This is a genomic window from Rickettsia endosymbiont of Orchestes rusci (assembly GCF_964030945.1).
Classification (GTDB): Bacteria; Pseudomonadota; Alphaproteobacteria; order Rickettsiales; family Rickettsiaceae; genus Rickettsia.
In genome coordinates, this window is the sequence record NZ_CAXIQG010000002.1 from 228,971 (window position 1) to 284,017 (window position 55,047).

The window sequence follows — 55,047 nt, forward strand, 5'->3', positions numbered from 1 at the left end:
CATACACTATTACCGACCTAGCATTGCCGATATGCGGTCTGTCGTAAACGGTAGGACCGCAAACATACATTTTTATCAAATTCTTATCTATCGGCTGAAAAATTTCTTTAGTGCGGGTAAGAGTGTTATGTAAGTAAAGCTTCATGATTTTGTTATGAACTAATTTATTGTCATTATAGAGACTATATTTTACTTAGACAAATTATAAGTAACGCGAGCTATGGATAATTCTTTCCTTTATTTTGCATGGCATTATAAATAATTATTTTTGCCGCTTAAATTATCTAAATTTCCTTAAACATCTTAATTTATCATATCCGGTCATTAAATCTCACTCAATAACTAAAAAGTATTAATATTTTTTAATCTTTTTAAAAAGAGATCTTGATAGATCTTAATTTTTTCTTATAATGTCTGCTAAAAGTAGCTAGCTCTCTCAAAGTTAGTTTATAAAAAAATAATAGCAGTGTTCATGAAAAAAAATTTACGAAATAAATTCAGTTTATTTAAATATTTTTTACTAATTTGTGTTAGTATTACCACCCTAATTTTTGGAATGAATGAGGGATTTGCGCAATCCGACGATGACCTTGAGAGCCGGTTGCTTAATCTCAAACCGTACAACTCAAAAACTACCCGAAGGGTAATTCGATCAAACTCTTCTACATATAATCTTAATAATAATCGAGAAAGAGACACACAGCCGCCCACAGCTAGCGAAAAGCCAAAAGCAAAAAAAAACTTCCTTGGAAAAATTTTTGGAAAAAAAGCACCTACAGAAGAAAAATTTACCACTATTCCTAATGACTTTTCATTAGTACAGGCCCCCCCTAAGCAAGAAGGATATAATTTAAGAGCCTCAGTTTCCGACCTGCTAAAAAATAATCAGGAAATGACAAATAATCCCCTATTAACACACCTTAATCAACAATATACATTACAAGAGCATATCGAAAGGTTTGACGAATACCTTAATAATAATGAGGCTATCACTGCTTTAGAATATGCCGAAGATACAAAACTATCTTCAGAACTAAAAAAAACTGCAGTTGACAAAATTTTATCTGATCTAAATGAGCAAAATATAAAACAAATATTATTTGTCGATAACCTTAAGGATGTAAAAATTTTGGATTTTACAAAACCTATTAATAAAGAAAACAGACCTATATTAGCCGCAATAATACAAAATGCTTCCGAAGAACAAAAGGATGTATTTTTTGATCGAGTTGTGGATTATGTAGACAGGAATCTAATTACTTTAGAAACACAAAGGCCTAGCTTAGGAGTTCGATTAGTATTAACACAACTCAAAAGCATTAATAATAAAAAAGAAATTGAAAAGCTTTTATTAAGAAAAAATAAAATAAAAGGAAAATTGAAAAAATATTATAAAAACGGTAAATATGAAAATATACCCCAAAAGGTAATAGCAGAGATTAATAAAAAACTTAAAGCCGATTCTTTAATAACTAATGATTTAAATCAAAATGAAATAATTTCATTAATTAATGGTTTTGATACAAGTTTTTTAGAAAAATCAATTAATATTATTTCATCTTCACCCGAAACTATAACAAAAGAAATTAAGGAAAAACTTTTATCTACTTCACAACCGGTACTTACAGGAGCAGCGTGGACAGGTACGACTCCACCGCCGCTGCCAAATGCACCGCCGCCTATTCACAATAATCATAATCTTAATATTAATGATCTTGAACAGAACCATCCGGCACTGTATGAATTACATGAAGAATTAGCAAAGCAAGGTAACAATACACAGCAAAAGCCTTTATCAACAAAAGTAAATAAGACTGTGGAAATAACTGAACCAACCACAGAATACGGTGAATTGTACAAAACATATTTAACAGAATCTAACAAACAACTTCCTACACTGTATGTTCAACAAGTTGGAGCCGAAATAAATATAACGAACACTATACGTCAAATATTAACGGATAAATATAAAGATATACTTAAAGAGGAAGCACTTATTAATTTATTCAGCAAAGATAATCAGGATAGTCAGGCGGGAAGGGACCTTAAAAGTAAAGCCACAAAGATATATGAGGAACTTTCAAAAGATCCATACGTTACTCAAATTATAAGCTTTAAAAAAAGTAAAGATAGAATACTTAATAATCTTTTCCAAGAAGACTCAGATAAGGCAATGGAGCGCCTTCTGCTACCGTCTAGCAAAATATCCGAAAACCAAAAAAACTTTATTCTAACGATACAAACAAAAGAACAAAAAGAACAAGAATTAGCAGGTTATAACGATAGATTAGAACAATTAAGATTTATAGCTAACAACTCTAACGTTTTCGGTAGTCAAAAGTTAAATGACATTATAGAAGAATTAGTTAATGATTCTAGTAAGTTAACTAATATGAATAAAGTGCATATTTTACTTGATAAAGACAAAATAATTACAAACCTAAAAAATATTGCTTCCGTTTCCAAGGAGCAAATAAATAATTTAAGAACTAACATAATAAAAACAATTAATCTTGAAGCTATTAAAGCATTTGCATCAGACAATAATATAAATTCAGCTGATTTTATTAGGTTGATACAAGAATCTAAAAAACCTGAAATATTAAGAGAATTTTTAGCAGTTGTAGTTACTATCGAGGAAAATAAACAAAATAATACTCTTCCGCAATATAATAAATTAGCATTACCCTCTATAGCTAATTTTTCACAAGAAGACGTAGCTCTATTATCTCAACGCATGACCGTAGCGGGGTTAATAAAAGCTTTGACGGAAATAGGTCAGGAAAATATAGTCGCACAACAACAAAACAAGCTGCCGACTGCCGGCGCTGTTCCGCCTCCACCCCCGCCGTCAATGATGACATCTTCAGAACTAGATAAGCCAAAGTTAAAAGCTGCCGGAATTAATGATGATTTGATAGAAAAAGCATTAAAACTTAAAGCCAATAATAATAAAATAATTCCTAAGACGCCTATAACACCTAATAAATTTAATTCATCCGCAGGGAAAAAATACTCAGAACGTATCACAAAAAATGCTACTTCTTTTGAATTAAATATCAAGATGCACGGTGCCGGCAAAGTACTAAACGATATAATATTAGAAAGTGTGCTAGAAATATATGCTAAGAAACCCTTCGATAAACTCGATGAAAAAGTAAATACGGAAACCTTTGAAGAAGCGTTATCTACACTCTCACCGGATTTTATAGGACCTAGGACTGAACTCGGTGACGAAATACATAAGATTTATAATGAAATAATAGCTGAAACAGTAAAGGATACAGAATTTTTAAAAAACTTAGCTAAGGACATAAAACCATTAACAGGTAATAAACTATTAGATAAAGCTATTAAAACACAAGCTGATGCTTTAGAAGAAGAAAAAGCGTTAGAACTAGTACCGGAGTTATTTGCACAAGCAGAAAAAGATTATGAAGAGCAACAAGAAGCACTAAAAGCTAAAGCTTTAGAACAAGAACAACTAAACGCTGACGCTAAAGCTATTACTCAACCTCAAACTCAAGAAGAAGTCACTGAAGAGGCTGCAACTACGGGAATAATACAAAGTAACGATGAGGAAAATAATACCTCAAAAGCTCTTACCGATGATGAATCAGACATAAGTAAACAATTGCTAGACAATTCAATAATCAAAGAAGAGGAAAACATTAATGATGAAAAAGAGAAAGATAATGATCAACAATTATCTCAAAACCTTGAGCCATTAGAAGTAGAAGTTTTAGTAAGTAAAAAAATTTCAGGAATTGATCAATCAGAAGAAATAATTTTAGAAGAAGATAGGCTAGAAAATATTAAAGCAAAAATTCATTCTGCATATAATTATATTCGAGATATTATTAATAAACCTGCTATATTGGAGAGAGTAAAGTATTTTCTCTCCGCCGGCCCTGCTGCAGCCGGTGATGAGGATACAACTATCGAAAAAGGCGTATGGATTAGCGGTTTATACAATATTAATAAACATGGGGTATGGAAAGATATGCCTGGATATAAAGGTCGTACTACCGGTGTTACTATAGGTGCCGATACTGAATTTAACGATAATGATTTACTCGGAATTGCTTATACTAATCTGCGCTCTAATCTAAAATATAATAAGAATTGTGATAAAGTAAATATTGACGGACATGCTTTTAGTCTTTACGGCTTAAAAGAATTTTCCCTACAAGCAGTAGCGACTATTTTACATAACTATGTTAAGAACAAAATTATCTATTCCGGTAATCATATCACCGGAAAATATCGAAATACTAGTTTGAGCTTTGAAACATTGCTAAATTATAGACACCAAGCCAAGAGAGGTATAAATATTATACCTCATATCGGGCTTAGATACGGACATACAAAAGACGGGAGTTATAAGGAGCATGATATCGGTACTCAGCATTTAACGGTTGCCGGAAAATCGCAACAATTATGGACCGGAATTATCGGCGGTAGAATATTATTTGCTCCGAAAAACATTTCTGACTCTATAATTTTAATACCCACTTTACACGGCTCTATCGAAAAGCATTTTAATAGCAAAAATACAGCAGTTAATGCTACAATAACATGGAAAGATAAGAGCTTAGAGGACATTATTACTTTACCGAAACAACCGAAAATCGGTTATAATATAGGAGCAGGTATAGTTGCTAAAAAAAGCAATACTACAATATTCATGGAGTATAATTGCCGTTTGCATAAAAAATATCAAAGCCATCAAGGAATGGCTAAATTAAAAATTAATTTCTAATCCTGCACGGCGTTGTTGCATGGCTCAATATTTTTGATGTCATTCTAGCTAAAAGCGGGAATCTAGGCTTTACTTTGTCATGCTGAACAAGTTTTGCGCATCTTTTTAGTAGATCCTGAAATAAATTCAGGATGACTTTGTGGTACTTTTTTCTGGATTCCCGTTTTCACGGGAATGACATCGAAAATTCGAGCCATGCGACAGACCATCCTACACGGTAAAAAGGTTAATAAAATGATAATTGATAAAACTACTTATAAAGCTACTGTTTTTGACAGACGTGTTAGATTTTTAGTATTACATTATACCCAAGAAAACTTTAAAAAATCTATTGAATCCTTGACAGGACCGAAAGTAAGCGTCCATTATTTAGTAAATGATCAAAACTCGGATCATATATTCCGGCTAGTAAAGGAACAAGATAGAGCTTGGCATGCCGGAGTTAGCCGGTGGAAGGGACGTAACAATATAAACGATACTTCTATCGGTATTGAAATTGTTAATTTAGGATTTACTTTAGATAAAGAAGATTACAAAACTTGGTATCCTTATCCTCCGGAGCAAATTAACAGCGTAATTAGCTTATGTAAACAAATTATTAGTGATTATGATATTGCGCCAACGAACGTTATAGGACATTCCGACATTGCACCCGGTAGAAAAGAAGACCCCGGTCCTTTATTTCCTTGGAAACAACTTTATGATAACAATATAGGTGCTTGGTATGATGAAGAAACGGTTAAATCTCTAATGCCGCATATAGATATTTCTAATATAAAAGCTATTCAAGAAAAATTTATAAAATACGGCTATGGGCTTAACCCCACAGATATAATGGATTTACCGACAAAAGAAGTAATAAGCTCTTTTCAAATGCATTTCCGCCCTAGCAATTTCTCAGGGGATTTAGATATTGAAACAGTCGCTATTTTGGAAGCTTTAATAGAAAAATATTATGATGAATTAGCATTAGAAAATAGAGTCGCTTACTTAAAATAATATTTTCATGGATCGAAAATTACTTCAAAAAGTATGTCATTCCCGCCTGCGGGCATTGTTGCATGGCTCAAATTTTCGATGTCATTCCCGCGTAGGCGGGAATCTAGGTTTTTCTTTGTCATGCTGAACTTGTTTCAGCATCTATTAAAAAAGATCCTGAAATAAATTCAGGATGACTTTGTGGTACTTTTTTCTGGATTCCCGCCTCCGCGGGAATGACATCGAAGGTACTTTATACCATCCACATGGGCAATGCCGCCTAAATAAACAAAGTTAAAACGCCGCTCTTTTTAATCGGTCATTGATAGCGATGCCGATATTTACGGAAGGGATCGGGGCAATAGCAACTCTTACTATATTATGGTTTATAGCATAATTATCGAGCGTTCTTAAATGCGCATAAAGATTTGCCGCCGCTTCCGCTAGATCGCCGTTTAAGCTTAAATTCAACGAAAATTCACCTTGTAAATTACTATCGGCAAAATTTAAGCCTATTTCTCCATTTTCTAAATTTGCGGCATTTAACCTAATCGGTACTTTAGGCGAGTAATGTTTAGCTAGCATCCCTGGAGCTTTAACTTCCATTGCCGCATTAGCTTTAGCAATTTTCATCCCTAATATTGTTTGTAGCAATTCGGTAGTGATAAATCCCTCTCTAAGGATTATCGGCTCTTTTAAAGTCGTATCTATTATTGTTGATTCCAAACCATACTCAGATTGATAGGCTTCCGGCGCTAATATAAAAACCTCCGAGTTATCTGAAAAATGCTCTTTAACATGCTGTGCATTGGTCGGACTAATATAGCTAGAAGGGTTAGCACTCGGCGCTGCAATCGGTTTTCCTGATTTTTCTATTAATTCCAGAGCTAAAGGGTGCGCAGGAACACGCAAAGCTACAGTCTTAAGCCCGGCCGTAACTGCCGGTGCTATATCGGCAGTATCTTTTAAAGGCACCACGATAGATAAAGCTCCCGGCCAGAATTTATTTGCTAGCAGATTCGCAATTTCATTAAACTCACCGATAGTTTTAGCATGTTCTAAGCTTGCCACATGAACAATTAGCGGATTAATAGCAGGGCGGTTTTTTAGCCGAAAGATTTTTAAGCAAGCCTCTTCATTCGTAGCATCGGCGCCGAGTCCGTAAACTGTTTCGGTCGGGAATGCAACCACTCCGCCCGATTTAATAAATTTCGCTGCTTTATTAATCATAAACAATTAAAATTAGCTACTTTACGAAATATTTGACGTACCAGTTGCAATAATAACAAGCGATTATCGGCAATTTTACGGTCTTCATCATTAACAAGCACGTTATCGAAAAAATCGGCAATAGGCGTAAGTAGTGTACTTAATAAAGTTAAAGCTTTCGTAAAATCTTTTTCACTAATAGTAATTTCAATTTGCTTAGAATTTTCATTAAGCAAATTATATAATTCTCTTTCATATTTTGAAGTAAAAATATCAGTATTAATTTCGCCGTTTATTTTTTTATCCCCTAAAATATTACTAGCTCTTTTATAAGCGATTAATAATTGCGTTCCTTCATCACCCGATAAAAATTTTTGTAAAGCCTCAAGCTTTAGCTTTGTAGTAACTAAATTATCTTCAGCTTTTAAGTCAAGAACGGCATTAATTAATGAAATATCATATTGATTTTTGAAATAAAATTTAGCTCTCTCTTCAAAGAAAGAATTTATTAAATCATTATTCTCGTCAAATAAATCTTTATATAAGGCACCGGCAAAATTAATTAACTCTATAATATTTATTTGCAATTTATTATCTAATATTATCCTAATTATACCGAGCGCTTGACGCCTTAATGCATAAGGATCACCTGAACCGCTAGGAGCTTCACCTGCTAGCATTAAGCCGACTAAACTATCTAATTTATCGGCTATCGCCAGCAAAGCAGCGTTGCCGGTAGGTACATTATCCGAAGGGCCTTGCGGTTTATAATGATCTCTAATTGCAACGGCTACTTCTTCCTCTAATCCTTCATGTATTGCATAATAATAGCCCATAATCCCTTGTAACTCAGGGAACTCTCCGACCATTTCACTAACAAGATCACTTTTGCAGAGTTTAGCCGCCAAACGCAGCAATTTATTTTCCGGAGCTAAATAATGACAAATTTTGGTGATCCTTTCTGTCTTTTGCTTTAAATTACCGAGTTTGGCATGAAATGTTACCCGCTCAAGTTTTGATAATCGTGATTCCAAAGTATGAGATAAATCTTGCTTATAAAAATATAAAGCATCGGCTAGCCTTGCTGCTAATACTTTTTCGTTACCTTTAACAACTAACTCAGAATCGCTAAATTTACCGTTACAAACAAACAGAAAATACGGCGCAAAATTTCCTTTATTATCAAATAAGCAAAAATATTTTTGATGAGTTCGCATTGAAGAAATTAATACTTCTTTCGGTAATTTTAGGAATTTCTCCGGTACTCTGCCGATCATCACAACGGGAAATTCCGCTAGCCCCGTGACTTCTTCAATTAAACGCTCATCTTCTTTTATGTTTAGATTATGTATACTCAAATCATTTGAGTATACATTCGCCATTTCAGCTAAGCCGGCTTTAATTATTTCTTGCCGCTCTAATCTCTCTAAAATAACGTCATTTTCTAGAAGCTTACTTTTATATTCGGTAAAATTATTTACCGTTATCGTCTTATTGCCCTTAAGCCTGTGGGCGTAAGTAACATTATTAGCCGTTAAATGACCGAATTTTATAGGTAGTATTTCATCGTCAAATATACATAATATATTGCGCAAAGGGCGAATCCATTTTATTTTATAATCGCCCCAATACATCGATTTCGCCCAACTATATCTATTAATCGCTGTAACTATAATCTCCGGTAAAACTTCTTTAATATCCTTTTCCGCTATTTTTTTAATGAAAAAATAATATAGATGATTATTTATTAGTTTAGTAGAAAGTTGTAATTTACTAGTATTATGCGCCTTGCAAAACCCTTGAATAGCTGCATCCGATGCCCCTACCGCCGGACCTTTAATCTCTATTTCCTGCGGTAAAATAGATTTCGGTAAATGGGTAATATGCGCCGTGATTCTTCTGGGTCCCGAAAATACTTGAATTTTGGCAAATATTTCCTGCTCTTCAAAAATTTTCGTAAAGATATTTAAATAAGCTTCTTCAGCGGTTCTTTGCATGAAAGCCGGTATTTCTTCACTAAAAAGCTCTAATAATAATGCACTCATATTAATTTTTGATTCCCTCAACTACTAAATTTTGTAATATTACCTATAGGAAATATTAAAAGTACTACCGATGTCATTCCTGCCATCCCTATGTCATTCTAGCTAAAGGCGGGAATCCAGGCTTTTTTTGTCATGCTAAACTTGTTTAGCATTCTAAATTAAATCCCTCATTACATTCGGGATAGCCTAGATTGCCGCGTCGGCACTTTGTGCCTCCTCGCAATGACGATTCTAGTATCCACGCAACAACGCTGGCTTGCTAACTAGGTCCAGAAAAGGCACCAAAAAGGACTGGATGCCGTGGTCAAGCCGGCGTTGTTGCATGGATACCCAAACCGTCATGGCGAGGCGCCTTTTGGCGCCGTGGCCATCTAAGTATAAACATATTTTTATACTAAACTTGTTTAGTATTCTAATTAAATCCCTCATATATTCGGGATAGCCTGGATGGCCACAGCCACTTCGTGGCTTCGCCATGACGGATTTTTATTAATTTTTCGATCCATGCAACAACGCTGGTCAAGCCACGGCATTACAAACATTGTTATATTAATTCCCTTCCATATCCAGCCATTTACTGCAACATAATTTTGCCAAATTCCGTACCCTCAAAATGTACGAAGCGCGCTCGGTGACACTAATTACGCCGCGAGCATTTAACAAATTAAATAAATGGCTTGCTTGCATGCAATAATCATAAGCCGGCAGCGGCAAATTCTCTTTAATTAATGCCACGCATTGCTCTTCGCAATCAGCAAAGTGCCGCAGTAACATCTCGCTATCGGCTAGCTCTAAATTAAACTTTGAAAATTGCTTTTCCGCTTCAAAATCTACTTCACCGTATTTTAAGGCTTTCTCGCCCGTTTGACCGTTCCAGTCAAGATTTTTTACTTCATCAATGCCTTGAATATAAAGAGCTAGCCGCTCTAATCCGTAAGTAATTTCTCCTGCCACCGGGCGGCACTCAATTCCGCCTACTTGCTGCATATAGGTAAATTGCGAGACTTCCATACCGTTACACCATACTTCCCAACCGAGACCCGACGCGCCGATAGTCGGCGATTCCCAATCATCTTCAACAAAGCGAATATCATGTTTACTTAAATCGATCCCCAACTGCTCTAGGCTCTTTAAATATAGCTCTTGAATATTATCGGGCGAGGGTTTTAAGATAACTTGAAACTGGTAGTAATGCTGCATTCTGTTAGGGTGCATTGCATAACGACTATCACCGGGACGCCTTGAGGGCTGCACATACGCCACAAACCACGGCTTCGGTCCCAACGAACGCAATACGGTTGCCGGATGGAATGTACCCGCCCCGACATGCGCATCATAGGGCTGCAAAATCGCACAACCGTAATCCTGCCAATAATTTTGCAAAGTTAGGATAATTTGTTGAAAAGATAGTTTTTTCATAAAATATTAATGTGTTTGACTTGGTATTTATGTTCTATGTCATTCCTGCGAAGGCAAGAATCCGGCCTTTTCTTTTGTCATACCGTGGCTTGACCCACTACTGTACGAACGTTGAAAAAAGGCTGTGTCATGCCGTGACTTGATCACGGCATCCAGTCTTTTTATTAAGGTTTTTTCTGGATGCCGTGATCAAGTCACGGCATGACGGTAACGCATTTAAATATCCACCTTCTCCCACGAGCCGCTTTGGTTTTGTTTATAGCAATCAATTAGTTTTTCTGCAACGGTTAGTTTATTGATCGATAAAAGTAAGATTTGCAAATCAACAGGTAAGTCATAAATTATAATTATTCTTTGAAAGCGGGTAATATATTCTTTATCCTGTAAAATTTTCTCTATATCACTAGGCGAAATAATTAATAAAACGCTAGCGTCATTAGGGTTTTGTAGCTCATCGGTAATATATATCGGCTGCTTTTCAGGCATTGGGTCAAGCTTGCTGCCGTGCGGGATAAATTGCCTTCTCGAATATGTCCAGAGTGTTTTATTCAACAATTCTTGCTGTTCGCTATCCGCTACTAAAACAACACTTTTAAGATTACCGTGATAGCATTTCTCTACCAACAGAATTATTGCTTTCAGTAGCAACTCCTGAGTCGTTTGATAAATACTAAATTGCTGCATAAAATATTTCCTAAGATGATTTAGCTTTTTGCATATCTAATATCGCTTGTTTTCGAGCTTTTGCTTCGGAGTCATTTGGGTCTAGCTCTAATACTTTGTTATAGGATTCAACGGCTAGATCGTATTTGCCTAATTCTTCCAATGTTATGCCTTTATTAAAATATGCATCGGGTTCTTTAGGATTTAACTCAATTGCTTTATTGCATGACTCAAGAGCTAATTCATACCTGCCAAGCCCAAGCAATATTGCTCCTCTATTATTGTAAGCCTTAAAATCACTAGGATTTAATTTAATTGCTTTATTGAATGACTCTAGTGCTAATTCATATTTTTCTAAATCAAATAAAATAATTCCTTTATTATAATAAGCATCAAAATCATCAGGAGCTAATTCTAGTACTTTGTTATATGATTCAACGGCACGCTCATATTTGCCTAATTCTTGTAATGTGATCGCTCGCTTAAAATACCCTCTAGGATTATTAGGATTTAACTCAATAACTTTATCAAATGCCTCAAGAGCTAAATCATGCTTATTTAACTGATTTAAAATTAGTCCTTTATTGTAATATGCTTCAAAATTCTCAGAATCTAATTCCATTGCTTTATCAAGAGTTTTAAGAGCTAGCTGATGCTTTTCAAGTACATATAAAATGCTAGCTTTTTCAAAATATGTATCTGCTTCATCCGGGTCTAGCTGTATTGCTTTATCAAAAGCTTCAATAGCAAGCTCAAATTCTCCTAACTCTTTTAATAATTTACCTTTATCAAAATATGCTTCAGCATCATTCGGATTTAGCTTTATTGCTTCGTCATATGCTGCTAGTTCTTTTTCGTATTCGCTCATAACCGGTTGAGGTTTATTATTAAAAAATGAAAGAGAAGGCAAATAATTACGAAAACATAAACCCACAATAAGAATAATTAAAGTGCCGGTAATTAGGTATTTGTATGACATATAAATATTTATTATTTTAATTATAATAATAAAAAAACTAAATATTGAAAGGATAATATGAGGAGTTGAGAATTTTATTAATCAAAATACAATAGTGGCTATTTATAATTTACACTTTATAAATAGTTCGATTTGTCTATAATGGTTTAATATAACTAAATAGGTCGCTAAACCTTCAATGAATAAATCTAAATTCATTTTTTTATCTGCTATTTCAGGTAATGTACTGGAATATTATGATTTTACGGTATATTCAGTTTTTTCACCGATTATTGGACGTGTGTTTTTTCCCGGAGAATCGGAATTTGTCGGGATTCTCTTAAGTCTTGGGGTGTTTGCCGTCGGATTTTTAACTAGACCTATAGGGGGGATAGTCTTTGGCTATATCGGCGATAGATACGGCAGGCGTATTGCTTTGATAATCTCGATGCTAGGTATGACAGTCCCCACCTTTATTATGGGCTTAATTCCCTCGTACGAGAGTATAGGGGTTTACGCCCCGGTAACATTAATTATTATGCGCCTTATACAAGGTTTATGCATTAGCGGCGAAGGCACAGGCGCGGCCATTTTCATCCTTGAACATCGGCAAAATTTAAGACCGGGTTTTACGGCCGGCTTAGTCCACGGCTCTAATATCGCCGGTACTTTAATCGCAACATTTATCGGTATTATTATTGAGCGATATTTTTCTTATATCGATTTTGCTTGGCGCTTCGCTTTCCTGCTTGGCGGTTTTATGGGACTTGCAGGGTTTTATTTACGTTTACGCGTAGCGGAAACACCGATTTTTATCATGCTGGAGAAGAAGAAAAAAGTCCTAAAAGCCCCTTTTTCAAACGTGGTAAGAACTGCTTGGAAGTCGATGTTTATCACTATTTGCGTAGCAGCTATCGCTAGCAGCATTATGTATTTAGTGAAAACCTATATAAATGTTTTCTATCATAACGTTATGCATTACGACAATACGCTAGCCTTATCGTATTTAGCCTACTCTTCTTTTGTTGCGATGGTGGCGATGCCGCTTGCCGGTGGCACTGCCGACATTATCGGTAAATTTAGGATGCTAGTTCTTGCAAGTATTGCTATTTTAATATTAATTTTACCGACCATGCTGTTTATGTCATCGGAAAAATTATGGCAACAAATTGCCGCACTTACGGTTCTCGGTACGCTAGCCGGAACAATAGCGGGTACGGCTTATATATTCGTTATCTCGCTATTTACGCCGGAACAAAAATTTTCCGGCGTTGCTTTTAGTTATAATTTCGGGGTGGCGATATTCGGCGGGACTTCGCCGATTATTTCCCGATGGCTTGTCGAAAAAACGGAGTTATTTTATGCCCCTGCTTTTTATATCATGATTATTGCGAGTATATTTTTGATAATTATGTATTTGATGAGGAATATCGTTAGGCGAAACCTTCGATGATACTACTCACTATTCAATGTCATTCCTGCGAGGTATTGTTGCGTGGATAGGTTAAGCGGGTTCTATGTCATTCCCGTGAAAACGGGAATCCAGACTTGTCATGCTGAACTTGTTTCAGCATCTCTTATAGTAGATCCTGAAATAAATTCAGGATGACTATAATTTTTCTGGATTCCCGCCTGCGCGGGAATGACATCGAGGATATGCAATAATTCGTAATTCAAATAACAAATATATGACCTTACAAAATAGAGAAGTAACAAGCCAGTGGTTTACAGATTTGCGTAATCAAATATGCACTGAATTTGAAAAAATTGAACAAGAATATGCAATGGGGGGAAATATAGAGCCTGCTAAATTTATACGATCGCCTTGGGAAAGAACAGGCGGAGGCGGCGGGGTTATGTCCGTCATGAAGGGTGAAGTTTTTGAAAAAGTAGGGGTTAATATTTCTACTGTTTTCGGTGAGTTCTCAAAGGAATTTCGAGAACAAATCCCGGGAACGGAAAAGAGCGGAGAGTTTTTTGCTACGGGTATCTCCGTTGTTGCTCATCTTAAATCTCCTTTAGTGCCGGCAATGCATTTTAATACTCGTTATATAGAAACGTCTAATCATTGGTTTGGCGGCGGCGGGGATTTAACGCCTTTTTACCCTGAAAAGCTTGAGACGGCAAAATTCCATCAAGCTTTTAAAGAGGCTTGCGATAGGCATGATAAAGATTATTACCCTAAGTTTAAAAAACAATGCGATGAATATTTTTACTTAAAGCATCGGAAAGAAGCAAGAGGTATCGGCGGGATATTTTTTGATTATTTAAATAGCGGCAATTTCGATAATGATTTTTCTTTTACCCAAGATGTCGGCAAGGCTTTATTGTCGGTATATCCTGAAATTGTCAGGAAAAAAATGTTTTTGCCTTGGTCGATAGAGCAGAAAGAATACCAGCTTATAAGACGCGGTAGATATGTGGAATTTAATTTATTATATGATCGCGGAACTAAATTCGGCTTAATGACCGACGGAAATGTTGAGGCGATATTAATGTCCCTACCGCCGGAAGTACGCTGGCCTTAATTTTACATAAAAATATATTAACCCCAAAACATAACTTGACTATTTGCTGATTTAGTTTTATTCTGCTTCTTTTTAGAATAATATTTAAATAATATCCTGATTTAAGGTTTGTAATAATGGCCAAAAAAAATAAAAATATTTTAGTGAAGCTGGTAAGTACCGCAGGTACCGGAGTTTTTTGGGTAAAAAAACGTAACCCGAAAACTCTAACCGAAAAGCTTTCTTTTCGTAAATATGATAAAGTAGTTAGAAAACATGTTGTTTTCAAAGAAGAAAAAATAAAATAGTATTTATTAGAGTATATATGGCAGTAAAAATCCGTTTAGCTAGAGGTGGAGCAAAAAAACGTCCTTATTATAGAGTGGTGGTAGCGAATGTAACGGCACCGCGTGACGGCAATTTTTTAGAAAAAGTCGGTACTTATAACCCGATGCTTGCAAGAGAAGATGCAAGCCGTGTAGTTTTAAAGTTAGACCGTATAGAATATTGGTTAGGTACAGGCGCACAGCCTACCGAACGTGTCGCTAGATTTATCGAAGAAGCCGGCGTTGCTCTTCCTACTTCAATTAAGAAAAAAATAGAAATTAAGGCAAAGGCTCAAAAGCCTAAACCTAGTAAAAAAGAAGCTAAGAAGGCGTAAATTTAAGGAATAAAGCTCGTAATTACGGTAGGCAATGGGCGTTGTTGCATGGCTCAAAAAATTAATACCAAAAACCCGTCATTGCGAGAAGGGAAGCGTGTTGTTGCATGGCTCGATCTTATCCCGTCATTGCGAGGAGATGCGTAGCATCGACGTGGCAATCTAAGAAAAAATAGCAAAAAATGCTATGGAAATTATTATTTTCTAGATTGCCGTACTCCTTCCAGTCGCGACGTTGTTGCATGGCTCGATAAAAGCAGCAGTATGTCATTCCCGCGCAGGCGGGAATGACATCAAAAATTCCCGCCATGCAACAACGCCGGAGGGACGAAGTCTAGAGCGGCAATCCAGGAAAAATAGTCATCCTGAATTTATTTCAGGATCTATTACAAAGATGCTGAAACGAGTTCAGCATGACGAATATTAGATTGCCACGGCGGCACTACGTCCCGCCTCGCAATGACGATTCCGGTATCCACGAATACCCCTAGCTTTGTTGCATGGATACCCCAAACGCATTGCGAGCGACCAAAGGGAGCGCGGCAATCTAGGAAAAAAGTCATCCTGAATTTATTTCAGGATCTATTACAAAGATGCTGAAACGAGTTCAGCATGACGAATATTAGATTGCCACGTCGGGACTACGTCCCTCCTCGCAATGACGATTCCGATATCCACGAATACCCCTAGCTTTGTTGCATGGATACCCCAAACGTCATTGCGAGCGACCAAAGGGAGCGCGGCAATCTAGAAAATAATAAGTTTCATAGCATTTTTTGCTATTTTTTCTCTGGATTGCCACGTCGGGACTACGTCCCTCCTCGCAATGACGGTGCTTTTTTATAAGGATTTCGAGCCATGCAACAACGCTAATACCCCTTCACAATGACAAGTTTTTCTCTTGTCATATCCTTCTACAAAACTGTAGATATTCATGCCGGATTAGCTCAGTGGTAGAGCAACCGCCTTGTAAGCGGTAGGTCATCAGTTCAAATCCGATATCCGGCACCATGCACAAAGAATTTACAAAAATCAATAACTTATACACTGCTATATTTTTATCTTTCCGTGATACCTCTCATAGCTATAAGTCATGCTTTAACTCCAAGCGGCGTTGTTGCATGGCTCGATCTTACCCCGTCATTGCGAGGAGATGCTAGCTATCTCCGTGGCAATCTAAGAAAAAATAGCAAAAAATGCTATGGAAATTATTATTTTCTAGATTGCCGTGCTCCTTGCTCCTTCCAGTCGCGACGTTGTTGCATGGCTCGAATTTTCGATGTCATTCCCGTGAAAACGGGAACCCAGCCTTGCTTATGTCATGCTGAACTTGTTTCAGCATCTATTAAAAGATATCCTGAAATAAATTCAGGATGACTTAAAAGTGTTTTTTCTAGATTCCCGCTTTTAGCTAGAATGACATACTGCTGCTTTTATCGAGCCATGCAACAACGCCTCCAGTCGCTCGCAATGACGATTCCGTCCGTGATTTTAGCTAAATATTTGCATAAGTCAACTTAATTTTCAAAAAAACTTACAATTATATTATAAATAAGCATATTCTATTTTTAGTAGCATTATTACGTCGGTATTTACTCATAATTTTTTATTTTTTAAACCATTTACTTTTGTAAAAAAAAACGTTATGTTATATCAGATAATGATAACATACATAAGGAGGCTTACTATGCGAACTATTATTGACATTCCCGATACACAAATTAAAATTTTAGATCAATTATCTCAAAAAAAGAAAATATCAAGAGCACAAATTGTAAGGCAAGCCGTAACCAATTATATTACTGATTATACCGAAAGCAAAAAAAGTTATGAATCTGCCTTTGGTATTTGGAAAGATAAGAAATTAGACAGTTTAACATATCAATCTAAATTACGAGATGAATGGAAAAAATGAAAGCAGTATTTGATACTAATATATTAATAGATTATTTGCTAGGTAAATTACCCGCAAGTAATGAACTCAAGCAATATAAAAATCCACAAATCAGTATAATCACTAAAATGGAAATACTAGTCGGTACATCAGAAGATACGGAAGAAATTACAAAGAAATTTCTAGATAATTTTACCGTAATTAGTTTAAATGAAGAAATTGCAGAAATTGCCGTAGCTATTAGAAAAGAATATAAAATTAAGTTACCTGATGCTATAATATGGGCAACCGCTAAGTATAATAATAGTTTATTAATCACTAGAAATATAAAAGATTTTCCTATTCACGCCTCGGATATAAAAATTCCATATAATATATAATTTCTCTAATTTTAACCCTGATTTAAAATAATAATTTATAATTTAATTAAGAATTAAATAGACTTTAATTATAAAATAGGAAATGATTATTAAATAATAATCATTCAATAAGAGGTTAGAATATGTTAATAAATACTTCTTGCGCCCCTGTTACTTCCATTGCAAGCTTACTATCTTCAATAGGAGCAATAAATTGGGGGCTTATCGGTATCTTTGATTTTAATTTAGTAACGTATTTACTCGGCTCAATGACCGGCGTTACAAAAATACTTTATATCCTTATCGGTCTAAGCGGGTTGTATTCATTCCTTTGCTTAGGTAGATTTTTATGTAAACCAACCGCCCAGGAGATTAAGTAGTTGTAAAACAATTGTCATTCCTGCGAAGGCGCATGAATGGCAACTTAAGAGATCGTCATTGCGAGGAGGCACAAAGTGCCGACGTGGCAATCCAGGAAAAAATAGAAAAAAATGTTATGAAACTTATTATTTTCTAAATTGCCGCGCTCTTTCCAGTCGCGGCGTTGTTGCGTGGCTCGAATTTTCGATGTCATTCCCGTGAAAACGGGAACCCAGCCTTGCTTATGTCATGCTGAACTTGTTTCAGCATCTATTAAAAGATATCCTGAAATAAATTCAGGATGACTTAAAAGTGTTTTTTCTGGATTCCCGCTTTCGCGGGAATGACATACGGCACTTTTTCGATGTCATTCCCGTGAAAACGAGAACCCAGCCTTGCTTATGTCATGCTGAACTTGTTTCAGCATCTATTAAAAGATATCCTGAAATAAATTCAGGATGACTTAAAAGTGTTTTTTCTGGATTCCCGCTTTCGCGGGAATGACATACGGCACTTTTTTCGAGCCACGCAACAAGGCTTCCAGTCGCTCGCAATGACGATTCCGGTAGCCATGCAACAACGCCTGTGCCACGCGGGAATGATATCCTAAATAATTACGCTAGCTTCACCCTTTTAATTTCTCTTTCAACAACTGATTCACCAGTGACGGATTTGCTTTTCCTTCTGTTTTTTTCATCACTTGACCGACAAAGAAACCGAGTAATTTATCTTTACCGCTTCTATATGATTCAACAGAGTCCATATTGTCAGCTAATATTTCATCTATTATAGAAGTAAGTATATTTGCATCCGATACTTGTACTAAGCCTTGCTCTTCTATTATTTTTTCTGCCGCCTGCCCGCTTGCAAACATAACTTCAAAAACCGTTTTGGCGATTTTTCCGGAAATAACGTCATCTTCTATTAGCTTAATTAATTTAGCAAAATTTTCCGGCATAATTTTACATTCATTGATACTAATCGATGCTTTATTTAACTGCCCAAATAATTCACTCGTCAACCAATTAGCAAGAATCTTAGGGCTACATAAATTGGCAGCTATCTCAAAATAATTAGCGACCGACTCATCGGCAACGATTACTTCGGCATCATATTTGCTTAAACCGAACTTGTTGATATATTTCTCAATTTTCTGATCCGGAAGCTCCGGTAAGTCGGCAGCTAATTTATCTATTAATTCTTGCGATATAATAACCGGTAACAAATCAGGATCGGGGAAATATCTGTAATCATGCGACTCTTCTTTTAATCGCATTGTTCTTGTCTCACCGCTATCAGCGTTAAATAAACGTGTTTCTTGAATTACGCTCTCACCGCCTTCAATTAGCTTTACTTGCCTTGCCGCTTCAAACTCAATAGCTTTGATAATATTACGAATTGAATTGATATTTTTAATCTCGCATCTTGTCCCAAGTGGCTCGCCGCTGCGCCTTACCGATATATTAGCATCACAGCGCATGGAACCTTTCTCCATATCGCCGTCGCAGCTACCTATATAACGTAGTAAATTTCTAAGTTTTTTAACAAACTCAGCTGCCTCATCAGGCGATGATAAATCCGGTTCGGTTACTATCTCCATTAAGCCGATCCCTGCCCTGTTTAAATCAATAAAACTATAATAAGGCGATTGATCATGCATTGATTTACCGGCATCTTGCTCCAAATGCAAACGATTAATCCGAACAGTTTTAAGCCCTGCTTCTTCCGTTATAATATCTAGGCTGCCTTCCTGCACTATCGGATAATAAAATTGTGAAATTTGATAGCCTTGCGGTAAATCGGCATAAAAATAATTTTTCCGATCAAATACCGAATAACGGTTAACACGAGCTTTTAACCCAAGACCGGTTTTAATTGCTTGATGCACACAATATTCATTTAATACCGGTAGCATGCCGGGCATTGCGGCATCAATAAAAGAAACTTGTGAATTAGGAGCTGCCGCAAATTTTGTTGAGCTACCGGAAAAAAGTTTTGACTCTGAAGAAATTTGAGCATGAATTTCAAGCCCGATTACATATTCCCATTTACCTGTGTTACCTTTAATAAACCTCTTACGAAACTCTACTTCTTCCGGTAATTTGTACGTCGCACCTAGACTCAAATCCTCACGTACATTAAAGTACGCTGCGGTTTGAGGTGAAGTATCTCCTTCAAATTCCTGAGAATAAGCGAGTTTGGTAAGAGGTTTAATATATGCCATAATTAGAAACCTTCCGGTGTAAAATTGATATTTTTCATGCCTTTTTCAATGGCAGCAGCTACTTTTAAAACATTATATTCATCAAGATGTTTACCGACTATTTGCATACCTAGAGGCAGCCCTCTACTCGATAAAGCAGCCGGAACAGAAACACACGGCAATCCGGCAAGGCTTGCAGGGATGGTAAATAAGTCATTTATATACATAGTGGTAGGGTTATCTTGTTTTTCACCGATTTTAAAGGCCTCTGTCGGTGTAGAAGGTAGCAAAATAGCGTCAACATCCATAAAAGCATTTTTAAAATCATTAAGAACTAACCTACGCACTTTTTGAGCTTTTAAGTAATAAGCATCCATAAAAGCCGAGGACAATACATATGTCCCAATCATAATACGGCGTTTTACCTCGTCGCCGAAGCCGGCTGTTCTAGTCATCTCATACATTTGATCAAGAGTCATGTTTTGCTCGGAAACTCTAAAACCATATCTAACGCCGTCATATCTTGCCAAATTTGAAGAAGCTTCGGCGGGTGCTATTACATAATAAACGGCAACGGCATATTTAGCGTACGGCAGAGAAATATCAACAATTTCGGCACCTTCACTTTTTAATAAGTCAATTGCATTATGCCACATTTTCATAATATCCGGCTCTATTATATTATCTTCCGTAAGATTCAAAGGCACGCCTATTTTCATGTTTTTGATAGAAGCACCGCAAGCAGGAATTAACTTTGGCACTTCAGCTTGAATTGAAGTTGAATCTTTCTCGTCAAATCCCATCATTGCCTCAAGCATCAAAGCACTATCTTCAACGCTTCTGGTAAGAATACCGGCTTGATCAAGAGAGCTGGCAAAAGAAACCATACCGTATCTTGAGCAACGCCCGTAAGTCGGCTTAAAGCCCACAAGACCCGTAAAACTAGCAGGTTGACGTACCGACCCGCCCGTATCGCTACCCAAAGCCGCCATAGCTAAGAATGCGCTCACTGCCGCAGCCGATCCGCCTGATGATCCCCCCGGTACTAAATCGGCATTATCGCCTTTAGCTTTCCAGGGGCTAATAACATTACCGAAATAACTATTAATATTGGCGGAACCCATAGCAAACTCGTCCATATTGGTTTTGCCGAGCATAATCCCGCCTTTATCAAAAATATTTTTCGTAACGGTAGATTCATAATTAGGTATAAAATTACTAAGAATTTTAGAGCAAGCAGTAGTTCGTACACCTTTAGTACAAAGAAGGTCTTTTACGGCAATCGGTATCCCTTCAAGCGGTCTTGCTTCATTTTTACCGTAATTTTGATCGGCGATTTTAGCAGACTGCAAAGCTATATCAAAAGTTTCGGTAACATAAGCATTTAAATTTTTATGCTTTTCTATCTGCTTGATATGAGAATTAACTAATTCTTGACTTGAAAATTCTTTATTTTTTAAACCTTTTAAAGCATTTGCTACGGTTAATTTAGTTAGTTCTGACATAATTTACTCAACGACTTTTGGAACAATAAAATATTTTACTTCACGAGCAAGCTCCGCTTGCTCTCCTGGGACATTATTAAATAACTCATCTAAAATATCTGCAGAGGTTACTTCATCTTTTCTGGTTCTAGCAGTCATATCGCAAACCGAGGTTAAAGGTTTAGCATCTTCGCAATCAATTTCATTTAAGATATCAATCATATCCATAATTTTACTTAACTGATCCGTAAATTCGACTATTTTTTCTCCTTCACATTTTAGCCTTGCCAGCTTCGCTATTTTTTGCACTTCTTCTTGTGTGATCATAATTTTATTATTTTGAGTGGTAGTGGTTTTATCAGCATAATTTATAGTATGTCATACCGCGACTTGTGAGCTATATCCGGGATACAGCCAGTGATACAATATCCCGTAGCTGGCTTTATTGCATGACTCCTTTATTTCATTAAGGCATAAAAGCTAATTAGTTATTTTTTCTAAAACTATCTTATTATCAAAACCACCATTAACTTTCTTTTTTTGTTTTTTAATTTTTAATATATCTTTTAGTTTATAGTCATTAATATTACAGATTGTTTCAAGTACTTCTAATATATCAGCAACTTCTTCCATATACTCATCTTGTAAAAATTCTTCTACTTCTTCTAGTAGTTTATTTTTTAATAATTCTTTATACTCACCTGATTCAGCAATATGAGTAACCGGTATTCTGCATGATTTTAAGATAATTTCTGGAATTAAATCTCTAACTAATTTTGTCATTTTATTTTGTCAGTATAGATTCAATTTATGTCATTCCCGTGAAAGCGGGGCTTTGTTGCATGGATCGAATGTTTCAAAACACTCGGTGTCATACCGTGGCTTGACCACGGTATCCAGTCTTTTACTAAGTTTTTTTCTGGATACCGGGGACAAGCCCCGGTATGACAACTTAGTGCTTTTCAAGAGCCATGCAACAATGCCTTCGCAGGAATGACATCGAGCATCAAACAGTCAATATTTCCTGTTCCTTTTGTTTTACTTGCGCATCTACTTTATTACTAAATTCATCGGTTAATTTCTGTACTTCTTCAGATAAATTATGATGTTCGTCTTTAGCAATGATATTATCTTTTTCCAATTTCTTTAATTCTTCATTCCCGTCTCTTCTGATATTACGCAAAGAAATTTTAGTATTTTCGCCATATTTATGAGCAAGCTTTGCCAGCTCTTTACGGCGCTCTTCCGTTAAACTCGGAATAGCTAACCTAATTAACTGACCGTCGGCGGCAGGAGTTAAACCGAGATTTGCCTCGGTAATTGCTTTCTCTACGGACTTTACCATTTCTTTATCCCAAACTTGCACGACAATTGTCCTTGCATCAGGTGTTGACAAGCTTGATATTTGAGATAATGGCATCCTATCGCCGTAAGCTTCCACTACTACGCTATCGAGTAAGTTAACCGAAGCTCTACCGGTACGTAAGCCTTTAAGTTCATGGTCTAAAACTTTTAAAGCTTTTTCCATTCGTTCTTGTAAATCTTTCTTCAGAGTTGCTTTATCCATAATATTTTATCCGTATATTTAATTCTGATTTGGTATACTGCTTGTAAATGAAAAGTTGTCATACCGTGGCTTGACCCACTACTGTACGAACGTTGAAAAAAGGCTGTGTCATGCCGTGACTTGATCACGGCATCCAGGAAAATAAAGCCATATTAGACTTATTTTAGAATCTTTTTATGATATTATAAGCTGGACTGAAGTGGTCGTAGCCACGGAATGACAGAATTTTCACCTCTTTATTTAAACGTTCGTACACTAGTGGGCTTGACCACGGGGTCCAGAAAAATAAGTCCTGGATACCGTGGTCAAGCCACGGGGTGACAGTCCTCAAATCCTTCATTCACGAGTAGTATATTACCTTTCCTCAATTGTGGTATATTCACCTTTGCCTTGTATTACTTTAGCAAAATTTCCTTGTTCTTTTATAGAAAATACTTTTATAGGTAACTTATTCTCTCTAGCAACCGCAATGGCTGCCATATCCATAACTTGTAGGTTATTAGTTATAACATCTTTATAGCTAATAGTGAAATATTTTTTAGCCGCGGGGTTTTTCTTCGGATCGGAATCATATACACCGTCAACTTGCGTTGCTTTCATTAAAATATCGCAATTCATTTCGATTGCCCGAAGCACTGCCGCGCTATCGGTTGTGCAAAACGGATTACCGGTACCGCCGGCAAAAATTACTACTCGCCCTTTTTCCATATGCCTTTTTGCCCGACGGCGAATATACGGCTCGCATACACTCATCATGGGAATTGCCGATAATACTCTAGTGTATATATTGAGGCTTTCCATGATGTTTTGTAGAGTCAAGGCATTAATGACCGTCCCAAGCATCCCGATATAATCGGCCGAGGCTCTTTCCATCCCGACAAAAGCGGCATTAATACCGCGATAAATATTGCCGCCGCCGACTACAATACAAACTTCTACGCCTAGGTCAATAACCTCTTTTATATCTTCGGCAATTTTTCTTATTACACTATATTCATGACCGAATTGTTTTTCTCCCATCAAGGCCTCGCCTGAAACTTTAAGCAAAACCCGCTTGTATTTTAATGATGTCATATTTCTGAAATTTTTCCTTTTTAGGTTTTTATTTTTTTGATGGCATTGTTGTGTGGATAGATTAAAGCGTGTTCGGTGTCATTCCCTATACTCTTATGTCATTCCCGCTTTCGCGGGAATGACATCGAAAATTCGAGCCATGCAACAAGGCTTCCGGCCGCTCGCAATGACGATTCCGGTAGCCATGTAACAACACCGGTCAAGCCACGGTATGACAATGTTACAAATACTTTTTTTCCAAATATTTTATATATATGTCGGGATTAATTTTTTCTTCGCCCGTGGCATCTTTTAATAAATCATTAGAATTTTTTAACGAACCGAAATTTCTAATATTACTATTTAAGAATTTATTTAAATTACTAAATTCGCCCTTTAAAATATCTTGCTTAATATTATCATGCGTTTCCTGTGCTTTTTTCATTAACATCGAAGCGATAATTGCCCCGTTAGTATAAGCAGGAAAATAACCGAAACTGCCGTTCGACCAATGTATATCTTGCAGGCAACCTTTACTAACCGTTTCCGGTTTAATATTTAAATATTCTTGCATTTTAGTATCCCAAAATTTAGGTAATTCATCAAGATTTAAATCACCTTCAATAAGCAATTCCTCAAGCTCAAATCTTAATATTACATGCATCGGGTAAGTGACTTCATCGGCATCGACTCTTATAAAATCCGGTTTAACCCTTGTTACTTTTTTATAAAGATTATCAGCGGAATATTCCGCGCCTTTAAAAGCGAATTCATCCCTTAAAATTTTAGCCAAAAATTCTATAAATTCTTTTGACCTTCCTACTTGCATTTCCATAAATAAAGATTGGCTTTCATGAAAAGCCATACCTTTTGCCGTTCCTACCGGTTGATTTTTATACAGACTCGGTAAATTCTGCTCATATAAACCATGTCCCGTTTCGTGGATAATCCCCATTAATCCGGAAATAAAATTATTCTCGTCATATCTAGTTGTTAGCCGCACATCATCCGAAGTGCCGCCGCAAAAAGGATGTAATGATTCATCAAGCCGCCCTTTAGTAAGGTCAAACTGCATTATTTCCATAATACGCTTTCCTATATTTTTTTGTATATCCGCGCTTACTTTATTACTGCTTACTATTATTTCTTCACTTTTCTGTTTTTCTAAGGCTTTGCCTATCAATTCCGGAATATTTTTCTTTAGTATCTTATAAACTTCTCTAATCTCTGCACTTTTCCTATTAGGATCAAACATATCAATTAGAGCATCATACACCCCGCAATTAAATGTGCTAGCCCGCGCTTTAGCTAGTTCCTTCGTATAATTAAGCACTTTTTGCAAATGCGGTTTAAACAGATTATAATCATTATTTGCTCGCGCTTTTCGCCAAACTAATTCACATTCGGTAGTAGCTGCAACAATTTTCTTCTGTAATTCATCATCAATGCAATTTGCATCTAATATATTCCTTTCCATCTCTCTAATATTGGCTATTTGCCAATTATTCAGCTCCTTTATTTCTTCTTTAGCTCTACCGACTAAGTCATTTAGCTCATTAGATTTTAACATCCCATGTACTAACGAAGTTAAAGTTACTATTTCATTAGTACGACTTTCTGCCGACCCGACAGTCATATTGGTCGATATATCCCAATAAAGTATATCAAGCGCATTATTAATATGCGAAATTTTTAAAAATTCATTTTCTAGTTTTGTATAATTATTCATAAATGATACTCTGTTAATTTGAAGCGTTATTCCGATATTATTACGTGAATATCGGAATTATCATTGCGAGAAGCTGTAAGCGTTGTTGCACGGCTACCGGAATCGTCATTGCGAGGAGGCAATGCTTCGCGTGGATGGTTAAAATCGCTTAAAATTGTCATACCGTGGTCAAGCCCACTACTGTACGAACGTTGAAAAAAGGCTGTGTCATGCCGTGACTTGATCACGGCATCCAGGAAAATAAAGCCATATTAGACTTATTTTAGAATCTTTTTATGATATTATAAGCTGGACTGAAGTGGTCGTAGCCACGGAATGACAGAATTTTTACCTCTTTATTTAAACGTTCGTACAGTAGTGGGTCAAGCCACGGCATGACACCGAACACTTTGCAAAAATTTGAGCCATGCAACAACGACCGTCCCTCTTCGCAATGACGTAGAGTTTTTGACCCGCGCAACAACGCCTCCACAATACCACTACTCAACAATATTTCTTACATTAATTCCTTCGCCGCCATCAAACTAGCATCCGTAATAGACTGTCCGGAGATCATGCGCGCCAGCTCTCTTTGTCTTTCTAAAATATTCAAAATTTTTACCGTAACTTCCGTCCTTTCTTCTAATTGTAATTTGTTAACCATAATATGATGATCGGCTTTACCGGCTATTTGCGGCTGATGAGTTATAACTATCACTTGCGCGATCGATCCCAAATTTTTTAGCCGTTCTCCGACTTTATCGGCAACTTCTCCGCCGATTCCTGCATCTATTTCATCAAATATAATAGTGGATTTTATTTGCTTATCAAATAAAGATGTTTTCAAAGCCAACATAAATCTTGATAATTCTCCGCCGGAAGCAATTTTATTAATCGGCGCAATACTCATCCCGGGATTAGTAGACGCCATAAAACTAATATTATCAAGCCCCGTAGCCGTCGGATCACTTTTGGTAGCTATATCTATCTTAAAAATTGCTTTTTTCATTTTAAGCTGCCCCAGCTCTTTTTGTACTATTTTTTCAAGACTTTCAGCAGCAAAGCGGCGTTTAGCCGATATATTTTGCGCTATATTATAATATTCTGCTTGCTTAGCAAACTGTTTTGTATTTAATTCTTCGGCACTTGCTACTTTATTTTTCAATATATTTAATTGTCCTAGTGATTTATCTAAAAATGCTCCTATTTCATCAGGACGAACATTATATTTGCGGGCAGCTGCCTTTATTAAAAATAATCTTTCTTCTATTTCGTCAAGATTATGTTCATTTTGATTAAAATTATCGGCAATGGCGGCTAATTTTTCCCTAGCTTCTTCTAAATTATTATAAGCCTCTTCTAAATCTGTTGCAATATTTACAAATTTTTCGTTTTGAGCAGTAGAGCGCGCAAGCAATCTCTCCGCCTTGTTAATTGCACCGTTTATTTCAGGATTATTAATTTGCTCGGAAATATCTTTAATTAACTGCAATTCTTTATCACGATTTTGTAAATTTTTCCTGATATTTACCAGCTTTTCTTCTTCGCCGATTATCACATCAAGCTTTGTTAATTCTTCAATTACAAAAGTTAAATAGTCGATTTCTTGATCTATAGAATTTTTTTCCGCGGTGATTTTAGCAATTTCTTTGAGGATATTTTGCCAATCATAAAAACATTTAGCAAGCTCTAAACGTGCTGCTAAAAGCCCGCCGTAATTATCTAAGATATCTAGATGGGTAGATAGGTCTAACAGAGAAGTATTATTATTTTGTCCGTGAAGCTCTAGTAAATGATCCGCTAATTGTTGCATAGTAGTTTTGTTAACTACTTGGTCATTAATGAAAAAAATTTTTCGATTATTCGGGGTTTGTGTGCATTTAATAAGTAGTATGTCATCATATTTAATAAATGCTTGTGTCAAAAAGTTTTTTACTTCTTCATTTAAAGAAAAAACTAAGTTAACAATAGCGTAATCTTTACCGTGCTTTATTACATTACCGGAAGAGTAACCCAAACAAAATAAAATAGCATCGAGTAAAATAGATTTACCTGCACCTGTTTCGCCGGTAATAACACATAAACCTTTTTTAAACTCAATATCTAGCTGGTCTATCAGAATAAAATTTTTAACTGAAAGACTATCCAGCATGATTTACCCGCCTAAAGAACCTTTAATTAATTTATAGGCGTAAGAATACCACTGACTATTCGGATAATTATATCCAAGTACCGAAGCATATTTTTTAGCTTCATCAGGTAATCCAAGCATTATATAACTTTCAACGAGGCGATAAAGCGCTTCCGCAGTATGAGACGTAGTTTGATAATTATCGACGACTTGCTGAAATCTATTAATCGCCGCTATCGGGTTTTTTTCATTTAGGTAATAACGCCCGACGGCTATTTCCTTGCCGGCTAAATGATCATTTACTAAATCAATTTTTAAAGACGCATCAATAGCATATTTGGTTTTAGGGAATTTTAAAATTACGTCCTCAAAACTTCTTTTAGCTAAGAAAGTTCTTGATTGATCAAGATTCACGTTCGAGATTAGCATATAATATGATAATGCCTTAAGGTAATAGGCATAAGCAATATCTTCGTTAGCCGGATGCAGAGTAATAAAAACATCCAGCACATCAATCGCTTCATCATATTGAGAAGCTAAAAACAAGGAATAGGCTTGCATTAACTCGGCCCTAGGAGTAAATTCGTTACCCGGATGCTGATAAAAAACCTTACCGAATTCCTCGGAAGCTTTTAGATATTTTTGTTTTTGCAATAAAGCAACACCGCCGTTGTAAAGCTCTTCGACCGGAGTTACTAAATCGTTATCCGTTTTTTTGCTTTTACAGCCACTTAAGGAAAAACCGATAATTAAAAGAATACTCAGTAATTTTATTAATTTCATAAGAAGTTTTAAGTTTATACTTTAATATTATCTATATACGAAATATAGAGGGTTACACAAGAACATTTTATTTAATTATTAACCTTTTGCCGATAATAATCCTACTATAAAATTTATTTGTCACCGGATAACGACTTAACTCTAAATTCGTTTAAAAAGCGGTGCCTCTGACCGGACTTGAACCAGCACGCCTTTAGGGCAGTAGATTTTGAGTCTACCGTGTCTACCGTTCCACCACAGAGGCATCTATCTCCCCCTCCTCGCAAAGCATTGTTACGTGGATACTAAAATCGTCATTGCGAAGAGGCATTGTTGCGTGGATCGAAATCCCCCATCATTGCGAGGAGGGACGTAGTCCCGACGTGGCAATCTAGCAAAAAATACTATGAAATTTATTATTTTCTAGATTGCCGCGCTCCTTTCAGTCGCTCGCAATGACGTTTGGGGTATCCACGCAACACCCCTCCTCGCAATGACGGTGTTTAAGCTATATTAAAATAACTACATCTTTTTCCCCTGTAAACAATTTTTAACATAAAATCAAATTAGGTTAATTATTACTTGAAAAAGAGACTTTGAAAGATTATAATATTGGAAATAATAACTTAATTTTTTAAGTAGGTTTGTTTATGTTAGATTACACGAAAACTTTTACGGTTTCATCAAAAAATAAGTCTTTCGATGAAGGGCTTAGAAAATACATGTTGAAAGTTTATAACTACATGGCTTTAGCACTTTTGTTAACAGGAGTAACGGCGATTGCTACCGTTTCATATGAGCCTCTTGCTAATTTGATGTTTCAAACCGGTTTCGGCACCGTCATAATGTTTGCCCCTTTAGGCATTGCTTTATACTTTTTTATGGGTTTCGGCAAGATGAGTCTGCAAACGGCGCAAACGCTGTTTTGGGTTTATGCCGCTCTAACTGGTATGTCACTTTCTTACTTAAGCCTTATATATACGGGCGAATCAATAGCGCGTACTTTCTTTATTTGCGCTTCCGTCTTTGGTGGAATGAGTCTATACGGTTACAATACGAATAAAGATTTAACATCGATCGGGTCTTTTTTCGCTATGGGACTTATAGGACTTATTCTTGTATCATTAGTGAATATGTTTTTGCAAAGCTCGGCAATAAGTTTTGCTACTTCTATCGTCGGAGTCGTGGTATTTATGGGATTAATTGCTTGGGATACGCAGAAAATTAAATCCATGTATTATACGGCCGGCAATGATGAACTTGGACAGAAACTATCCATTATGGCAGCGTTCAATCTCTATTTAGATTTTATTAATCTGTTCCTATATTTGCTTAGATTTTTAGGTAATAGAAGAAATTAGTAATATTGATGTTGTTACGTAATATAAAACATCTTCGGTGTCATTCCCGTGAAAACGGGGTGTTGTTGCATGGGATACCCAAGCCGTCATGGCGAGGCGCCTCTTGGCGCCGTGGCCATCCAGGAAAATACTTTTAAAGTCATCCTGAATTTATTTCAGTATCTATTGCATAAAGAGATGCTGAAACAAGTTCAGCATGACAAGAAAAAGTCTGGATTCCCGCCTTTAGCTAGAATGACACCCTTTTTATGGCAATTTCTAATCCATGCAACAACGCCGGCTTGACCCACTACTGTACGAACGTTTAAATAAAGAGGTAAAAATTCTGTCATTCCGTGGCTACGACCACGGAATCCAGCTTATAATATCATAAAAAAATTCTAAAATAAGTCTAATATGGCTTTATTTTTCTGGATGCCGTGATCAAGTCACGGCATGACACAGCCTTTTTTCAACGTTCGTACAATAGTGGGCTTGACCACGGTATGACATATACTTTACCTTCCCGTCAAATAATCCTTTAAATACCTACCGGTATGGCTCGCAGGGCAAGCAGCAACATCCTGCGGAGAGCCGCATATAACTATTTTGCCGCCTTTATCGCCGCCTTCAGGTCCTACGTCTATAATGTAATCCGCTGTTTTTATAACATCTAAATTATGCTCGATGACCAGCACGGTATTACCCATATCAACAAGTTTATGTAATACCTTTAATAATTTATTAATATCATCGACATGGAGACCGGTAGTCGGTTCATCGAGTATATAAAGAGTTTTGCCGGTTGAGCGCCTTGATAATTCTTTAGCAAGCTTAACTCGTTGCGCCTCTCCACCCGAAAGGGTAGTAGCGGATTGACCGATTTTTATATAACCGAGACCTACCTCATTTAAAGTTATAAGTTTTTCATAAATCAGCGGTATTTTATCAAAAAATTTCATTGCATCTTCTACCGTCATCATTAATATTTCGGCAATAGATTTTCCTTTATATTTTATTTCTAACGTTTCTCTATTATATCTATAACCATTACAAACGTCACATTTTACATAAACATCTGGTAAAAAATGCATTTCAATTTTAATTAATCCGTCACCCTGACATGATTCACATCTCCCCCCTTTGACATTAAAGGAAAATCTTCCGACTTTATAGCCTCTAGCTTTTGATTCGGGTAACTCTACAAACCAATCTCTAATATGAGTAAATGCTCCGGTATAAGTAGCAGGGTTAGACCTCGGCGTTCGACCGATCGGGGATTGATTAATGTCGATAATTTTATCAATATATTCAAGCCCCCTAAGTTCTCGGTATTTTCCTGAAAAGACTTTTGCAGTCGGCTCTAAATGCTTTAAGGCAGCTTTATATAATGTATGAATCATCAAGCTTGATTTGCCGCTTCCTGATACGCCCGTTATAACGGTAAACGTACCGAGCGGGATTTTTATATCGACATTATCTAAATTATTAGAAGTAGCCCCTATTAATTCTATAACTCTATTAGTGTGTCCGGGCCGCCTCTCGGTTGGTACTGCAATAGATTGTCGACCGCTTAAATAATGCCCCGTGATACTTTCTTCAAAATGTTTTATCTCCTCAGCAGTACCTTCGGCAATAACCCGCCCGCCGTGGATACCGGCTCCGGGTCCTATATCAATAATATGATCGGCTTCATACATTGTTTCTTCATCATGCTCAACTACTAAAACAGTGTTGCCGAGATCTCTAAGCCTTTTTAAGGTCTCAATTAATCTAGTATTATCTCGCTGATGTAAACCGATAGACGGCTCATCTAACACATATAAAACCCCGCTAAGACCCGAACCTATTTGCGAAGCAAGGCGGATACGTTGGCTTTCTCCGCCTGATAAAGTTCCTGATTCTCTGGCTAACGTCAAATAATCAAGCCCGACATTCATTAAAAATTTTAACCTCTCGTTAATTTCTTTTAATATTCGCTCGGCAATAAATAAGTGTTTTTTATTTAATTTTTCTTCTAGATGACTAAACCAGTCTTGCAATTGTGCGATACTAAGTGCTGCTACTTTACCGATATGAAGATCGGCTATTTTAATACATAACGATTCTTCTCTTAATCTATAACCTTGGCAAGCCGTACATTTATGTTCCGATTTAAATTTCGTTAATTCTTCTTTAATCAAAAGAGATTCTACCGTACGATCTTTTTCTTTCAAACTCGGTATTATTCCGGCAAAGGGTTGCTCTATTATTTGAGTTTTAGAACCGTCATGATATTCAAATTTTATTGCTTCTTCTTCCGAACCGTTAAATAAAATTTCTTTTACCTTATTCGATAAGCTCGAAAAAGGTACATTAATAGAAAATTTATAATGATCCGCTAATGCTTTTAACGTCTCAAAAATAAATTTGGAGGTGGTGCTTCCCCAAGGGATAATAGCGCCGTCTTTAATGGAAACTCGTGGGTCGGGAACAATTAAATCGCGGTCAAAGAAAAACTCTTTTCCTATCCCTTCGCATTTTTGACAAGCACCGAAAGGGCTATTAAACGAAAAGATTCTCGGCTCAATTTCCGTAAGCTGGAAACCTGATACCGGACAAGAATATTTTTCCGAAAAGGTAATACGTTGATTTTTCTCAAATTTTGTCTTCACTCCTACCGGTAATTCAACGATTTCTAAGTAAGTTATGCCTTCCGCCAACTTAAGAGAACTCTCTAAACTATCGGCTAACCTATTACCTAAATTATCCTCTAAAACTATTCTATCGACTATTACTTCTATATTATGTTTCTTATTTTTATCTAATTTCGGTAAATCATCGATCTCGCAAACTTCGCCGTTAACAATTAACTTTTGAAAACCTTGTTTTCTTAAATTGAGAATTTCACGTTTAAATTCTCCTTTATGCCCTCTAATAATCGGCGCTAATAAGTATAATTTCGTACCTTTAGGCAGTTCATTAATTATATCTACCATTTCGGAAACGGTTTGGCTATGGATAGGTAAGCCCGTGGTAGGGGAATAAGGAATTCCTACCCTTGCATATAATAATCTCAAATAATCATAAATTTCAGTTATAGTTCCGACGGTAGAACGAGGATTTTTAGATGTCGTTTTTTGATCGATTGCTATAGCAGGCGACAAACCTGAAATCGATTCGACATCGGGTTTATTCTGCAAATGCAAAAATTGTCTTGCATAAGAAGATAAGCTTTCGACATAGCGCCTTTGACCTTCGGCATAAATCGTATCAAATGCCAATGAAGATTTACCTGAACCGCTAAGGCCCGTAATAACGACAAATCGGTTTCTGGGGATATCGACACTTATATTTTTTAAGTTATGTTCTTTAGCCCCGCGGACCTTAATATATTCTTGAACCATACTTGAACCATATATTTACTGAAATTTTTTAAGATATTTTTTAAAAAACAGTAGTATTATAGGCTCTTTTATTTTATTATTGCAATAATAATATTTTTAATAGGTAGTGATCTATGGCTTGTAGCTTAAATAAAGTAATATTAATAGGTAATTTAGGACGTGATCCGGAAATTAGAACAACCGGCGAAGGGAAAGAAATAGCAAATTTTTCTATAGCGACAACCGAAAGTTGGAAAGATCGCAATACCGGTGAAAAAAAAGAAAGAACGGAATGGCATAGAGTCGTAATATTTAGCGAAGGGTTAGTATCAATTGTAAAAAGTTATGTAAAAAAAGGCGCTAAAATTTATCTGGAAGGTAGTTTGCAAACTAGAAAATGGAACGATAATTCAGGGCAAGAAAAATATACTACCGAAGTGGTGCTACAAAACTTTAATTCTCAATTGATATTATTAGATAGCAGAAATTCCGGCAATAATAGTTCAGACAATTACACGGAAGCAAAACAACCGGAACATAAAAATAATTCCTTTGATCATAGCGATCTGGATGATGAGATACCTTTTTAACTGTAGATCAGGTTAAGCATGCTCTATGTCATTCCTAGCTAAAGGCATTGCTGCGTGGACCGAAAAAAGCGTTCGATGTCATTCCTGCGAAAGCAGGAATCCAGGCTAAAAAGCCTTAGCTTGTAAGGCTTTTTACTATATAACTGTAAGTTATCGTTATATTTTTAGTTTAATTTTTCTGGATTCCTACTTTCGCAGGAATGACATCGAAGCCACGCAACAATTTAAAATAAAAAATTATGACTACCAACGCCATTAAGCTATTTTTTATATCCATTTTATTATTTGCCTGTACTCCGGACGTAGCTACCAGAACTAAAAATTCAGCAGCGCTGGCTACTCAAAATAATTTTCAACCTAAATACGTCAAAGGCGGCGATTTTATCCTTACGACTTATCAACGTATTACCGATAAAAATTTACCTTATGTATTTTATATTGAAGGCGACGGTCATATTTCTGAAAAATATGCTGTCACCTCGGATAATCCGACTCCTCTTAGCACGCTGTTATTACAACTTGCAATAATGGATAACAGACCTAACATTGTCTATATTGCAAGACCTTGTCAATATACACCTTTAGAGCTAAATCCTAAATGCAGCTCGAATACTTATTGGATCGAAAAAAGAATAGGGCGAGAAGTTGTAGATTCTATTAACGATGTAATAAATAACATAAATAACGGTCGGAAATTTAGCTTAATCGGTTTTTCAGGCGGTGGCGGAGTTGCTGTTACGGTTGCGGTAAAAAATAAAAATGTTAAGGATATAATAACTATCGCCGGTAATTTAGATACCGTTACATTTGATAATACTCATAACGGCAGAGGTTGTTTATCTCGTTCGTTGAATCCAATAGAATACGCCGTTCAAGTTAATAACATCCCGCAATTACACCTTTCGGGCGCAGAGGATAAAAGAGTGCCGCCCTTTATTGCACAACGCTATGTAGAGGCTAGTAATTCGCCTTGCGTTAAGCAGAAAATTATCCCAAATACTACTCATGTAAAAGGTTGAGAACAAATATGGCCTAGCCTATTAAAAATAGAGATTAACTGTAATTAGAATAACAAGATTTTGAATTTTAAAACGACTGACGGCAATATCCGCGTGGATATATCCGCACGTCATTAGTAAGAGGCATTGTTGCGTGGATAGTAAAAAGCAGCAGTATGTCATTCCCGCGCAGGGGCGTTGTTGCATGGCTACCAGAATCGTCATTGCGAGGAGGCATTTATGCCGACGTGGCAATCCAGTTAAACATATTTTTATACTAAACTTGTTTAGTATTCTAATTAAATCCCTCATTACATTCGGGATAGCCTGGATTGCCGCAGCCACTTCGTGGCTTCGCAATGACGGTGTTTTTTGTAACGATTTCGAGCCACGCAACAAGGTCCCGCGCAGGCGGGAATGACAGCGAAAATTCGAGCCATGCAACAACCCCTGCAGTGGCTCGCAATGACGACTTACGTTTTTACTCCTTAAACTAATGTCTATGCGGCACAGCTATGAATAACATCGTTACTTACAACTAAATTCAGAAAGCTTCAGACAAGATGAATTTAAAGACGAGTCTGCGCAAGCAGTCAAAAATACGTGAGTACAGGCGAGTTCTGGAAAATTCGCTTGTCTGAAGCTTTCTGAATGACGCTGTATTTGATCTTCCGAACCCTAATCATCCCATAACTGCAGATTCTTCAAAAAATACTCCACAATCCCCTACTATATCCGTATCAGGACCGTTGGGATATAATTCTGAGTATTGATAATCAATTTTGCTTACGAAGTAATTTAAAGCACACGATTCATGCAATGGTTCTAAGCTAGAACGCAAGATATAGATAGGAGCGTTAGAGTCTTCTTGTGCTTTATTAATTAAATTATAATCATACCTTCCGCCACCGAGAAGTTTATTTTCTTCACAATCTATATCCCTATTAAACTGCACACTAGTAATATTACTCTTATTATCGGGAGTGCTAGCAATAATTGCCGTATGGCTTTTATAAAGGTAAATATCACCGGTTTGAATTAATTTTAATTGTTCATCGCTTATATTTTTACCCTCTAAAAGAGTAACCGGCTTATAGTTATATTCATTTCCCGTATTCAAGTAAGCTTTTCTAATTTCCGTAGTATTTATGCCTGTTATTTGCTTAATAGTAAGACCGGTTGCTTTACCTACACTACTAGAACAATCTTCAGGACCAAATAATAATTGTTCATTAAAATAACGATGACCCCCAAATTGATAATCTCCGAAAAGTGTTATGCTTTCCTCGGTAGCAAAAGGATATGATAATATTATATCCTTTATATCCTCCGATAGTTGATAATTAGAATTATAAAAAGGGTAAAATGTAGCAGCCCCAGGTATAGTATTTGCTTCTATCCCATAACTAGCGGCAATACTAGCAAGCAAGATTGAACTGACTGAAGGGTTTTCGTTACCCCAATATGCAACGCTGCTAGGCGACTGTAATGTCGGTAATTCATTAAACGATGAATCATTAGTTAATTTATGATAAAACTCGCCTTTCTCTATTTGCCCGATTACATCCTCTTCCTGGCTTTCAACCCATTTCTTAGCCATATCCAATTGTAAAGAAGTTTTATTAAATTTTATAGGATAGCCGATATTATTTACGTCCTGAGCTTTTAGGAAGTCGTTTAGTAAGTTACTAGTATTTAAAAAATCTTTTAATTTTTCAGAAATTTCTTGTACTAATTTCTCACCGGAAATATCTTTCCTATCTTCCCAACACTCAACTATATTTTTTTGTAATCTATCCTGTACATCCTTGGTGGCTAATTGTTTTGCTCTAATTTGAGCTAACATGTGAGCTACTGATTTTGAATTAATATAAAACATAACTTATCCTCCAATTATAAAATTTAAGGCTTAAATTATTACTGAAAATAAATATTTAAGCAATATTTATTTCTATAAACTTAAATTTTATTAATAAATTAAGAGGGGTATGTAAGTATAACTTGAATGGGGCTTATGTCGCGCTTATGTGTATGTAATAAGAGATAAGAAGTAATACTCAAAGACGCGTAATTCCGGTAAGGCGCATGGGCGCCGACTTAAGAGATCGTCATTGCGAGGAGGGACGTAGTCCATAAGTGTTGAAAGTGAAATGAGAAGCATAAAATATTCTTTATATAAAGCAAAAATTGCTACCAATAGTGTTATATTGCCGTAGTTATTTCTTGCTTTAGTAGTAAGATTTTAATTAAATTATATTCACTTTCAACAGTTATGGGACGAAGTCCCGACGTGGCAAGCCAGGAAAAAATTAGTACAAAATGCTATGAAATTTATTATTTTCCGGATTGCCGCACTCCTTCCGGTTACGGCTTTGTTGCATGGATGGTTAAAATCGCTTAAAACTTGTCATACCGTGGCTTGACCCACTACTGTACGAACGTTTAAATAAAGAGGTAAAAATTCTGTCATTCCGTGGCTACGACCACTTCAGTCCAGCTTATAATATCATAAAAAGATTCTAAAATAAGTCTAATATGGCTTTATTTTCCTGGATGCCGTGATCAAGTCACGGCATGACACAGCCTTTTTTCAACGTTCGTACACTAGTGGGCTTGACCACGGTATCCAGAAAAAATTAAAAAGCCTGACTGGATGCCGTGGGAGGGGCCTCGGCATGACATCGCGGTACTTTTAAAGAATACCCAAAATATAGCAATTTTCGATCCATGCAACAACGCCGAGCAACGGCGGGAATGACATAGAGCATGCTTAGCCTATCACACAACAACATCTGTGCAGGTAACATCTAGCACTAGAACTCACTATTTCTCTTTTTTCTTTGTAGAAAATATAGCCATAATAGCCCTATCGGTGCAATAAATGGAGAAAGGCAAAAACAAAATGCCATTGTTATAACTTTAAAACATAACCTGAATATCATTGAAAAAAGACTTTCATTTTCGTTTATTGTCACATTAATTACTATTGTATTGTCATCTGTTGTTAGATTGTTGCCTATTATTATATCTATTATTGCCTCATATACAAATCGTGAGTACGGATATAGAAGCGTACAAACGACGACCATTATAACCAGTTGAAAGCGTACTCCATCATTTAGTATAATTACAGTGGACAGAGCAACAGCAAAAAAAAAGTGCCTAAAATAGTAATATGGATTTATATTACAAAAAAGGGCTATAATAAATTTAATTAATCTCATATAAGTATATTATTTTTGTAAAATAATACCAAGTACAGCGTCATCTCGATCGCTTGATACAAGCAAATTTTTCGACATTCGCCTGTACTCACGTACTCTAGTACGGTAGCTTAGCTCGTCTTTAAATTTATCTTGTCTGAAGCTTTCTGAATTTAGCTGTATAATAATGGTTCACGACTAAAAGGAGCGCGGCAATCCAGGCTTTTCATTGTCATGCTGAACTTGTTTCAGCATCTTTTTGTAATAGATCCTGAAATAAATTCAGGATGACTATTTTTTTCTGGATTCCCGCCTTCGCGGGAATGACATCGAAGGTGTGTTAACTTATCCACGCAACAATGCCACGCGGGAATGACATACGGCACTTTTTTAGAGCCATGCAACAAAGCCCCGCCTTCGGCCGGGAATGACATAGAACATGCTGACCTATCCACCCAATAATACCCTACAAATGGTATCGAAAAAGTTTTTTATTAATTACCCTTCAGGGGTAGCATCAGGGTTATCACCGGCTAAGTGTACCTCCACCTTCTCAGGATTTTCCGAAGTACCGCCACCGCCAAGTCCGGTTTTTTCTTTTGCAATTTGTACTGCTTTTTTATGATCGGAGGCATTAGGGTTAGCAATATGACTTACATGAATGCCTGTATTATTTTCAATAGATTGATCGGCAGCTTTACCTAATTTATCCGCTTCTTTGTCCAATTGCTTGGTACCTTTATCTATTTCATGCGCAAGTTGTTTTCCAAAATTTTTCATAACTTCCTCCCTAATTTATAGTTTATAATATCACTATAATATTTAACTTAATTGCAGGCAAGAATTTTTTAGAAAAAGTTGACCATTAATTTTTGTACGGATGAATTAAAGACTTTGAAAATAGAGTTTGGCATTAGACCGAAATAAATAATCAAAAAACATAAAGGAGCGATAGCGATTATTTCGTACGCATATAAATCTTTAAAACTTAGTATTTCTTTATTAGTTATTTCACCGAGCATTACTTCTTTGTAAAGTTTTAGCATATAAATTGCCCCAAGAATTACCCCAAGCGCCGCCGCAAAAGCAGCTATTATATTCACGTGATAGATACCGAGCAAACTTAAAAATTCTCCTATAAAACCGCTAGTACCCGGCAAACCGACAGAGCCAAGCATCGCAATCATGAAAAAAACGGCAAGCAACGGCATTTTACTTGCTACCCCGCCATAGAGAGCTATTTCTTTAGTATGGAGTCTTTCATATAAAGTGCCGACTATCAAAAATAAGCAAGAAGATATCACGCCGTGGCTAAGCATTTGAAACAAAGCCCCTTTAATTCCGGCTTCCGTAAAACTAAAGATACCTGCCGTGACATATCCCATATGAGCAACCGATGAATAGGCAATCATTTTCTTCATATCTTTCTGCGCTAAAGCAACGAGTGACGCGTATATTATTGCTAAAATACTCAAAGCCAGCACATAAACGGCAAATTCTTTGGAAGCTATGGGCAGCAAAGGCAGTAGCACCCGCAAAAAGCCGTACCCGCCGAGCTTTAACAGAATGCCCGCAAGTATTACCGAACCGGCAGTCGGTGCTTGAACGTGAGCGTCGGCAAGCCAAGTATGGAAAGGCAACATCGGAATCTTAACGGCAAAAGCTATAAAAATTGCCCACCATAAAATTTGCTGTGCAAATAACGGTAAATCGGTAAGCAAGCCGCCCAACTCTAATAAATTAAAACTATGAAATTTACTATAAATATAGATTAACGATAGCAGGAAAAATACCGAACCAAAGAAAGTGTACAGAAAGAATTTGAGCGCAGCGTAAACTCTATTTTCCCCTCCCCATACCCCGATAATAATATACATCGGGATTAATATTACCTCGAAAAAAAGATAAAATAATAATAAATTTATGGAAGTAAATGCACCGATACAAAACGATTCTATTAATAAAAAACATAATAAATATTCTTTTATATATTTTTTAACGGTAAATAAGCTAGCTATTATACAAATAAGCGTAAGAAAAGAGGTTAAAGCCACAAATAATATTGATATACCGTCAACGCCGACATGGAACTCAAGCCCGATTTTATCGATCCAACTATAGCGTTCAACAAATTGATAAGAGGAATTTTTTGAATCAAATTCTATTAATATATAAATGGTGGATATAAAAGTTAAAACAGAGCTAAGCACCGCTACATACATTGTATATATTTGCCTATTCGGCTTTTTGCTCTGACTAATAAATAATATGATATATAACGCACTTATCAGCGGCAGGAAAATACTAATTGATATAATCGGTAATTCTAACATTTGAAACTCTAAAATATTCTTTCAGTTAAGGGTATAACGCTTGTCATACCGTGGCCCCGCCCACTACTGTACGAACGTTGAAAAAAGGCTGTGTCATGCCGTGACTTAATCACGGCATCCAGGAAAATAAAGCCATATTAGACTTATTTTAGAATCTTTTTATGATATTATAAGCTGGATTCCGTGGTCGTAGCCACGGAATGACAGAATTTTTACCTCTTTATTTAAACGTTCGTACAGTAGTGGGCCCCGCCACGGTATCCAGTCTTGTCGTCATCCTGAATTTATTTCAGGATCTACTAAAAAGATGCGCAAAACTTGTTCAGCATGACTTTTTTTCTAGACCTAGTTAGCAAGCCACGGGGTGACAGTATTTTACCCAATCAACCACAAAAAATTTACTATAAAACCGGTAATGACGATAATAACAAATAACACTATATATAACGTATAATTAAAAACATAACCGGTTTGGGTTCTGCTTGCTAGAAAGCCAAAGCAGTTAACAATTTTTGCAAAGCCTCCGGGTCCGAAACGGTCAATTATTTTTTGATCGCTAAAATAGAATAAGCGACTAATTTGGGCAAGCGGTTTCACTATTACTAGATCATAAATTTCATCAAAATAATATTTATTTTGCAATATCTGCCGGATTAACCTGAAGGGTGTCATATTGTAACTTCGTCTGCTTTGTTGCATGGTTTTGGAAATATCTTCGATGTCATTCCCGCGAAGGCGGGAATCCAGGTTTTTTTTGTCATGCTGAACTTGTTTGGACATCTTTTTAATAGATCCTGAAATAAATTCAGGATGACTTTTTTGTATTTCCTGGATTCCCGCCTTCGCGGGAATGACATAGGAAGCGGAAATGACATCGGAAATTCGTGCCATGAAACCAAGCCTGCCTCGCCACGGAGTGACGGTTCTTAATTTGTAAAAACAAACACCTACAACAATCCCTATTATACCGACTATCATAGGTAGTAATTTAATATATAACGGTGGATGATTAATTAATAATTTGTAGATATGCAGATTAAATATACTTTCATGGAAATAGCCACCGGGCTTATCTATTGATAGCAAATAATAACCGATCATGCCGCAAAAAAAGCTACCCGCTACTAGTATTGTAAGGGGATTATTCATAACACTCGGCGGTTCATGCGCATGTTCAAAAATAGGAGGCGGTAATTTGGTTGTACCGTGAAATACTAATATAATAATTTTCATTGAATAAATTGCCGTCAAGATTGCGGCAATAATACCGAATACGAACATAAAGGAACCGGCACTATATGCCGAATCTAAAATTGAATCTTTAGAATAGAATCCGGCCAAAGGATAGATACCGATTAAAGCAAGCGAACCTATTAGAAAATTCCCGTAAGTAACCGGCATTTTATCTCGCAGTCCCCCCATCTTAAATATATCCTGCTCATGTACGGCATGGATTACGCTACCGGCCGATAAGAATAATAGCGCCTTAAAAAATGCATGCGTTACCAAATGAAATATGCCGCTATTATAGGCAGATACGCCGCATGCAAGGAACATATAACCGAGCTGGCTACATGTTGAGTAAGCAATAATTTTCTTGATATCGCTTTGCGCTATCGCAATGCTCGCTGCAAAAAGGCAGGTAATACCGCCGATAATAGTAATAAATTGTAAGATAGCAGGGCTATATTCAAACAAGTAAGAGCAGCGCGCTACTAAAAATACTCCCGCCGTTACCATAGTTGCCGCATGAATAAGCGCCGATACCGGCGTCGGTCCTTCCATTGCATCAGGCAGCCAGACATGCAAACCTATTTGCGCCGATTTACCCATACAACCGATGAATAACAGCAGGCATATAATATCTAACCTCGAAGGCTCAAAACCAAGTAAGAGAATTTTTACATTAGCTAGCCCTTTTGCGGCTAAAAATACATCTGTAAAATTTGCCGAACGACAGGAGAAAATAATGGCAATAATACCTAAGATAAAAGCAAAATCCCCTACCCTATTCACGATAAACGCTTTTATAGCCGCTTTATTTGCGCTATCTTTTTTATACCAAAACCCAATTAACAAATATGAGCAAAGACCGACTCCCTCCCAGCCGAAAAATAACTGCAGAAAATTATCGGCAGACACTAGCATCAGCATAAAAAAAGTGAACAACGAGAGAAATGAGAGAAACTTGGGAAGTCCTTTATCTTCTGCCATATAACCGAGCGAATAAACATGCACTACGCTAGATACGCACGTCACCACCAAAAACATAATAGCCGTGAGCTGATCGATATAAATTGCCCAATTTACCTTAAATTCGGCAACTTCAAACCACTTGCCTAAAGTGATATGTAATATATTTTGATTCAGTCCCGTATAATAAAATATGTATAACGAAAATAGTGCTGAAATAATTATAGCACTACTAGAAATTATAGACGCATATTTCTTGTTTATTACGAGGCATAACGCACCGTTGATAATAGCCGAAGCTAGGGGTAGCATCACAATCAATAAGGCAATAGTTCCCTGCATTTTATCCCTTCATCTGATTAACGTCCGCTACCTCAATTGAGCCTTTATTACGGAAATATACTAGTAATATAGCAAGCCCGATAGAAGTCTCGGCAGCTGCGATCGTCAAAATTATTATACTGAAAACCTGCCCCGACAATTCTTGCATATACACGGAAAATGCAATAAAATTTATATTTACCGCTAGCAGCATCAGCTCGATCGACATTAAAATAGTAATAATATTTTTGCGATGCATAAATAACCCTACCATACCGATAGTAAAAACTAAACAGCTTACGGTCAAATAATGTTGTAGTCCTATATAATTATTCATATGTATTATTGTGTATTATTGCTCGTAAATAAAGAATTGGTTTTAGTATTACTGTTTTCCTATTTTTTGATGTCATTCCGCATAGGTGCGGGCGTCAACTTAAAGGATCGTCATTGCAAGGAGGCAATGGGTTTGTTGCATGGATGGTTAAAAACGCCCTCGGTGTCATTCTAGCTAAAGGCGGGAATCCAGGCTTTTTTTGTTATACTGAACTTGTTTCAGTATCTTTTTAATAGATCCTGAAATAAATTCAGGATGACTTTTTTGTATTTCCTGGATTCCCGCTTCCGCGGGAACGACATAAATCATAACTCTTCATTCATATTTAATTCCTTCTATACCCTTATTTAAATCAGGGTTAGTCATTAATATAGCATTAGCTTTATTCTTACTATTTTGCTGAGATATATTTTGCCGCTTTACTCCTGAACGTTTTCGGAGCGTTAGCGTAATACACGATATCATCGCCACAAATAAAATAATACCGGCAATTTGAAACGGTAATATAAAATCGGTATAAAGCACCAGACCGATTGCCTCGGTATTGGTAATATTATTCGGTATAGCAAATAATTTATCGGAATTAAAATTAATATTTTTAGTGCCGAGCAAAATAATTACTATTAAATCGGTGAACATAACTAACGCCACCACGATACTTAAAAATAAATTTTCCTTTAGTTGTGAGATTGCGGTGCTTAAATGAATATCTAACATCATTATTACAAATAAAAACAATACCGCCACCGCGCCGACATAAATAATGATTAGCATCATCGCTAAAAACTCGGCACCTAGTAATATCATAAGCCCGGAACCGTTACAAAATGCAAAAATCAACCACAAAACCGAATAAACGGGATTTTTGCTTAAAACCACGCAAACACTGCTTATAGTAATGAGTGTAGCAAATAAATAAAAAAATATCGGCATATTGTAGATTCTTTCACTTAATATTTGTATTAAAATTTATAACCCTCGTTTCTTCCACCATTCGTCAGTACGAAATTCTGCAGGAATACGCTTGTCTTTTATATATTCCCCAATATCAGTTTCAATACCATATTCATCTAATATGTCAAAAAACTCATTTCTAAGTTCCTTAGGTAATTTAGTACCGCACCAAGGACAATAAGACATAGTGATAATATTAAAACTCCCTTTTATTTCAATATAATACTCTCTAAATACTGGGTCATACTTTATAGGGTCTCTAGACTCTGATAGAAATATTTTCATCTCTTTACAACTGTGTTCTTTCATTGCTTTCTCTTTCGTTATATTAATTTAACCTCAAAGGTTGATGACCTGTTACATCTTTACATGTTGTGATGTTATTGTTTATAGTAATATTTTATATGTCATTCCGTAGCTACGACGGCTTTGTTGCATGGCTCTAAAAAAAGTGCCGTATGTCATTCTCGCGCAGGCGGGAATCCAGGCTTTTTTTTGTCATGCTGAACAAGTTTTGCACATCTTTTGAGTATATCCTGAAATAAATTCAGGATGACTATAAGTATTTTCTAGATTCCCGCCTTTAACTAGAATGACATCGAAAATTTGAGCCACGCAACAACGCCGGCTTAACCACAATACAACCCTTATACTACCTATATTTATAATCCTGATGTAACTTAACAGCTAGTTCTTGCTCCCAAAGGTCACCGTTTCGTAGTAATCGCTCCTTATCATAAAGTAGCTCCGTATGAGTAAGAGTTGCAAATTCAAAATTAGGACCTTCGACTATCGCATCAACAGGGCAAGCCTCTTGACATAACCCACAATAAATGCATTTCGTCATATCGATATCGTAACGAGTAGTACGGCGGCTGCCGTCTTCGCGTTCGTCTGCTTCGATTATTATCGCTTGCGCCGGACAAATTGCTTCACAAAGCTTGCAGGCAATGCAACGCTCTTCACCGTTTTCATAACGCCGCAGCGCATGCTCACCTTTAAATCTTGGACTTACCGAACTTTTTTCGTAAGGATAATTAATTGTGACTTTCGGCTTAAACAAATATTTCAAAGTTAACGCCAATCCCGTTATTATCTCAAATAGAAAAAAGGATTTTAAATAGTTTATCATAAAAATTATGTATTTAATAAGTAGACGAAGTTTAATTTGGAAAAGAGCAAGGAGTCTATAAGGCGAGGAGCGGAGCGTATACCCTAATACGTGAACACCGCAGAACTTATTAGACGACGTAGCCAATTTTTCAAATTAAACGAGTATACTCGGTAAATTATCGGTATACATTAATATACTTGACATTAGTATAACCCAAAATAAAGTTAGCGGTAAAAATACTTTCCACCCTAAACGCATTAGCTGATCATAGCGATATCTAGGCAAAGTTGCCCTGATCCATAAGAAACAGAATAATAAAAATCCGACTTTTAAGACAAACCAAATAAATCCAGGCACGAAAGCCAACCATGATATATTAAAAGGCGGTAAATACCCTCCTAAAAAGAAAGTTGTAGTAATAGCACTCACTAATATCATATTAGCATATTCGCCTAAGAAAAATAAAGCAAATCCCATCGAAGAATATTCGACGTTGTAACCGGCTACTAGCTCCGACTCTGCTTCCGGCAGATCAAACGGCAATCTATTAGTTTCGGCTAGAACCGAGATAAAAAACACGACGCACATCGGTAATAACATCAAATCTATCCACCAAGGCAAGTTTTTTTGCGTTTCAATGATTTCGCTAAGATTTAAGCTACCGGTAGTTAAAAGCACGGTAACGATAACAAGTCCCATCGATACTTCATAAGAAATCATTTGTGCCGACGAGCGGATCGCGCCAAGAAAAGCATATTTTGAGTTACTCGCCCAGCCTGCTATAATAATTCCGTAAACGCTTAAGGAAGAAATCGCTAGAATATATAAAACGCCGACATTTATATCGGCAAGTACTAAGCCTTTATTAAAAGGTATTACCGCCCAGCCTATTAGGCTTAAGATAAAAGTAATCATCGGCGCAATAACAAATAGTATTTTATCGGCTTTAGTCGGAATAATAGGCTCTTTAAATAACAATTTAACCGCATCGGCTATAGGCTGTAATAGACCGAAAAGTCCAACGACATTCGGTCCTTTTCGTAGCTGCATTAGCCCGATTACTCGGCGCTCCGCATAAGTTAAATAAGCAACGCATAATATTAACGGGACAGTAATCGCAATTACTTTTAAAGCAATAATAATTAGCGGCCAAGCATATTCGTAAAAAAGTTCGGTCATAATAAAGGTATGTACTCCATTAATATGGAAGGTTGTCATACCGTGGCTTGACCACGGTATCCAGAAAAAACTTAGTAAAAAGACCGGATACCGTGGTCAAGCCACGGTATGACAATTCAAGCAAAAATAATATCATTGTACACATCATGCTATTTTCTCTCTTTCTTGCTTAGCCTGCACGCATTTCGCCATGGTAACCGAAGCCTTGCTAATTACGTCCGTCATATAATAATTAATCGGCGAATTAACTATCTCATCCTTCAACAACTTATCTTTAGAATTAAATTTTACAAATTTATTTTCTATAATTTTATTAATATTGGCAAATATCGGATATTCTGCTGCTAGCTTACTTCTTACTTCCTCTAAGTTATTTACGTTAAGTTCGATTTTTAGATGATCGGCTAAATTTTTAATAATTAGAAAATCTGCTTTAGCCTCGCCTACCGGTTGTACTGCTTGATTTGATATTTGCGGTCGACCTTCTAAATTGACGTAAATACCGCTTTTTTCAGTATAAGCACAGCCAGGGAAAATCACATCGGCATTTGTTGCGCCTAAATCTCCGTGATGACCGTGATACACAATAAAAGCTGATTTTAGTTTATCAAAATCAATTTCATCGGCTCCGAGCAGATAAACTAATTTTATTTGTTCTTGTTCTGCTTTAGCTAAAATTTCGTTACTAGTAACAGAGTTAAAACCGATATCAAACCCACCGACTATAGAGGCATGGTTATGAAGTATATTAAAACCGTTCCAATCTTCTCGCACAATATTATATTTATCGGTAATTTTATGTATAAGCGATAAAATAGCATAGCCGTCACTTCTTGAATATACCCCGTCGCCGATAATAATCATCGGATATTTTGCTTGGCTTAAATCTTTTGCAAATTCGTGGCTGCCATCGGCTAAATCTTTAATTATTTCTACGCTACTTCCTAGTTCCTGCACTTTATATGTTTGATCATGCCCCCCGCCGATCCTTGCAACTTTTAATGCACCTGATCGTTGCCGTTTACCGATACGACTATTTAATACCGGTGCTACCTGCCTTGGATTTGCACCTATTAATAAACATAAATCGCCTTTTTCTATACCGACTATGCTAGTGTTAAATAGATAATTCCCCCTACTTGAAGTGTCAATTTTATAATCAAACTGATTAACGTCGAAATTATTACAACCGATTTTTTGCAATAAAATTTTTAGGGTAAACATTGATTCCACACAAGCAAGAGGTCCGGCTATCGCGGCTATTTGATTTCCTTGCAGCGATGTTATTTTATCGGCTACGATCTTTAAAGCATCAAGCCAACTTGCTTCAATTAATTTGCCGTTTTTTCTGATATACGGACGATCTAAACGCTGATATTTTAAGCCGTCATAACTAAAGCGAATCTTATCCGAAATCCATTCTTCGTTAATTTCTTCATTGATTCGCGGTAATATCCTCATTACCTCGTTGTCTCTGCTATCAATACGGATGTTAGTACCTTCCGCATCAGATATCCCTATACCGTCGGTGTGTTTTAACTCCCAGCTACGAGCTTTAAAGGCATATGGCTTAGAGTTTAAAGCACCGACCGGACAGATATCGATCATATTACCGGAAATTTCAGAATCTAAACTTCGCTCTAAATACGAGGTTACCTCCATATGCTCACCTCTATATATAGCACCCATTTCCTCTATTCCGGCTATATCGTTGGCAAATCTAATGCATCTAGTGCATTGTATGCATCTAGTCATTGCCGTTTTAATGAGCGGCCCCATATATTTATCTTTAACGGTTCTTTTATTTTCATGGAATTTGTTACTAGCTTTGCCGTATTTAAAAGCCTGATCCTGCAAATCACACTCTCCGCCTTGGTCACAAATAGGACAATCTAAAGGGTGATTGATCAATAAAAACTCCATCACCCCTTCGCGTGCTTTCTTAACCATAGGCGTATCGGTATGAATTACCATATCGTTACCTGCCGGCATGGCACATGAAGCGATGGGCTTCGGCGATTTATCCATCTCGACCAAACACATACGGCAATTACCGGCAATTTTCAGCCTCTCATGATAACAAAAATGCGGGATTTCTATACCGGCTTTTGTACATGCCTGAAAAACTGTACTACCTTCTGTTACTTCCACCTCCTGCCCGTTTACGGTAAGTTTTATCATTCTTTATACTATTAATCTTATACTAATTTTAGAGGTCATTCATGCACCCCTTTATGTCATTCCTAGCTGCGGCGGGCGTTGTTGCATGGCTACCGGAATCGTCATTGCGAGGAGGCATTTATGCCGACGCGGCAATCCAGGCTTTTTTTGTCATGCTGAACAAGTTTTGCGCATCTTTTTAGTAGATCATGAAATAAATTCAGGATGACTATAAGTATTTTCTAGATTCCCGCTTTCGCAGGAATGACATCGGAAATTTGAGCCATGCAACAACGCCTGTCCCTCCTCGCAATGACGTTTAGGGTATCCACGCAGGCAATGCCCGCCGCAGCTAGGAATGGCATCTCGCCTCAATTATTAAATCCAAAATGTCATAGGATTCGGATGCGCTTGATCGTTTAATAAATATTTAAAACCGACGGCAATGCGCAGCAAAAACCAAGCGGCTACAACAAAATATAACACTAATCCGATAACAATCAGTATAGTAATCGTCGACACAATATAACCGATACATCCAAGCCAAAAAGTACGAAATAAAAATATATAATGACTTGATAAAAATCTATCGCTAACATCTTTATTAACATAGGCAAAAAATGCACCGACTACCGGTAATAAAGGAGCAACGATCCCACATAAATATAAGATATATAATATAATTAAGTTTTTCTTACCCGCTTGGGTGTATTCTTTTATTTGTTTATCCATAATACTACTCGTAAATGAAAAGTTGGGTTGTTTTTCTGTTTTTTAGGCTTTGTTGCATGGCTCTAAAAAAGTGCCGTATGTCATTCTAGCTAAAAGCGGGAATCTAGAAAAATTATAGTCATCCTGAATTTATTTCAGGATCTGTTGAATTAGATTGAAACAAGTTCAGCATGACAAAAGAAAAGTCTGGACTCCCGCCTTTAGCTAGAATGACATCGAAAATTCGAGTCATGCAACAACGCCCCGTTTTCACGGGAATGACATCGAACACGCTTTAACTTATCCACACAACAATGCCGGTCAAGCCACGGGGTGACAATATAACAACGTCAAACCGCATTCTTTAAATTCTGCACTACTAAATGCATTATACTACCGTGTTTTATATAATTTATCTCATTATCCGTAAATATTTGCAATATTAAATCACAAGTTTCTACCTTACCGCTTTGTTTTTTTATCACACATTTAAGTTTTTGATAAGGTTTTATTTGATCATTTAATCCTTCAATATTAACAAATTCCGATCCATCGAGCTGCAAGTCTTTTCTAGTCATACCATTTGTAAAAATAAGCGGTAAGACTCCCATTCCTACCAAATTCGATCGATGAATTCTTTCAAAGCTTTCGGCAATCACGGCTTTCACGCCCAGCAGCTGCGGTCCTTTTGCCGCCCAATCTCTTGACGAACCGCTACCATACTCTTTTCCGGCAAAAATTACTAACGGAATATTACGCGTTTTATAATTCATTGCCGCCTCGTAAATACTTACTTGCCGATTATTCAACTGATCTACAGTAACGCCTCCTTCAACTCCACCGCATATTTCGTTTTTTATACGAATATTGGCGAATGTCCCACGCATCATTACTTCATGATTACCGCGACGCGATCCGTAAGAATTGAAATCTGCAATATCTATATTATGGTCCGTTAAATATTTAGCCGCAGGGCTTGATTTGCTGATATTTCCTGCCGGTGAAATATGATCGGTAGTAATAAAATCACCGAAAATAGCAAGTATTCGCACCGATATTATGTTCTGCACTCCTTCTAGCTTATTTTCAAAATAAGGCGGGTTTTTTATATAAGTACTATCTTTACGCCAATTATAAGTAGCCGTGTTGCTAATTTTCAGCTCTTGCCATTCTTTAGTCCCCATAAATATATCAGAATATTTATCTATAAACATAGAAGATTTAATTGAGCTTTCAATTACCTGGTTTATTTCTTGTTTTGTCGGCCAAATATCCTTTAAATAAATATCTTTTCCTTTATCATTTTGCCCTATGGGCTGATTAGTAAGGTCGACATTAATAGTACCGGCTAATGCATATGCTACAACCAATAAGGGAGATGCAAGATAACTGGCTCTAGTAGAAGGGTTTATTCTACCCTCAAAATTTCTATTACCGGAGAGAACCGAGGCAACAACCAGCTGATTTTTATTAATAACTTCTTCTATTTCCGGCATAAGCGGTCCCGAATTACCTATACAGGTAGTGCAGCCGTAACCCACTAACTCAAACCCTAATTTATTCAGATATTCATCAAGACCGCTAGCTTTAAGATATTCCGTTACTACTTTTGAACCCGGAGCAAAAGAGGTTTTTACCCACGGTTTTGTAACCAGCCCCAGCTCAAGCGCTTTTTTCGCAAGCAATCCGGCTCCTATCATCACATCGGGATTTGAGGTATTAGTACAGCTAGTAATCGCCGCAATTACTACGTCACCGTTTCCAAGCTTATAGCCTTTATTATTAACCGAATATTTTTTATCGATATCTGCTTCATTTAAAGCAAGAGAGGGCAATGCCTGTTTGAAGCTATTTGCCGTATCTTCTAAATTAACTCTATCATGCGGACGCTTCGGTCCCGCTAAAGAAGAAGTTACTTGATTTAAATTTAGTTCTAAAATATCGGTATATTCCGGCGCATCGTCATGGCTATACCATAAATTTTGTGCTTTAGCATATTGTTTTACTAATTTAATATGTGCGGAAGGTCTACCGGTTAGCTCCAAATATTTTATAGTTTCGTTATCGATCGGGAAAAAACCGCAAGTAGCACCGTATTCAGGTGCCATATTAGCAATAGTTGCTCTATCGGCAAGCGACAGAAATTCAAGTCCCTCCCCGTAAAACTCAACAAATTTTCCGACGACTTTTTTCTTCCTAAGTAACTCGGTCACCGTTAAAACAAGGTCGGTAGCAGTAGCCGTACCGCTTAAAGTACCACTTAATTTAACACCTATTACTTCCGGTAAAATCATAGACAAAGATTGCCCCAGCATTGCCGCTTCCGCTTCAATTCCACCGACTCCCCAACCCAGAACGGCAAGACCGTTAACCATCGGGGTATGGCTATCCGTGCCGACTAATGTGTCGGGATAAGCGATATTTACACCGTTTTCTTCTTTTGCCCATATTACTTTTGCGAGATACTCTAAATTTACTTGGTGACAAATTCCGGTACCAGGAGGTACTACTCTAAAATTATTAAATGCTTGCTGCCCCCATTTTAAAAATTCATAACGCTCTAAATTACGCTTCATCTCCATTTGTACATTTTTATTAAATGAATCTTTAGAACCGTAATAATCAACACTTACCGAGTGATCTATAACAATATCTACCGGAATAAGCGGGTTAATCTTTATAGGGTCTCCGCCTAGTTTTTGCATAGCATCCCGCATGGCAGCCAAATCAACGATGGCCGGCACGCCGGTAAAATCTTGCATTAAAACCCTTGTCGGCATAAAAGCTATTTCTGCCGTTGATTTTTTATTTATCAACCATTCTTTAAAAACAAGCAGATTTTGCTCGCGTCCTCCTGTACGCAATATATTTTCAAATAACACCCTTAAACTAAAAGGAAGTTTCTTAAGAGGAAGATTAATGTCGCTTGCAGCTTTATTGATATCAAATATTTTATATGAAATGCCGTTTACTGATAATTCCTTAATATATTTTGAATTATTGACTTTAGTAATCTTGCCCTCGAATTAAATCACTTTAATTAGCTTACTTGAAAAAACGAATATTTTAAATGATTTAATTTGTTTAACCCCAAATTTACTAATTTTATTTTTCCTTGTATTAATGTTATTAGTTGTTGTATAATAATCAATAACATTAATTTTAAATTATGAGTAATATTATGAAAACACTTAGTATTAGCTTACAAGAAACTTTATATGATCAATTAAAACACTCCGTCCCTTCTAAAAAAATTAGTAAATTCGTAAGTCTAGCTATTACTAAAGCATTAGAAAAAGACGAGCAAATCCTTATAGAAGATTATACAAAAGCAGAACAAGATGAAGAACGCCAAAAACTTTTAACTGAATGGGATGCTATAGTAGATGATTTTGATCCGAAATAAAGAAGTTAATAGAGGCGATGTTTATTGGGTAACTCTTGATCCGACTATTGGTACTGAAATTAATAAAACAAGACCGGCAATAGTTATCTCTAATAACACTCAAAACAAGATATCAAGTAGAATAGTAGTTATTCCTATCACTTCAAATACCAATAATCTTTATCATTTTGAAGCAAAAATAACAATAAATAATAAAGAAGCAAAAGCATTAACTGATCAAATTAGGACTATAGATAAAATTAGACTAGGTAGCTTTATTGCTAGATTAAATAGAGCTTAGATTATAGAAGTTGAAAAAGCTCTTAGAATTGCCTTAAGTTTAAGCTAAACCATATAATTCATAAATATATTAATGCTCTCATTTCATCAGCTAATATTTAATATAGAGCAAAGAAATTTGTTCAATTTGAGCATTACCTTTTTACCCTCTTCTATTATTTGCGTGCAAGGAGCAAACGGCTCCGGAAAAACTTCTCTTCTTAAAATGATTGCAAATATTATGCAGCCGACTAACGGGAATATTTATTATAAGAATGTAAATTGCAGCCTTATAGAAAAACCTTACTGCAACTATATAGGTCATAATTTAGGTTTAAAAGCTGAAATGACTGTTTTTGATAATCTTAAATTTTGGTCGGAAATTTATAACTCACCTGAAACACTTGAGGCAGCAATACATTATTTTAAATTATATGAGTTGTTAAATGAGAAATGCTATAAACTCTCTAAAGGCATGCAGAAGACAGTGGCGTTAGCAAGGCTTATTGCTTGTCAATCGGATTTATGGTTATTGGATGAAGTAGAGACTCACTTAAGCAAAGAGAACCGAGATTTATTAAATAATTTGATTGTTATGAAAGCAAATAGCGGCGGGATCATTCTTTTAACGTCACACACGGAAACGACAATTAAATCTGCACAAATATTGAATCTTGAAGAATATAATGCTTATTGTCACCCCGTGGCCTGAACAAGCGTTGTTGGTGTCATTCCCGCGTAGGCGGGAATCCATTCTTGTCATGCTGAACTTGTTTCAGCATCTCTTGTAGTATATCCTGAAATAAATTCAGGATGACTTAAAAGTATTTTTTCTAGATTCCCGCCTTTAGCTAGAATGACATACGGCACTTTTCTAGAGCCATGCAACAAACCCAATAGATGCTGAAACAAGTTCAGCATGACAAGGTGAGAAAGTCTGGATTCCCGCTTTTGCGGGAATGACATAGAACATGCTTTAACCTATCCACGCAATAACACCTTAGCTATTATTATTTTTTCTTTTGCACATTTTCAGCTGCATGATGTACATTCTCGGCAACATTTTTATTTACGGCTTCTAATATTTTTGCAGAAGATTCATAAGCAATATTTGCTAGTTCTTTTGCATTATTTATAGATGTTTCATAAACTGATTTTAAACATTGTTGATGACAATCCGCTGCTTGTTTAATATCTCCGGAATTCATTGCTTCTTTAGTAGAATTCACAATATTATTAACGTTACTTTGTAAAATCTCGGAATTTTTTTTAATTAGCGTCTGCATGCTTTCAATAGCTATTTGGTTGGTCGTCGTAAAAATATTCATAGATCTTTGTATAGTCCCTGTAACAGACGAAAGATCGACATTAGGTATATTTTTTATGGAACTCATATAAGCCTCCGGATTCATATAAGATTTCATCATATCCAAAAATTGTGTATTATTTAACATTGCCTTTCTCCTAAAAATATTGTTTTACTTTATACATAAGTATTAATAAAGAATTTTAGCCTACAAGATTTACGTTAAGCAAACATAAACCGTATAAATTTATGCTAACATTTATAAAAATACGAGTCAATAACAGTTAGACTTTTATTAGACATAAAAATTTATAATTTAGTAAAATTTATTATTTTATGTTAAAATGGTAAATTACCAAATTATTGAAGATTTAATAATGCTACTGGATATTCAAACTAAAGAGCTAATAGACAAATGGCAGAAATATCTTAAATTACAAAAAAATTATTCTGATCATACTATAATTGCCTATAGTAACGACCTTAAACACTTTCTTGAATTTATGAATTACTATAATTCGGAATTAGTAACTATTAATCGTATACAAGAGGCAGA

72 protein-coding genes, 2 tRNA genes and 2 pseudogenes (2 of these 76 only partly in view) are annotated in these 55,047 nt (G+C 36.3%); 28 read left to right on the plus strand and 48 right to left on the minus strand.

Annotation, left to right across the window (positions count from 1 at the left end):
* Positions 1 to 145, minus strand: partial view of a cysteine--tRNA ligase gene (gene cysS, locus AAHM91_RS02630; protein ID WP_342269767.1) — the beginning only. Its footprint begins 1,235 nt before the window's first position; only the first 145 of its 1,380 coding nucleotides appear in the window; the start codon lies at positions 143 to 145; its stop codon lies beyond the left edge, outside the window.
* A gap of 327 nt (positions 146 to 472) precedes the next feature.
* Between cysS and AAHM91_RS02635 the strand changes: the two genes are divergently transcribed.
* Together AAHM91_RS02635 and AAHM91_RS02640 are read left to right on the plus strand one after the other, a co-directional pair.
* Complete coding sequence (locus tag AAHM91_RS02635; protein WP_342269768.1) at positions 473 to 4,762, plus strand: autotransporter outer membrane beta-barrel domain-containing protein; 4,290 nt, start codon at positions 473 to 475, stop codon at positions 4,760 to 4,762.
* Positions 4,763 to 4,957: 195 nt separating this feature from the next.
* Positions 4,958 to 5,761, plus strand: coding sequence for an N-acetylmuramoyl-L-alanine amidase (locus AAHM91_RS02640; RefSeq protein WP_342269769.1), 804 nt, complete (start codon positions 4,958 to 4,960; stop codon positions 5,759 to 5,761).
* A 273-nt stretch (positions 5,762 to 6,034) separates the two neighbouring features.
* On the opposite strand, the gene AAHM91_RS02645 is transcribed toward AAHM91_RS02640, so the two are convergent.
* The 6 genes from AAHM91_RS02645 to AAHM91_RS02670 form a co-directional block, all read right to left on the minus strand.
* On the minus strand, positions 6,035 to 6,970 hold the full coding sequence (locus AAHM91_RS02645) for an L-threonylcarbamoyladenylate synthase (RefSeq protein WP_342269770.1): 936 nt from the start codon (positions 6,968 to 6,970) through the stop codon (positions 6,035 to 6,037).
* Positions 6,967 to 8,994, minus strand: a complete 2,028-nt coding sequence (glyS, locus tag AAHM91_RS02650; protein ID WP_342269771.1) for a glycine--tRNA ligase subunit beta — start codon at positions 8,992 to 8,994, stop codon at positions 6,967 to 6,969. The genes AAHM91_RS02645 and glyS overlap by 4 nt, the downstream gene beginning before the upstream one ends.
* A gap of 231 nt (positions 8,995 to 9,225) precedes the next feature.
* Entirely contained in the window at positions 9,226 to 9,423 is a 198-nt protein-coding gene (locus AAHM91_RS02655; protein ID WP_342269772.1) for a hypothetical protein, read from the minus strand.
* 120 nt (positions 9,424 to 9,543) lie between these two features.
* On the minus strand, positions 9,544 to 10,413 hold the full coding sequence (locus AAHM91_RS02660; RefSeq protein ID WP_253308476.1) for a glycine--tRNA ligase subunit alpha: 870 nt from the start codon (positions 10,411 to 10,413) through the stop codon (positions 9,544 to 9,546).
* 216 nt (positions 10,414 to 10,629) lie between these two features.
* Positions 10,630 to 11,097: a DNA polymerase III subunit chi gene (locus AAHM91_RS02665; RefSeq protein ID WP_342269773.1), complete on the minus strand. Its 468-nt coding sequence runs from the start codon at positions 11,095 to 11,097 to the stop codon at positions 10,630 to 10,632.
* 10 nt (positions 11,098 to 11,107) lie between these two features.
* Entirely contained in the window at positions 11,108 to 12,055 is a 948-nt protein-coding gene (locus AAHM91_RS02670; protein ID WP_342269774.1) for a tetratricopeptide repeat protein, read from the minus strand.
* Positions 12,056 to 12,233: 178 nt separating this feature from the next.
* On the opposite strand from AAHM91_RS02670, the gene AAHM91_RS02675 reads away from it, so the two are divergent.
* On the plus strand, positions 12,234 to 13,487 hold the full coding sequence (locus AAHM91_RS02675; protein ID WP_253308473.1) for an MFS transporter: 1,254 nt from the start codon (positions 12,234 to 12,236) through the stop codon (positions 13,485 to 13,487).
* 98 nt (positions 13,488 to 13,585) lie between these two features.
* On the opposite strand, the gene AAHM91_RS02680 is transcribed toward AAHM91_RS02675, so the two are convergent.
* On the minus strand, positions 13,586 to 13,711 hold the full coding sequence (locus AAHM91_RS02680; RefSeq protein WP_342257086.1) for a hypothetical protein: 126 nt from the start codon (positions 13,709 to 13,711) through the stop codon (positions 13,586 to 13,588).
* 11 nt (positions 13,712 to 13,722) lie between these two features.
* On the opposite strand from AAHM91_RS02680, the gene hemF reads away from it, so the two are divergent.
* From hemF to rpsP, 3 genes are all read left to right on the plus strand, one after another.
* Positions 13,723 to 14,562 carry an oxygen-dependent coproporphyrinogen oxidase gene (hemF, locus tag AAHM91_RS02685; protein WP_342269775.1) on the plus strand — a complete coding sequence of 280 codons (840 nt, stop codon included), beginning with the start codon at positions 13,723 to 13,725 and terminating at the stop codon, positions 14,560 to 14,562.
* 116 nt (positions 14,563 to 14,678) lie between these two features.
* Entirely contained in the window at positions 14,679 to 14,849 is a 171-nt protein-coding gene (gene rpmG / locus AAHM91_RS02690) for a 50S ribosomal protein L33 (RefSeq protein WP_253308471.1), read from the plus strand.
* A 17-nt stretch (positions 14,850 to 14,866) separates the two neighbouring features.
* Positions 14,867 to 15,202 carry a 30S ribosomal protein S16 gene (gene rpsP / locus AAHM91_RS02695; protein ID WP_342269776.1) on the plus strand — a complete coding sequence of 112 codons (336 nt, stop codon included), beginning with the start codon at positions 14,867 to 14,869 and terminating at the stop codon, positions 15,200 to 15,202.
* 118 nt (positions 15,203 to 15,320) lie between these two features.
* Here rpsP and AAHM91_RS02700 read toward each other — a convergent pair whose 3' ends face one another.
* Positions 15,321 to 15,446, minus strand: coding sequence for a hypothetical protein (locus AAHM91_RS02700; protein WP_342269777.1), 126 nt, complete (start codon positions 15,444 to 15,446; stop codon positions 15,321 to 15,323).
* Here AAHM91_RS02700 and AAHM91_RS02705 point away from each other — a divergent pair.
* Positions 15,441 to 15,629: a hypothetical protein gene (locus AAHM91_RS02705; RefSeq protein WP_342269778.1), complete on the plus strand. Its 189-nt coding sequence runs from the start codon at positions 15,441 to 15,443 to the stop codon at positions 15,627 to 15,629. The two genes, AAHM91_RS02700 and AAHM91_RS02705, sit on opposite strands and share 6 nt — an antisense overlap.
* On the opposite strand, the gene AAHM91_RS02710 is transcribed toward AAHM91_RS02705, so the two are convergent.
* Positions 15,589 to 15,765: a hypothetical protein gene (locus AAHM91_RS02710; protein ID WP_342269779.1), complete on the minus strand. Its 177-nt coding sequence runs from the start codon at positions 15,763 to 15,765 to the stop codon at positions 15,589 to 15,591. The two genes, AAHM91_RS02705 and AAHM91_RS02710, sit on opposite strands and share 41 nt — an antisense overlap.
* 136 nt (positions 15,766 to 15,901) lie before the next feature.
* Between AAHM91_RS02710 and AAHM91_RS02715 the strand changes: the two genes are divergently transcribed.
* From AAHM91_RS02715 to AAHM91_RS02740, 6 genes are all read left to right on the plus strand, one after another.
* Positions 15,902 to 16,048, plus strand: coding sequence for a hypothetical protein (locus AAHM91_RS02715; RefSeq protein ID WP_342269780.1), 147 nt, complete (start codon positions 15,902 to 15,904; stop codon positions 16,046 to 16,048).
* 90 nt (positions 16,049 to 16,138) lie between these two features.
* Positions 16,139 to 16,213 (plus strand) — tRNA-Thr (locus tag AAHM91_RS02720).
* A gap of 57 nt (positions 16,214 to 16,270) precedes the next feature.
* Positions 16,271 to 16,579, plus strand: coding sequence for a hypothetical protein (locus AAHM91_RS02725; RefSeq protein ID WP_342269781.1), 309 nt, complete (start codon positions 16,271 to 16,273; stop codon positions 16,577 to 16,579).
* Positions 16,580 to 16,889: 310 nt separating this feature from the next.
* On the plus strand, positions 16,890 to 17,117 hold the full coding sequence (locus AAHM91_RS02730; protein WP_342269782.1) for a ribbon-helix-helix domain-containing protein: 228 nt from the start codon (positions 16,890 to 16,892) through the stop codon (positions 17,115 to 17,117).
* Entirely contained in the window at positions 17,114 to 17,476 is a 363-nt protein-coding gene (locus tag AAHM91_RS02735; protein ID WP_253308468.1) for a type II toxin-antitoxin system VapC family toxin, read from the plus strand. The genes AAHM91_RS02730 and AAHM91_RS02735 overlap by 4 nt, the downstream gene beginning before the upstream one ends.
* 122 nt (positions 17,477 to 17,598) lie before the next feature.
* Positions 17,599 to 17,835 carry a DUF378 domain-containing protein gene (locus AAHM91_RS02740; protein WP_342269783.1) on the plus strand — a complete coding sequence of 79 codons (237 nt, stop codon included), beginning with the start codon at positions 17,599 to 17,601 and terminating at the stop codon, positions 17,833 to 17,835.
* A 44-nt stretch (positions 17,836 to 17,879) separates the two neighbouring features.
* On the opposite strand, the gene AAHM91_RS02745 is transcribed toward AAHM91_RS02740, so the two are convergent.
* Positions 17,880 to 18,029: a hypothetical protein gene (locus AAHM91_RS02745; RefSeq protein ID WP_341793109.1), complete on the minus strand. Its 150-nt coding sequence runs from the start codon at positions 18,027 to 18,029 to the stop codon at positions 17,880 to 17,882.
* A gap of 98 nt (positions 18,030 to 18,127) precedes the next feature.
* Between AAHM91_RS02745 and AAHM91_RS02750 the strand changes: the two genes are divergently transcribed.
* Entirely contained in the window at positions 18,128 to 18,277 is a 150-nt protein-coding gene (locus tag AAHM91_RS02750) for a hypothetical protein (protein ID WP_342269784.1), read from the plus strand.
* Positions 18,278 to 18,440: 163 nt separating this feature from the next.
* Here AAHM91_RS02750 and gatB read toward each other — a convergent pair whose 3' ends face one another.
* From gatB to pyrH, 9 genes and pseudogenes are all read right to left on the minus strand, one after another.
* Positions 18,441 to 20,039 carry an Asp-tRNA(Asn)/Glu-tRNA(Gln) amidotransferase subunit GatB gene (gatB, locus tag AAHM91_RS02755; RefSeq protein WP_342269785.1) on the minus strand — a complete coding sequence of 533 codons (1,599 nt, stop codon included), beginning with the start codon at positions 20,037 to 20,039 and terminating at the stop codon, positions 18,441 to 18,443.
* 2 nt (positions 20,040 to 20,041) lie between these two features.
* Positions 20,042 to 21,523, minus strand: coding sequence for an Asp-tRNA(Asn)/Glu-tRNA(Gln) amidotransferase subunit GatA (gene gatA, locus AAHM91_RS02760; protein WP_342269786.1), 1,482 nt, complete (start codon positions 21,521 to 21,523; stop codon positions 20,042 to 20,044).
* Between the two features lie 3 nt (positions 21,524 to 21,526).
* Positions 21,527 to 21,829, minus strand: coding sequence for an Asp-tRNA(Asn)/Glu-tRNA(Gln) amidotransferase subunit GatC (gene gatC / locus AAHM91_RS02765; protein WP_253308464.1), 303 nt, complete (start codon positions 21,827 to 21,829; stop codon positions 21,527 to 21,529).
* Positions 21,830 to 22,123: 294 nt separating this feature from the next.
* A pseudogene (locus tag AAHM91_RS11000) lies at positions 22,124 to 22,285 on the minus strand (nucleoside triphosphate pyrophosphohydrolase family protein); the annotation flags it as partial.
* Between the two features lie 30 nt (positions 22,286 to 22,315).
* Entirely contained in the window at positions 22,316 to 22,453 is a 138-nt protein-coding gene (locus AAHM91_RS02775) for a palindromic element RPE4 domain-containing protein (RefSeq protein WP_342269787.1), read from the minus strand.
* A gap of 55 nt (positions 22,454 to 22,508) precedes the next feature.
* Positions 22,509 to 23,069, minus strand: coding sequence for a ribosome recycling factor (frr, locus tag AAHM91_RS02780; protein ID WP_342269788.1), 561 nt, complete (start codon positions 23,067 to 23,069; stop codon positions 22,509 to 22,511).
* The gene (locus AAHM91_RS02785) at positions 23,051 to 23,197 is read right to left on the minus strand and encodes a hypothetical protein (RefSeq protein WP_342269789.1); all 147 of its coding nucleotides are present in this window, start codon (positions 23,195 to 23,197) and stop codon (positions 23,051 to 23,053) included. Before AAHM91_RS02785 ends, frr begins: the two co-directional genes overlap by 19 nt.
* 35 nt (positions 23,198 to 23,232) lie before the next feature.
* Positions 23,233 to 23,400, minus strand: coding sequence for a hypothetical protein (locus AAHM91_RS02790; protein ID WP_342269790.1), 168 nt, complete (start codon positions 23,398 to 23,400; stop codon positions 23,233 to 23,235).
* A 23-nt stretch (positions 23,401 to 23,423) separates the two neighbouring features.
* Positions 23,424 to 24,143, minus strand: coding sequence for a UMP kinase (pyrH, locus tag AAHM91_RS02795; protein WP_253308462.1), 720 nt, complete (start codon positions 24,141 to 24,143; stop codon positions 23,424 to 23,426).
* 75 nt (positions 24,144 to 24,218) lie between these two features.
* Between pyrH and AAHM91_RS02800 the strand changes: the two genes are divergently transcribed.
* Positions 24,219 to 24,410 (plus strand): hypothetical protein, encoded by a 192-nt coding sequence (locus AAHM91_RS02800; protein ID WP_341793118.1) that lies wholly within the window; start codon positions 24,219 to 24,221, stop codon positions 24,408 to 24,410.
* On the opposite strand, the gene AAHM91_RS02805 is transcribed toward AAHM91_RS02800, so the two are convergent.
* The 6 genes from AAHM91_RS02805 to AAHM91_RS02830 all read right to left on the minus strand — a co-directional run bounded on the left by AAHM91_RS02805 (position 24,364) and on the right by AAHM91_RS02830 (position 28,988).
* Positions 24,364 to 25,851, minus strand: a complete 1,488-nt coding sequence (locus tag AAHM91_RS02805; RefSeq protein ID WP_342269791.1) for a carboxypeptidase M32 — start codon at positions 25,849 to 25,851, stop codon at positions 24,364 to 24,366. The genes AAHM91_RS02800 and AAHM91_RS02805 overlap by 47 nt on opposite strands.
* Before the next feature lie 26 nt (positions 25,852 to 25,877).
* The gene (locus AAHM91_RS02810) at positions 25,878 to 26,078 is read right to left on the minus strand and encodes a hypothetical protein (protein ID WP_342269792.1); all 201 of its coding nucleotides are present in this window, start codon (positions 26,076 to 26,078) and stop codon (positions 25,878 to 25,880) included.
* Between the two features lie 35 nt (positions 26,079 to 26,113).
* Positions 26,114 to 26,341 carry a hypothetical protein gene (locus AAHM91_RS02815; RefSeq protein WP_342269793.1) on the minus strand — a complete coding sequence of 76 codons (228 nt, stop codon included), beginning with the start codon at positions 26,339 to 26,341 and terminating at the stop codon, positions 26,114 to 26,116.
* Between the two features lie 6 nt (positions 26,342 to 26,347).
* A complete protein-coding gene (gene recN, locus AAHM91_RS02820) occupies positions 26,348 to 27,982 on the minus strand; it encodes a DNA repair protein RecN (RefSeq protein WP_342269794.1) in 1,635 nt (544 codons plus the stop codon).
* A 3-nt stretch (positions 27,983 to 27,985) separates the two neighbouring features.
* Positions 27,986 to 28,744 carry an outer membrane protein assembly factor BamD gene (locus tag AAHM91_RS02825; protein WP_253308458.1) on the minus strand — a complete coding sequence of 253 codons (759 nt, stop codon included), beginning with the start codon at positions 28,742 to 28,744 and terminating at the stop codon, positions 27,986 to 27,988.
* A 162-nt stretch (positions 28,745 to 28,906) separates the two neighbouring features.
* Positions 28,907 to 28,988, minus strand: a tRNA-Leu gene (locus AAHM91_RS02830).
* A gap of 68 nt (positions 28,989 to 29,056) precedes the next feature.
* Here AAHM91_RS02830 and AAHM91_RS02835 point away from each other — a divergent pair.
* The 3 genes from AAHM91_RS02835 to AAHM91_RS02845 all read left to right on the plus strand — a co-directional run bounded on the left by AAHM91_RS02835 (position 29,057) and on the right by AAHM91_RS02845 (position 30,369).
* Entirely contained in the window at positions 29,057 to 29,182 is a 126-nt protein-coding gene (locus AAHM91_RS02835; RefSeq protein ID WP_342269795.1) for a hypothetical protein, read from the plus strand.
* A 191-nt stretch (positions 29,183 to 29,373) separates the two neighbouring features.
* On the plus strand, positions 29,374 to 30,084 hold the full coding sequence (locus tag AAHM91_RS02840) for a Bax inhibitor-1/YccA family protein (protein ID WP_253308457.1): 711 nt from the start codon (positions 29,374 to 29,376) through the stop codon (positions 30,082 to 30,084).
* A gap of 69 nt (positions 30,085 to 30,153) precedes the next feature.
* On the plus strand, positions 30,154 to 30,369 hold the full coding sequence (locus tag AAHM91_RS02845; protein WP_342269796.1) for a hypothetical protein: 216 nt from the start codon (positions 30,154 to 30,156) through the stop codon (positions 30,367 to 30,369).
* A gap of 212 nt (positions 30,370 to 30,581) precedes the next feature.
* On the opposite strand, the gene uvrA is transcribed toward AAHM91_RS02845, so the two are convergent.
* A complete protein-coding gene (gene uvrA, locus AAHM91_RS02850) occupies positions 30,582 to 33,449 on the minus strand; it encodes an excinuclease ABC subunit UvrA (protein WP_341793125.1) in 2,868 nt (955 codons plus the stop codon).
* 113 nt (positions 33,450 to 33,562) lie between these two features.
* On the opposite strand from uvrA, the gene ssb reads away from it, so the two are divergent.
* Positions 33,563 to 34,018 carry a single-stranded DNA-binding protein gene (gene ssb / locus AAHM91_RS02855; protein ID WP_342269797.1) on the plus strand — a complete coding sequence of 152 codons (456 nt, stop codon included), beginning with the start codon at positions 33,563 to 33,565 and terminating at the stop codon, positions 34,016 to 34,018.
* Between the two features lie 239 nt (positions 34,019 to 34,257).
* Positions 34,258 to 35,037, plus strand: a complete 780-nt coding sequence (locus AAHM91_RS02860) for an alpha/beta hydrolase family protein (protein WP_342269798.1) — start codon at positions 34,258 to 34,260, stop codon at positions 35,035 to 35,037.
* Positions 35,038 to 35,058: 21 nt separating this feature from the next.
* Here AAHM91_RS02860 and AAHM91_RS02865 read toward each other — a convergent pair whose 3' ends face one another.
* Both AAHM91_RS02865 and AAHM91_RS02875 read right to left on the minus strand, forming a co-directional pair.
* Positions 35,059 to 35,460 carry a protein kinase family protein gene (locus AAHM91_RS02865; protein WP_342269799.1) on the minus strand — a complete coding sequence of 134 codons (402 nt, stop codon included), beginning with the start codon at positions 35,458 to 35,460 and terminating at the stop codon, positions 35,059 to 35,061.
* 238 nt (positions 35,461 to 35,698) lie between these two features.
* Positions 35,699 to 36,895, minus strand: a complete 1,197-nt coding sequence (locus AAHM91_RS02875; RefSeq protein WP_342269800.1) for an RP439 family protein — start codon at positions 36,893 to 36,895, stop codon at positions 35,699 to 35,701.
* Positions 36,896 to 37,288: 393 nt separating this feature from the next.
* On the opposite strand from AAHM91_RS02875, the gene AAHM91_RS02880 reads away from it, so the two are divergent.
* Positions 37,289 to 37,417: a hypothetical protein gene (locus tag AAHM91_RS02880; protein WP_342269801.1), complete on the plus strand. Its 129-nt coding sequence runs from the start codon at positions 37,289 to 37,291 to the stop codon at positions 37,415 to 37,417.
* 157 nt (positions 37,418 to 37,574) lie between these two features.
* Positions 37,575 to 37,712, plus strand: a complete 138-nt coding sequence (locus AAHM91_RS02885) for a hypothetical protein (RefSeq protein ID WP_342269802.1) — start codon at positions 37,575 to 37,577, stop codon at positions 37,710 to 37,712.
* Between the two features lie 537 nt (positions 37,713 to 38,249).
* On the opposite strand, the pseudogene AAHM91_RS02890 reads toward AAHM91_RS02885, so the two are convergent.
* The 4 genes and pseudogenes from AAHM91_RS02890 to AAHM91_RS02905 form a co-directional block, all read right to left on the minus strand.
* Positions 38,250 to 38,402: pseudogene (locus AAHM91_RS02890) on the minus strand (palindromic element RPE3 domain-containing protein); the annotation flags it as partial.
* Between the two features lie 65 nt (positions 38,403 to 38,467).
* The gene (locus AAHM91_RS02895; protein ID WP_342269803.1) at positions 38,468 to 38,653 is read right to left on the minus strand and encodes a hypothetical protein; all 186 of its coding nucleotides are present in this window, start codon (positions 38,651 to 38,653) and stop codon (positions 38,468 to 38,470) included.
* A gap of 64 nt (positions 38,654 to 38,717) precedes the next feature.
* A complete protein-coding gene (locus AAHM91_RS02900; RefSeq protein WP_341793131.1) occupies positions 38,718 to 38,999 on the minus strand; it encodes a hypothetical protein in 282 nt (93 codons plus the stop codon).
* Between the two features lie 68 nt (positions 39,000 to 39,067).
* Positions 39,068 to 40,552, minus strand: a complete 1,485-nt coding sequence (locus AAHM91_RS02905; RefSeq protein WP_341793132.1) for an NADH-quinone oxidoreductase subunit M — start codon at positions 40,550 to 40,552, stop codon at positions 39,068 to 39,070.
* 200 nt (positions 40,553 to 40,752) lie between these two features.
* Between AAHM91_RS02905 and AAHM91_RS02910 the strand changes: the two genes are divergently transcribed.
* Positions 40,753 to 40,905, plus strand: coding sequence for a hypothetical protein (locus AAHM91_RS02910; protein WP_342269804.1), 153 nt, complete (start codon positions 40,753 to 40,755; stop codon positions 40,903 to 40,905).
* 22 nt (positions 40,906 to 40,927) lie between these two features.
* On the opposite strand, the gene nuoL is transcribed toward AAHM91_RS02910, so the two are convergent.
* From nuoL to nuoG, 9 genes are all read right to left on the minus strand, one after another.
* A complete protein-coding gene (gene nuoL / locus AAHM91_RS02920) occupies positions 40,928 to 43,087 on the minus strand; it encodes an NADH-quinone oxidoreductase subunit L (RefSeq protein WP_458693706.1) in 2,160 nt (719 codons plus the stop codon).
* 1 nt (position 43,088) lies between these two features.
* Positions 43,089 to 43,403, minus strand: coding sequence for an NADH-quinone oxidoreductase subunit NuoK (nuoK, locus tag AAHM91_RS02925; protein WP_253308449.1), 315 nt, complete (start codon positions 43,401 to 43,403; stop codon positions 43,089 to 43,091).
* Positions 43,404 to 43,577: 174 nt separating this feature from the next.
* Entirely contained in the window at positions 43,578 to 43,712 is a 135-nt protein-coding gene (locus tag AAHM91_RS02930; RefSeq protein ID WP_342269805.1) for a hypothetical protein, read from the minus strand.
* A gap of 6 nt (positions 43,713 to 43,718) precedes the next feature.
* Positions 43,719 to 44,336: an NADH-quinone oxidoreductase subunit J gene (locus AAHM91_RS02935; protein ID WP_253308448.1), complete on the minus strand. Its 618-nt coding sequence runs from the start codon at positions 44,334 to 44,336 to the stop codon at positions 43,719 to 43,721.
* 36 nt (positions 44,337 to 44,372) lie between these two features.
* Positions 44,373 to 44,666, minus strand: coding sequence for a DUF6980 family protein (locus tag AAHM91_RS02940; protein ID WP_342269806.1), 294 nt, complete (start codon positions 44,664 to 44,666; stop codon positions 44,373 to 44,375).
* A 343-nt stretch (positions 44,667 to 45,009) separates the two neighbouring features.
* On the minus strand, positions 45,010 to 45,489 hold the full coding sequence (gene nuoI / locus AAHM91_RS02945) for an NADH-quinone oxidoreductase subunit NuoI (RefSeq protein WP_253308446.1): 480 nt from the start codon (positions 45,487 to 45,489) through the stop codon (positions 45,010 to 45,012).
* Between the two features lie 135 nt (positions 45,490 to 45,624).
* The gene (nuoH, locus tag AAHM91_RS02955; RefSeq protein ID WP_342269807.1) at positions 45,625 to 46,650 is read right to left on the minus strand and encodes an NADH-quinone oxidoreductase subunit NuoH; all 1,026 of its coding nucleotides are present in this window, start codon (positions 46,648 to 46,650) and stop codon (positions 45,625 to 45,627) included.
* Positions 46,651 to 46,669: 19 nt separating this feature from the next.
* Entirely contained in the window at positions 46,670 to 46,798 is a 129-nt protein-coding gene (locus AAHM91_RS02960; RefSeq protein WP_342257095.1) for a palindromic element RPE4 domain-containing protein, read from the minus strand.
* Positions 46,795 to 48,831: an NADH-quinone oxidoreductase subunit NuoG gene (gene nuoG / locus AAHM91_RS02965; protein ID WP_342269808.1), complete on the minus strand. Its 2,037-nt coding sequence runs from the start codon at positions 48,829 to 48,831 to the stop codon at positions 46,795 to 46,797. The genes AAHM91_RS02960 and nuoG overlap by 4 nt, the downstream gene beginning before the upstream one ends.
* A gap of 85 nt (positions 48,832 to 48,916) precedes the next feature.
* Between nuoG and AAHM91_RS02970 the strand changes: the two genes are divergently transcribed.
* A complete protein-coding gene (locus AAHM91_RS02970; protein ID WP_342269809.1) occupies positions 48,917 to 49,039 on the plus strand; it encodes a hypothetical protein in 123 nt (40 codons plus the stop codon).
* A 13-nt stretch (positions 49,040 to 49,052) separates the two neighbouring features.
* On the opposite strand, the gene AAHM91_RS02975 is transcribed toward AAHM91_RS02970, so the two are convergent.
* The 4 genes from AAHM91_RS02975 to acnA form a co-directional block, all read right to left on the minus strand.
* Entirely contained in the window at positions 49,053 to 49,175 is a 123-nt protein-coding gene (locus AAHM91_RS02975) for a hypothetical protein (protein ID WP_342269810.1), read from the minus strand.
* A gap of 13 nt (positions 49,176 to 49,188) precedes the next feature.
* Complete coding sequence (locus AAHM91_RS02980; RefSeq protein ID WP_342269811.1) at positions 49,189 to 49,542, minus strand: DUF4870 family protein; 354 nt, start codon at positions 49,540 to 49,542, stop codon at positions 49,189 to 49,191.
* 118 nt (positions 49,543 to 49,660) lie between these two features.
* Complete coding sequence (locus AAHM91_RS02985; protein WP_342269812.1) at positions 49,661 to 49,813, minus strand: hypothetical protein; 153 nt, start codon at positions 49,811 to 49,813, stop codon at positions 49,661 to 49,663.
* Positions 49,814 to 49,871: 58 nt separating this feature from the next.
* Entirely contained in the window at positions 49,872 to 52,535 is a 2,664-nt protein-coding gene (acnA, locus tag AAHM91_RS02990; protein ID WP_342269835.1) for an aconitate hydratase AcnA, read from the minus strand.
* 167 nt (positions 52,536 to 52,702) lie between these two features.
* Between acnA and AAHM91_RS02995 the strand changes: the two genes are divergently transcribed.
* From AAHM91_RS02995 to ccmA, 3 genes are all read left to right on the plus strand, one after another.
* Complete coding sequence (locus AAHM91_RS02995; protein WP_342269813.1) at positions 52,703 to 52,927, plus strand: hypothetical protein; 225 nt, start codon at positions 52,703 to 52,705, stop codon at positions 52,925 to 52,927.
* Positions 52,914 to 53,207 (plus strand): type II toxin-antitoxin system PemK/MazF family toxin, encoded by a 294-nt coding sequence (locus AAHM91_RS03000; RefSeq protein ID WP_342269814.1) that lies wholly within the window; start codon positions 52,914 to 52,916, stop codon positions 53,205 to 53,207. Before AAHM91_RS02995 ends, AAHM91_RS03000 begins: the two co-directional genes overlap by 14 nt.
* 66 nt (positions 53,208 to 53,273) lie before the next feature.
* Positions 53,274 to 53,897: a heme ABC exporter ATP-binding protein CcmA gene (ccmA, locus tag AAHM91_RS03005; protein WP_341794192.1), complete on the plus strand. Its 624-nt coding sequence runs from the start codon at positions 53,274 to 53,276 to the stop codon at positions 53,895 to 53,897.
* 47 nt (positions 53,898 to 53,944) lie between these two features.
* Here the strand turns inward: ccmA and AAHM91_RS03010 are convergent, their stop codons facing one another.
* The gene (locus tag AAHM91_RS03010; RefSeq protein ID WP_342269815.1) at positions 53,945 to 54,151 is read right to left on the minus strand and encodes a hypothetical protein; all 207 of its coding nucleotides are present in this window, start codon (positions 54,149 to 54,151) and stop codon (positions 53,945 to 53,947) included.
* A 44-nt stretch (positions 54,152 to 54,195) separates the two neighbouring features.
* Positions 54,196 to 54,639: a phasin family protein gene (locus tag AAHM91_RS03015; protein ID WP_342269816.1), complete on the minus strand. Its 444-nt coding sequence runs from the start codon at positions 54,637 to 54,639 to the stop codon at positions 54,196 to 54,198.
* Positions 54,640 to 54,868: 229 nt separating this feature from the next.
* Between AAHM91_RS03015 and AAHM91_RS03020 the strand changes: the two genes are divergently transcribed.
* Positions 54,869 to 55,047 carry the start of a tyrosine recombinase XerC gene (locus tag AAHM91_RS03020; protein ID WP_342269836.1) on the plus strand. Its footprint extends 763 nt past the window's final position, so only the first 179 of its 942 coding nucleotides appear in the window; the start codon lies at positions 54,869 to 54,871; its stop codon lies beyond the right edge, outside the window.

Coding starts and splice junctions, on each gene's coding strand:
- AAHM91_RS02660 (WP_253308476.1), bottom strand. CDS start 10,413: ATGAAAAAACTATCTTTTCAACAAATTATCCTAACTTTGCAAAATTAT.
- nuoK (WP_253308449.1), bottom strand. CDS start 43,403: ATGAATAATTATATAGGACTACAACATTATTTGACCGTAAGCTGTTTA.
- AAHM91_RS02745 (WP_341793109.1), bottom strand. CDS start 18,029: ATGACATCGAAAATTCGAGCCACGCAACAACGCCGCGACTGGAAAGAG.
- AAHM91_RS02730 (WP_342269782.1), top strand. CDS start 16,890: ATGCGAACTATTATTGACATTCCCGATACACAAATTAAAATTTTAGAT.
- gatC (WP_253308464.1), bottom strand. CDS start 21,829: ATGATCACACAAGAAGAAGTGCAAAAAATAGCGAAGCTGGCAAGGCTA.
- AAHM91_RS02655 (WP_342269772.1), bottom strand. CDS start 9,423: ATGAGGGATTTAATTAGAATACTAAACAAGTTTAGTATAAAAATATGT.
- AAHM91_RS03015 (WP_342269816.1), bottom strand. CDS start 54,639: ATGTTAAATAATACACAATTTTTGGATATGATGAAATCTTATATGAAT.
- AAHM91_RS02840 (WP_253308457.1), top strand. CDS start 29,374: ATGTTAGATTACACGAAAACTTTTACGGTTTCATCAAAAAATAAGTCT.
- uvrA (WP_341793125.1), bottom strand. CDS start 33,449: ATGGTTCAAGAATATATTAAGGTCCGCGGGGCTAAAGAACATAACTTA.
- AAHM91_RS02860 (WP_342269798.1), top strand. CDS start 34,258: ATGACTACCAACGCCATTAAGCTATTTTTTATATCCATTTTATTATTT.
- hemF (WP_342269775.1), top strand. CDS start 13,723: ATGACCTTACAAAATAGAGAAGTAACAAGCCAGTGGTTTACAGATTTG.
- AAHM91_RS02640 (WP_342269769.1), top strand. CDS start 4,958: ATGCGACAGACCATCCTACACGGTAAAAAGGTTAATAAAATGATAATT.
- AAHM91_RS02825 (WP_253308458.1), bottom strand. CDS start 28,744: ATGAAATTAATAAAATTACTGAGTATTCTTTTAATTATCGGTTTTTCC.
- nuoG (WP_342269808.1), bottom strand. CDS start 48,831: ATGATAAAACTTACCGTAAACGGGCAGGAGGTGGAAGTAACAGAAGGT.
- AAHM91_RS02665 (WP_342269773.1), bottom strand. CDS start 11,097: ATGCAGCAATTTAGTATTTATCAAACGACTCAGGAGTTGCTACTGAAA.
- AAHM91_RS02980 (WP_342269811.1), bottom strand. CDS start 49,542: ATGGATAAACAAATAAAAGAATACACCCAAGCGGGTAAGAAAAACTTA.
- AAHM91_RS02960 (WP_342257095.1), bottom strand. CDS start 46,798: ATGATGTGTACAATGATATTATTTTTGCTTGAATTGTCATACCGTGGC.
- AAHM91_RS02645 (WP_342269770.1), bottom strand. CDS start 6,970: ATGATTAATAAAGCAGCGAAATTTATTAAATCGGGCGGAGTGGTTGCA.
- AAHM91_RS02975 (WP_342269810.1), bottom strand. CDS start 49,175: ATGCCATTCCTAGCTGCGGCGGGCATTGCCTGCGTGGATACCCTAAAC.
- frr (WP_342269788.1), bottom strand. CDS start 23,069: ATGGATAAAGCAACTCTGAAGAAAGATTTACAAGAACGAATGGAAAAA.
- glyS (WP_342269771.1), bottom strand. CDS start 8,994: ATGAGTGCATTATTATTAGAGCTTTTTAGTGAAGAAATACCGGCTTTC.
- ssb (WP_342269797.1), top strand. CDS start 33,563: ATGGCTTGTAGCTTAAATAAAGTAATATTAATAGGTAATTTAGGACGT.
- AAHM91_RS02715 (WP_342269780.1), top strand. CDS start 15,902: ATGGATACCCCAAACGTCATTGCGAGCGACCAAAGGGAGCGCGGCAAT.
- AAHM91_RS02970 (WP_342269809.1), top strand. CDS start 48,917: ATGGCTACCGGAATCGTCATTGCGAGGAGGCATTTATGCCGACGCGGC.
- nuoL (WP_458693706.1), bottom strand. CDS start 43,087: ATGCAGGGAACTATTGCCTTATTGATTGTGATGCTACCCCTAGCTTCG.
- gatB (WP_342269785.1), bottom strand. CDS start 20,039: ATGGCATATATTAAACCTCTTACCAAACTCGCTTATTCTCAGGAATTT.
- nuoI (WP_253308446.1), bottom strand. CDS start 45,489: ATGATAAACTATTTAAAATCCTTTTTTCTATTTGAGATAATAACGGGA.
- AAHM91_RS02900 (WP_341793131.1), bottom strand. CDS start 38,999: ATGAAAAATTTTGGAAAACAACTTGCGCATGAAATAGATAAAGGTACC.
- recN (WP_342269794.1), bottom strand. CDS start 27,982: ATGCTGGATAGTCTTTCAGTTAAAAATTTTATTCTGATAGACCAGCTA.
- nuoH (WP_342269807.1), bottom strand. CDS start 46,650: ATGACCGAACTTTTTTACGAATATGCTTGGCCGCTAATTATTATTGCT.
- pyrH (WP_253308462.1), bottom strand. CDS start 24,143: ATGACATCATTAAAATACAAGCGGGTTTTGCTTAAAGTTTCAGGCGAG.
- AAHM91_RS02905 (WP_341793132.1), bottom strand. CDS start 40,552: ATGTTAGAATTACCGATTATATCAATTAGTATTTTCCTGCCGCTGATA.
- AAHM91_RS02940 (WP_342269806.1), bottom strand. CDS start 44,666: ATGAAAGAACACAGTTGTAAAGAGATGAAAATATTTCTATCAGAGTCT.
- AAHM91_RS02670 (WP_342269774.1), bottom strand. CDS start 12,055: ATGTCATACAAATACCTAATTACCGGCACTTTAATTATTCTTATTGTG.
- AAHM91_RS02740 (WP_342269783.1), top strand. CDS start 17,599: ATGTTAATAAATACTTCTTGCGCCCCTGTTACTTCCATTGCAAGCTTA.
- AAHM91_RS02710 (WP_342269779.1), bottom strand. CDS start 15,765: ATGACTTTTTTCCTAGATTGCCGCGCTCCCTTTGGTCGCTCGCAATGC.
- AAHM91_RS02995 (WP_342269813.1), top strand. CDS start 52,703: ATGAAAACACTTAGTATTAGCTTACAAGAAACTTTATATGATCAATTA.
- AAHM91_RS02845 (WP_342269796.1), top strand. CDS start 30,154: ATGGGATACCCAAGCCGTCATGGCGAGGCGCCTCTTGGCGCCGTGGCC.
- AAHM91_RS02895 (WP_342269803.1), bottom strand. CDS start 38,653: ATGTCATTCCCGGCCGAAGGCGGGGCTTTGTTGCATGGCTCTAAAAAA.
- rpsP (WP_342269776.1), top strand. CDS start 14,867: ATGGCAGTAAAAATCCGTTTAGCTAGAGGTGGAGCAAAAAAACGTCCT.
- AAHM91_RS02930 (WP_342269805.1), bottom strand. CDS start 43,712: ATGATTTATGTCGTTCCCGCGGAAGCGGGAATCCAGGAAATACAAAAA.
- AAHM91_RS02880 (WP_342269801.1), top strand. CDS start 37,289: ATGGGACGAAGTCCCGACGTGGCAAGCCAGGAAAAAATTAGTACAAAA.
- AAHM91_RS02875 (WP_342269800.1), bottom strand. CDS start 36,895: ATGTTTTATATTAATTCAAAATCAGTAGCTCACATGTTAGCTCAAATT.
- rpmG (WP_253308471.1), top strand. CDS start 14,679: ATGGCCAAAAAAAATAAAAATATTTTAGTGAAGCTGGTAAGTACCGCA.
- AAHM91_RS02910 (WP_342269804.1), top strand. CDS start 40,753: ATGACAGAATTTTTACCTCTTTATTTAAACGTTCGTACAGTAGTGGGC.
- AAHM91_RS02675 (WP_253308473.1), top strand. CDS start 12,234: ATGAATAAATCTAAATTCATTTTTTTATCTGCTATTTCAGGTAATGTA.
- AAHM91_RS02805 (WP_342269791.1), bottom strand. CDS start 25,851: ATGAATAATTATACAAAACTAGAAAATGAATTTTTAAAAATTTCGCAT.
- AAHM91_RS02700 (WP_342269777.1), bottom strand. CDS start 15,446: ATGCAACAACGTCGCGACTGGAAGGAGTACGGCAATCTAGAAAATAAT.
- gatA (WP_342269786.1), bottom strand. CDS start 21,523: ATGTCAGAACTAACTAAATTAACCGTAGCAAATGCTTTAAAAGGTTTA.
- AAHM91_RS02935 (WP_253308448.1), bottom strand. CDS start 44,336: ATGCCGATATTTTTTTATTTATTTGCTACACTCATTACTATAAGCAGT.
- AAHM91_RS02735 (WP_253308468.1), top strand. CDS start 17,114: ATGAAAGCAGTATTTGATACTAATATATTAATAGATTATTTGCTAGGT.
- AAHM91_RS02635 (WP_342269768.1), top strand. CDS start 473: ATGAAAAAAAATTTACGAAATAAATTCAGTTTATTTAAATATTTTTTA.
- AAHM91_RS03010 (WP_342269815.1), bottom strand. CDS start 54,151: ATGTCATTCCCGCAAAAGCGGGAATCCAGACTTTCTCACCTTGTCATG.